The organism is Coriobacteriia bacterium (assembly GCA_018368455.1).
Lineage (GTDB): Bacteria > Actinomycetota > Coriobacteriia > Coriobacteriales > UMGS124 > JAGZEG01.
The window spans coordinates 1-57,671 of record JAGZEG010000002.1; the positions used below are offsets into that span (position 1 = coordinate 1).

40 protein-coding genes and 1 tRNA gene (1 of these 41 running past the window's edge) are annotated in these 57,671 nt (G+C 65.4%); 24 read left to right on the top strand and 17 right to left on the bottom strand.

The features are described from left to right. Positions 1 to 498 precede the first annotated feature (498 nt). The 3 genes from KHZ24_01375 to KHZ24_01385 all read right to left on the bottom strand — a co-directional run bounded on the left by KHZ24_01375 (position 499) and on the right by KHZ24_01385 (position 4,991). A complete protein-coding gene (locus KHZ24_01375; protein MBS5449855.1) occupies positions 499 to 1,275 on the bottom strand; it encodes a molecular chaperone TorD family protein in 777 nt (258 codons plus the stop codon). A gap of 437 nt (positions 1,276 to 1,712) precedes the next feature. After that, on the bottom strand, positions 1,713 to 2,342 hold the full coding sequence (locus KHZ24_01380; GenBank protein ID MBS5449856.1) for a 4Fe-4S dicluster domain-containing protein: 630 nt from the start codon (positions 2,340 to 2,342) through the stop codon (positions 1,713 to 1,715). 27 nt (positions 2,343 to 2,369) lie between these two features. Then, a complete protein-coding gene (locus tag KHZ24_01385) occupies positions 2,370 to 4,991 on the bottom strand; it encodes a molybdopterin-dependent oxidoreductase (protein ID MBS5449857.1) in 2,622 nt (873 codons plus the stop codon). A 233-nt stretch (positions 4,992 to 5,224) separates the two neighbouring features. Between KHZ24_01385 and KHZ24_01390 the strand changes: the two genes are divergently transcribed. Beyond that, on the top strand, positions 5,225 to 6,130 hold the full coding sequence (locus KHZ24_01390; protein MBS5449858.1) for a dimethyl sulfoxide reductase anchor subunit: 906 nt from the start codon (positions 5,225 to 5,227) through the stop codon (positions 6,128 to 6,130). A 1,464-nt stretch (positions 6,131 to 7,594) separates the two neighbouring features. After that, entirely contained in the window at positions 7,595 to 7,990 is a 396-nt protein-coding gene (locus tag KHZ24_01395) for a response regulator transcription factor (protein ID MBS5449859.1), read from the top strand. Positions 7,991 to 8,255: 265 nt separating this feature from the next. On the opposite strand, the gene KHZ24_01400 is transcribed toward KHZ24_01395, so the two are convergent. After that, positions 8,256 to 9,167 carry a LysR family transcriptional regulator gene (locus KHZ24_01400; protein MBS5449860.1) on the bottom strand — a complete coding sequence of 304 codons (912 nt, stop codon included), beginning with the start codon at positions 9,165 to 9,167 and terminating at the stop codon, positions 8,256 to 8,258. 256 nt (positions 9,168 to 9,423) lie between these two features. Between KHZ24_01400 and KHZ24_01405 the strand changes: the two genes are divergently transcribed. The 4 genes from KHZ24_01405 (at position 9,424) to KHZ24_01420 (ending at position 13,896) form a co-directional block, all read left to right on the top strand. Then, complete coding sequence (locus tag KHZ24_01405) at positions 9,424 to 11,031, top strand: FAD-binding protein (GenBank protein MBS5449861.1); 1,608 nt, start codon at positions 9,424 to 9,426, stop codon at positions 11,029 to 11,031. Between the two features lie 128 nt (positions 11,032 to 11,159). Further along, the gene (locus KHZ24_01410; protein ID MBS5449862.1) at positions 11,160 to 11,513 is read left to right on the top strand and encodes a helix-turn-helix transcriptional regulator; all 354 of its coding nucleotides are present in this window, start codon (positions 11,160 to 11,162) and stop codon (positions 11,511 to 11,513) included. Positions 11,514 to 11,771: 258 nt separating this feature from the next. Next, complete coding sequence (locus KHZ24_01415) at positions 11,772 to 13,172, top strand: FAD-dependent oxidoreductase (protein MBS5449863.1); 1,401 nt, start codon at positions 11,772 to 11,774, stop codon at positions 13,170 to 13,172. Positions 13,173 to 13,458: 286 nt separating this feature from the next. Beyond that, entirely contained in the window at positions 13,459 to 13,896 is a 438-nt protein-coding gene (locus KHZ24_01420) for a MerR family transcriptional regulator (protein MBS5449864.1), read from the top strand. Between the two features lie 55 nt (positions 13,897 to 13,951). Here KHZ24_01420 and KHZ24_01425 read toward each other — a convergent pair whose 3' ends face one another. Further along, the gene (locus KHZ24_01425) at positions 13,952 to 15,229 is read right to left on the bottom strand and encodes a hypothetical protein (protein MBS5449865.1); all 1,278 of its coding nucleotides are present in this window, start codon (positions 15,227 to 15,229) and stop codon (positions 13,952 to 13,954) included. A 331-nt stretch (positions 15,230 to 15,560) separates the two neighbouring features. Here KHZ24_01425 and KHZ24_01430 point away from each other — a divergent pair, with 331 nt between their 5' ends. From KHZ24_01430 to KHZ24_01440, 3 genes are all read left to right on the top strand, one after another. After that, positions 15,561 to 17,051: a helix-turn-helix transcriptional regulator gene (locus tag KHZ24_01430; GenBank protein ID MBS5449866.1), complete on the top strand. Its 1,491-nt coding sequence runs from the start codon at positions 15,561 to 15,563 to the stop codon at positions 17,049 to 17,051. A gap of 363 nt (positions 17,052 to 17,414) precedes the next feature. Next, positions 17,415 to 18,743, top strand: coding sequence for a helix-turn-helix transcriptional regulator (locus KHZ24_01435; protein ID MBS5449867.1), 1,329 nt, complete (start codon positions 17,415 to 17,417; stop codon positions 18,741 to 18,743). 318 nt (positions 18,744 to 19,061) lie between these two features. Further along, positions 19,062 to 20,621 carry an FAD-dependent oxidoreductase gene (locus tag KHZ24_01440; GenBank protein MBS5449868.1) on the top strand — a complete coding sequence of 520 codons (1,560 nt, stop codon included), beginning with the start codon at positions 19,062 to 19,064 and terminating at the stop codon, positions 20,619 to 20,621. Between the two features lie 155 nt (positions 20,622 to 20,776). On the opposite strand, the gene KHZ24_01445 is transcribed toward KHZ24_01440, so the two are convergent. Beyond that, positions 20,777 to 20,926 (bottom strand): hypothetical protein, encoded by a 150-nt coding sequence (locus KHZ24_01445; protein MBS5449869.1) that lies wholly within the window; start codon positions 20,924 to 20,926, stop codon positions 20,777 to 20,779. Positions 20,927 to 21,084: 158 nt separating this feature from the next. On the opposite strand from KHZ24_01445, the gene KHZ24_01450 reads away from it, so the two are divergent. Further along, positions 21,085 to 21,345: a hypothetical protein gene (locus tag KHZ24_01450; protein MBS5449870.1), complete on the top strand. Its 261-nt coding sequence runs from the start codon at positions 21,085 to 21,087 to the stop codon at positions 21,343 to 21,345. Between the two features lie 120 nt (positions 21,346 to 21,465). Here KHZ24_01450 and KHZ24_01455 read toward each other — a convergent pair whose 3' ends face one another. Next, a complete protein-coding gene (locus tag KHZ24_01455) occupies positions 21,466 to 22,749 on the bottom strand; it encodes an ATP-binding protein (GenBank protein ID MBS5449871.1) in 1,284 nt (427 codons plus the stop codon). Between the two features lie 380 nt (positions 22,750 to 23,129). Between KHZ24_01455 and KHZ24_01460 the strand changes: the two genes are divergently transcribed. Both KHZ24_01460 and KHZ24_01465 read left to right on the top strand, forming a co-directional pair. Then, positions 23,130 to 24,521 (top strand): FAD-binding protein, encoded by a 1,392-nt coding sequence (locus tag KHZ24_01460; protein ID MBS5449872.1) that lies wholly within the window; start codon positions 23,130 to 23,132, stop codon positions 24,519 to 24,521. Next, positions 24,518 to 25,240: a hypothetical protein gene (locus tag KHZ24_01465; protein ID MBS5449873.1), complete on the top strand. Its 723-nt coding sequence runs from the start codon at positions 24,518 to 24,520 to the stop codon at positions 25,238 to 25,240. Before KHZ24_01460 ends, KHZ24_01465 begins: the two co-directional genes overlap by 4 nt. A gap of 403 nt (positions 25,241 to 25,643) precedes the next feature. Here the strand turns inward: KHZ24_01465 and KHZ24_01470 are convergent, their stop codons facing one another. Then, a complete protein-coding gene (locus KHZ24_01470) occupies positions 25,644 to 27,473 on the bottom strand; it encodes a flavocytochrome c (protein MBS5449874.1) in 1,830 nt (609 codons plus the stop codon). A gap of 304 nt (positions 27,474 to 27,777) precedes the next feature. Between KHZ24_01470 and KHZ24_01475 the strand changes: the two genes are divergently transcribed. Then, positions 27,778 to 29,310 (top strand): helix-turn-helix transcriptional regulator, encoded by a 1,533-nt coding sequence (locus tag KHZ24_01475; GenBank protein MBS5449875.1) that lies wholly within the window; start codon positions 27,778 to 27,780, stop codon positions 29,308 to 29,310. 549 nt (positions 29,311 to 29,859) lie between these two features. On the opposite strand, the gene KHZ24_01480 is transcribed toward KHZ24_01475, so the two are convergent. Next, entirely contained in the window at positions 29,860 to 30,783 is a 924-nt protein-coding gene (locus KHZ24_01480) for a LysR family transcriptional regulator (GenBank protein ID MBS5449876.1), read from the bottom strand. A gap of 279 nt (positions 30,784 to 31,062) precedes the next feature. Between KHZ24_01480 and KHZ24_01485 the strand changes: the two genes are divergently transcribed. Further along, entirely contained in the window at positions 31,063 to 32,736 is a 1,674-nt protein-coding gene (locus tag KHZ24_01485) for an FAD-dependent oxidoreductase (protein MBS5449877.1), read from the top strand. 654 nt (positions 32,737 to 33,390) lie between these two features. Here KHZ24_01485 and KHZ24_01490 read toward each other — a convergent pair. Together KHZ24_01490 and KHZ24_01495 are read right to left on the bottom strand one after the other, a co-directional pair. Further along, positions 33,391 to 35,163: an FAD-dependent oxidoreductase gene (locus tag KHZ24_01490; GenBank protein ID MBS5449878.1), complete on the bottom strand. Its 1,773-nt coding sequence runs from the start codon at positions 35,161 to 35,163 to the stop codon at positions 33,391 to 33,393. Positions 35,164 to 35,519: 356 nt separating this feature from the next. Next, positions 35,520 to 36,452, bottom strand: a complete 933-nt coding sequence (locus KHZ24_01495; protein ID MBS5449879.1) for a LysR family transcriptional regulator — start codon at positions 36,450 to 36,452, stop codon at positions 35,520 to 35,522. Positions 36,453 to 36,887: 435 nt separating this feature from the next. On the opposite strand from KHZ24_01495, the gene KHZ24_01500 reads away from it, so the two are divergent. After that, a complete protein-coding gene (locus KHZ24_01500) occupies positions 36,888 to 37,751 on the top strand; it encodes a CPBP family intramembrane metalloprotease (GenBank protein ID MBS5449880.1) in 864 nt (287 codons plus the stop codon). An 809-nt stretch (positions 37,752 to 38,560) separates the two neighbouring features. Then, positions 38,561 to 40,180: an FAD-dependent oxidoreductase gene (locus KHZ24_01505; GenBank protein MBS5449881.1), complete on the top strand. Its 1,620-nt coding sequence runs from the start codon at positions 38,561 to 38,563 to the stop codon at positions 40,178 to 40,180. Between the two features lie 233 nt (positions 40,181 to 40,413). Here the strand turns inward: KHZ24_01505 and KHZ24_01510 are convergent, their stop codons facing one another. The 3 genes from KHZ24_01510 to KHZ24_01520 form a co-directional block, all read right to left on the bottom strand. Beyond that, positions 40,414 to 41,874, bottom strand: coding sequence for a LuxR family transcriptional regulator (locus tag KHZ24_01510; protein ID MBS5449882.1), 1,461 nt, complete (start codon positions 41,872 to 41,874; stop codon positions 40,414 to 40,416). A gap of 436 nt (positions 41,875 to 42,310) precedes the next feature. Further along, positions 42,311 to 43,204: an RluA family pseudouridine synthase gene (locus KHZ24_01515; GenBank protein MBS5449883.1), complete on the bottom strand. Its 894-nt coding sequence runs from the start codon at positions 43,202 to 43,204 to the stop codon at positions 42,311 to 42,313. Positions 43,205 to 43,973: 769 nt separating this feature from the next. Beyond that, positions 43,974 to 45,671 carry a LuxR family transcriptional regulator gene (locus KHZ24_01520; protein MBS5449884.1) on the bottom strand — a complete coding sequence of 566 codons (1,698 nt, stop codon included), beginning with the start codon at positions 45,669 to 45,671 and terminating at the stop codon, positions 43,974 to 43,976. Positions 45,672 to 46,006: 335 nt separating this feature from the next. On the opposite strand from KHZ24_01520, the gene KHZ24_01525 reads away from it, so the two are divergent. The 5 genes from KHZ24_01525 to KHZ24_01545 all read left to right on the top strand — a co-directional run bounded on the left by KHZ24_01525 (position 46,007) and on the right by KHZ24_01545 (position 52,003). Then, positions 46,007 to 48,478: a molybdopterin-dependent oxidoreductase gene (locus KHZ24_01525; GenBank protein ID MBS5449885.1), complete on the top strand. Its 2,472-nt coding sequence runs from the start codon at positions 46,007 to 46,009 to the stop codon at positions 48,476 to 48,478. An 86-nt stretch (positions 48,479 to 48,564) separates the two neighbouring features. Then, a complete protein-coding gene (gene dmsB, locus KHZ24_01530) occupies positions 48,565 to 49,188 on the top strand; it encodes a dimethylsulfoxide reductase subunit B (protein MBS5449886.1) in 624 nt (207 codons plus the stop codon). A gap of 186 nt (positions 49,189 to 49,374) precedes the next feature. Beyond that, the gene (locus KHZ24_01535) at positions 49,375 to 49,965 is read left to right on the top strand and encodes a 4Fe-4S binding protein (GenBank protein MBS5449887.1); all 591 of its coding nucleotides are present in this window, start codon (positions 49,375 to 49,377) and stop codon (positions 49,963 to 49,965) included. A 123-nt stretch (positions 49,966 to 50,088) separates the two neighbouring features. Continuing rightward, entirely contained in the window at positions 50,089 to 50,784 is a 696-nt protein-coding gene (gene dmsD / locus KHZ24_01540) for a Tat proofreading chaperone DmsD (protein ID MBS5449888.1), read from the top strand. Positions 50,785 to 50,995: 211 nt separating this feature from the next. Next, positions 50,996 to 52,003, top strand: coding sequence for a dimethyl sulfoxide reductase anchor subunit (locus KHZ24_01545; GenBank protein MBS5449889.1), 1,008 nt, complete (start codon positions 50,996 to 50,998; stop codon positions 52,001 to 52,003). A 10-nt stretch (positions 52,004 to 52,013) separates the two neighbouring features. On the opposite strand, the gene KHZ24_01550 is transcribed toward KHZ24_01545, so the two are convergent. Then, a complete protein-coding gene (locus tag KHZ24_01550) occupies positions 52,014 to 52,454 on the bottom strand; it encodes a pyridoxamine 5'-phosphate oxidase family protein (GenBank protein MBS5449890.1) in 441 nt (146 codons plus the stop codon). A 574-nt stretch (positions 52,455 to 53,028) separates the two neighbouring features. On the opposite strand from KHZ24_01550, the gene KHZ24_01555 reads away from it, so the two are divergent. From KHZ24_01555 to KHZ24_01565, 3 genes are all read left to right on the top strand, one after another. Next, positions 53,029 to 54,597, top strand: a complete 1,569-nt coding sequence (locus KHZ24_01555; GenBank protein MBS5449891.1) for an alkaline phosphatase — start codon at positions 53,029 to 53,031, stop codon at positions 54,595 to 54,597. Between the two features lie 287 nt (positions 54,598 to 54,884). After that, positions 54,885 to 56,585, top strand: coding sequence for an FAD-binding protein (locus KHZ24_01560; GenBank protein MBS5449892.1), 1,701 nt, complete (start codon positions 54,885 to 54,887; stop codon positions 56,583 to 56,585). Positions 56,586 to 56,987: 402 nt separating this feature from the next. After that, complete coding sequence (locus tag KHZ24_01565; GenBank protein MBS5449893.1) at positions 56,988 to 57,146, top strand: hypothetical protein; 159 nt, start codon at positions 56,988 to 56,990, stop codon at positions 57,144 to 57,146. A gap of 235 nt (positions 57,147 to 57,381) precedes the next feature. On the opposite strand, the gene KHZ24_01570 is transcribed toward KHZ24_01565, so the two are convergent. Together KHZ24_01570 and KHZ24_01575 are read right to left on the bottom strand one after the other, a co-directional pair. Beyond that, positions 57,382 to 57,456: transfer RNA gene (locus KHZ24_01570), tRNA-Gln, on the bottom strand. A 52-nt stretch (positions 57,457 to 57,508) separates the two neighbouring features. Further along, positions 57,509 to 57,671, bottom strand: partial view of a peptidoglycan-binding protein gene (locus tag KHZ24_01575; protein ID MBS5449894.1) — the 3' portion only. Its footprint extends 791 nt past the window's final position; 163 of the gene's 954 nt are visible here — the last part of the coding sequence; its start codon lies off the right edge, out of view; the stop codon is at positions 57,509 to 57,511.

The window sequence follows — 57,671 nt, forward strand, 5'->3', positions numbered from 1 at the left end:
CTCTGGACGTGGAACGCCCTCTCCCTGTCGCTGTACACGCGGCCTCCGTCCCGACCGGGTAATCCCCCGGTCCAACTTCCTGCCGCACCCCCGATATGTACGATTCCGAGACCGTACGGGCGGTGATACGCCGCAATGCGACCGTATCTCCGCAGGTAGATAATGCGCAGTATTTCCTAGCGAGCAACTCATATCGTACACTTCGCGCCATTTTGTAGCACGCGATTTCACGAAGCACGGTTTTGTAGCACGCGTGCACCGCTACGCCCGAAACCGCAGTGCCCCTGGCGGCCGCGTGCCTCGAAGCCCGCAAGCAAAAGACACCCCACCGGCCAGAACTCAGGCTCGTGTATGGGCACCCCGCGCCGTCCAGCGCCGGCGCGTCACGAAATCCCAGGTCACGCCGGGCCGAGAATCCCTCCCGCGGAGAATCCGCTCGGCAGTGGCATGCACGAGCCCGATTCCTGGCCAGTTTCCCGGCTCAGCGGAACAAGACGCCTAACGCGCCTCGTGCTTGAGCGGAAAATCCGCAGGGTCGAGCGCCACAACAGCCGCAGCGCCGAGCCGGCCAGCCGCCCAGGCAAGGATCTCGCGAGCAAGTATGGCCGTCGCCCGGTACAGCCCGCTGCGGGCCTGCATCTCGACGTGCGGCAGGTAGACGGGAGCAAACACCAGCAGATGCTCGCCCAGGAACCGACGCAGCTCGCACGACGCGCCTGCGGCTGCCTCACCAGCAGCGTCAGCGCCGGCAGCAGCCACCTGCGCAAGATAGGTGCACTCGAGGCCAAAGTGGTCGCACGGCTCGTTACGGCCGGTGCCCAGCGTGAGGCCGTGACGCTCGTAGTCCGCCTTGACCTGTGCCGTCGGCGGCCCGAACAGCGTGCGATCCTCCGTGCGGTACACCGACTCGTAGGGGCTCGTTCGGCTGACGCTCACCTGATAGAACAGGTAGGCGCGATCCTGCCGCATCTCCGCCATCATCGCGGCGCGCCCCTCGTCGCCCGCCTCTCCGTACGCCGTCAGCACATCGCAGAGCGCGCGTGCACCCTCCGACGCCACCGTCGAGAACGGCGGCGCCAGCAGCAGTTCGCGCGCGTCGGCCAGCTGATCGACAACGCCGGCCTCAGGCTCCTCCCAGAACAGTCGACCCAGGACACCGAAGATCACCGCGAGCGCCTCGAACTGTGCGGCATCAAGCACGGTCGCCTCGGCAGTCCCACCGCACGTCTCCGCCGCAGTCTCGCACCCGCACGCGCCCTTCGTCTGCTCGCTCATCGAACGTCCCCCTCGTCCCTGGTCGTCTCTTCTCGAAAGAGTCCCACACGCGCGGCCACTTCGCCAGCACGCCGCATCCACATCTCTGCGCGGCCAGGTGCCCGAGCTCGGCCGCGCATCTTATACGCACGGTAGCCCAGCGCGCTCACGCCACGCGCCCGTCGACACGCCCCTCGGCCCGGCCTTCCCACCTCCGGTCCGCACGTATTGCGCGCCCATGCGCACGCTCGCTCCGCCAGCGCGTTCACGCCCCCTGCGCGCACGCCCCTCGCGCGCCCTGCGCACCCCCTCACGAGCGCAGGACCCCGGCTCGCGCGCCTCGCCGAAGCCCCCGCCAGCGGGCCACGCGCACCCGCCAGCGCACCTCGCCCGCACGCCCCGTGCACGCCCGGGCGCCCGCCTCGTGCTCGCGGGTGCCCGGGCTCAGTCGCGCAATCCTAGCGGTGCGCCAGGTCGGCCAGGCCGAGCTCGGCCGGGTTGACGACCTCGCCGCCCTTCACCGAGTCGCGGTGCGGGTTGATGACGACGTTGGGCTTCGTCGCGTCGCCGAACAGTGCGATCGTGCAATTGTCACCGTACTTAGCACGCAGGTCGTCGATCGGCCCGAACTCGAGCGCGCGCACGGGGCAGGCCGTGGCGCACGCGGGGTGCGGCACACCATCCTCACCGATCTCGTCAGAGCACAGCGTGCACTTGATGGACTTCTTCAGCGTCTCGCTCACGAACGGATGCGAGTACGGGCACGCCATCACGCACGCGCCGCAGCCGATGCACACCTCGTGGTCGGAGCGCACGATGCCGTCGGCATGCTTCTGCATGGCGCCGGTCGGGCACTGGGCCACACACGCAGGCTCATCGCACTGCTGGCACGTCAGCGAGACGTAGTAGGCAAACGCCGTGTTCGTGAACGCGCCGTTCTCGTCAGTCGTGAACTCGCCGCCGCCTAGCTCGAACACCTTGCGGATCTTCTCGGTGCCTTCGAGGTTATTGCGGTCCATGCACGCCGTCATGCACGCCTTGCAGCCCGTGCAGATCTCCGTGTTCACATAGAAGCCGTACTGAGTCATGGTCGTCCTCCTCTCCTGGGTCCGGGCCTAGAGCTTCTTGACGGCGGCGTGGTTCGTGTGCACGCCGTTGCCCTTGCTGATGGGCGTCGGGCGCACGCTCGTGAGCACCGAGACGCATCCGCCCAGGTCAACGTTGTCGTAGCTGCCCACCATGTCCGCGTCGGTGCTCTGCGGCTCGTACCAGGCGCCCTGCGGCAGGCTCAGCACGCCGGGCATGATGCGCGACGTCACCTTAGCCGTGATCTGCACGCGGCCGCGCTCGTTGTAGACCTCGACGAGCTCACCGTTCTCGATGCCGAGCTGCGCCGCATCCTGCGCGTTGATCCACAGCTGCTGAGGGGCGACTTGCTTCATCCAGTCGACGTTGCCGTAGCTCGAGTGGACGCGCGTCTTCTGATGCTGGCCGATGAGCTGGAACGGGTACTCGTCGGCACCGTCCGTGTCGCCGACGCCCTCGGGCGCCACGAAGTACTCCGGCAGTGGATGGATCTCGCCCTTGCCGTCGTCAGGCAGGTAGCCGCCGCCCGTGACGTCCCACTGCTTCGAGATGTTGTACGCCTGCTTCGAGAAGACCTCCCACTTGCCGGAGGGCGTCGCGAGCTTCTCAGGCTTCTCGTAGACGCGCGGCGTGTGGTCGTCCGTCTGCTTGAACAGGCCCTGCTCCTTGAACGCCTCGAACGTGTCGGGCAGGTCGGCGCCGGCCTCGATGGCCTGGTCGTACAGCCAGTGGACCCAATCCTCCTGCGTCTTGCCCTCGCTGAACTCGTCGAGCACGCCGAGCTTGTCTGCGAGCAGACAGCACACCTCGTAGACCGGCTTGGCCTCGAACAGCGGCGCGACGGCCGGCGACTCGCACAGCGCGAAGCCCGTCCACGCCGAGCCACCGGTGCAGACGTCCATCTCCTCGAAGCTCGTCGTACCGGGCAGGATGATGTCGCTGATCATGGCGGTCGGCGTCATGTAGACGTCGTCGGTCACGATCATCGTCAGGCCGGAGTCGTCCTCGTCAGGCAGGTTGTAGAGGCGCAGCATCTCGTTGATGTCGCCGTGCTGGCCCATCATGACGTTGGACGCGTAGTTCCAGATGAACTTGATCGGAGCCTTGAGCGCCACGGTGCCCGGCTCCTCGGCGTAGGTCATCGCGCCGGTGTTGTCGATGTTGCGCACGCCCCACGTGGCGTCGTTCATCGACTTGTAGTCCTCGATGGCGTGGTACCAGTCGAAGAAGCTGACGCATGTCGTGACGGTGTTCTTCTCGACGAGGTTGGGGATGGACGAGGGAATCGGGTAGCCGACGCCGCCCGTGCCCTCGCGCGCGCCGGTGCCGCCGCCCGAGATGCCAACGTTCTTCGTGAGCGCGGCGATCATGCCGATGGCGCGGGCGCTGTAGCCGCCGGCCATGTGACGCTGCGGGCCCCAGCCCTGGATCGTCGCTGTCGGGCCGTCGATGTAGAGCTCGGCAAGCTCCTCGATCTTCGCGGCGGGGACGCCGGTGATGCCCGCGGCCCACGTGCTGTCCTTGACGCCCGTGCCCTCGTAGGCGCCGGTGCCCATGAGGTAAGCCTCGTAGGACATGTCGCCCTCGACCGTGATGGAGCCGGTCTTGTCGTAGCCGAAGAACGTATTGTCCGGCGGCTCGGCCTGCTTGACCTCGTCGGCGAAGTTCGCGCTGTAGAAGCCGATGAAGTTCTGCTCGATGAACTCACGGTCGAGCTTGTCGTTGACCATAAGGTAGTGGACCATACCGGCCACGAGCGCCATGTCGGTGCCCGGGCGAATCGGGATCCACTCGTTGGCGACGCCGACGGCCGTGTCGGACAGGATCGGGTCGATGACGACGATCTTGGCGTCGGGGTTCTGCAGACGCACCTGCGTGATGAGGTACTGCATGGCAGAGCCGCTCATGCGCGTGTTGGCCGGGTTGTTGCCGAACAGCACGATGTTCTTGGAGTTCACCAGATCGGTGACCTCGTTGTTCGAGTAGGCGTCGCCGTTGAACAGCGGCAGCTCCCAGTTGATCTGACCCGTGGAGTAGTCGCAGTAGTGGCGCAGGTAGCCGCCGAAGCAGTTGAGCAGGCGGGCGAACGCCGTGTTGTCGGGCGCCCACGACTTGGAGACGGTGCCGCCGAGCTGGCCGGTGCCGTACTGGATGTAGAACGCGTCGTTGCCGTACTTCTCCTTGATGGAGATCATGGCGTCGGCGATCTCCTGGATGGCCTCGTCCCAGGTGATGGCCTCGTACTTGCCCTCGCCGCGCTTCGTGCCCGGCACGCGGCGCAGCGGCGTCTGGATACGCGAGTCGTTGTAGAGGCGCTGGCGGTTCGTGCGGCCGCGGACGCAGGAACGCATCTGGTAGATCTCGCCGGGGCCGAACGTGTCGCCGCCGTCGTCATCGATGCCGACGCGCACGACAGTGTCGTCCTTGACGAACATCTTGAGCGGGCAACGGCTGCCGCAGTTGACGTGGCAGCCACCCCACGTGACCTTGTCGTAGTCAAACGGCACGCCCTCGGGCGCCGGCGGCAGAGCGTCAGCCGCAGACGAGGCAGCCTTCGCGTCGGCAGCCAGGGCCGCCTGCGAGACGCCACCGGCCAGAGCGCAGCTGCCGCCGAGCACGGCGGCCCACGTCACAAACGAGCGACGGCTCAGCGGCTCCGATGTAGCACACGCCATGGTTCTCTCCTCTCCCCTGTTCCTTCTCCCCATGCAGGCGAAACCCCTCCGAAGGCGTCAACGCAAGCCGCCCGGGCGCCCGCCCGCACATCGTGTCCTTTGTACGTCCTGGGCAGGGCGCGTCTGTCACATGCGCCATGTGACATGCTACGTTTGCGCAGGTAGATAATCCGACTTTATGGGATGGGCCACCGGAAGGAGAGGGGTGCATGGGAGGGGCGACGTTTGCGTTCAACGCCATAGAGCTCGTCGTGTTCACGACGCTGGCTCCGTCGGCAGCCGTCGCGTATGCCATCGTGGCCAGCCGCTTCCTGCTAAGCCACGCTGACGATCGCGCGCGCCGGACACCCGTGCCCTGCACCGCCCTGTTCGTCCCGCTCGCCCTCGTCACGATCGGCTTCGTCGTGTCCGCGACGCACCTGGGCAACCCGGGCAACGCCCTGTATGTCTTCAACCGTGTGGGTCAGGCAGGGTTGTCGACCGAGGTCTTCTGCACGGGCCTTTTTCTGAGCCTGTCCGGTGGCTTCTGGATAGCGGCACAGCTGAAGCGCCCTCCCAAACTGCTTGAGAACATCTGGCTCGTCGCCACCGTGGCCGCCGCCGTGGCGTATCTCGTCAGCACCTCGCGCGTGTACTGCATGCCGACGATCCCCACGTGGAGCACGCCGCAAGCACAGGTCAGCCTTCTGTTGAACGCGCTAGCCGGCGGGCCACTCGTCGCCTGCGCTTGCCTGGGGCTCACGGGAAGCGAGCCCCTGCGACGTCGCGAGTGCCAAGCTCTGCTGGCAGGATCGGTGTTCGCGACACTGGCGAGCTGTGCGGTGCTCGTCTGGCAATGGCAGGTCGCAGCGGGGATGCGCAACGTCTTTGGGAGCGCAGGCAGCTTCGCACCACACTACCTGGCATTCGTGGGCGTCTATGGCGTCGGAATGCTGGCGGCGTGCGCGCTCGTGGGATGGGCGCTCGCGCGGATGGGCGGAGAGGCGCCGGCGGGAGGCGCCCTCCGGTCGCGGCGACGCCAGGCGGCCATTCTGCTCGCCGGCATCGCGCTCATGTACGTCGTCACGTTCCTCGTGCGCTTCCAGTTCTATCGTATGTATTTGACGCTTGCGTAGGCCGCGCGGGTTCCGCCCCGCAGCCGCCCGATCCCAGTAGCTCGGACACCCTTTGGAGAGGAGGCCCACCCCATGAGACTCGCCCAGCTCGCGCAGCCCCGTACGGCGCTGCTTGGTTTCGCGCTATTCCTCGCCGTCAACGCCACGTCAGTATGGGGCGGCGTCTTTCCCTTCCTGCCCCCGGAGTTCCAGATCTCGGCCGTCACGGTGTCGTTCTTCTCCGCGCAGACGATCGCCAGCGCCCTCGCCTACGGCGCGGCGGTGCTGAGTTCCTACTTCTTTGCGCGCTGGACAAACCGCGTCCTACCTCACATGGGCACCGTCCCCATGCTGCTGGGGTCGTGCGCGCTCATCGCAGCCATGTATGTGCGCCCATACGCGCTGTGGCTTGTCATCGGGTCGGGCGTGCTGCTCGGCGTGGGAAGCACCGGCATGATGCTCGTCTGGCAGCGCGTGCTCGCCTCGCAGGACTCCGAGCGCGCCACGATGCTCACGATCGCGGGAACGGGGGCGTCGGCGCTCATCTATTTCCTGCTGTGCCTGTGCCCACTGTCGGTGACGGCCTTTCTCGTGCCGCTCGTCTTTTTGCCGCTGTGCGGGACGGCGCTCGCGCTGAGCTACCGTGACGCCCATGCACGCGGGGGACTACCCGACGAGTCGCCTCGCGAGCACCCCCGCGTGTACGCCCGCGTCGTGCGCGACTACTGGCGCAGCGGGCTCACCGTGGGCAGCCTGGGATTCGTCGCCGGCGTCGTGCGGGCGATCGCCATCGAGAACGTCGACGTGGGGCAGGTTGTCAACGTCACATCGATGATCGGGTCACTCGTGTCGGCCGTAGCACTCATCGTGCTGTGGAGGCGCTTCTCGTTTCGGTTCAGCACGAGCCGAGCCATGCGCGTTGCCTTTCCCGCGCTCATAGCGGCGCTGGCGCTGCTGCCGTTTCTGAGCCGGACGTACCTGGACGTGTTCGCCGGGTTCGTGCACATGCTGTTCGCGTTTGCGCAGATGATCCTCATCGTGCAGTGTTTGCAAGCCGCGCGCGATCGCGGCGTGGATGCGGCCTTCGTCTACGGATTGTGCGGCGGCATCGCGACGGTGCTGCAGTGCCTGGGACTGCTGTGCGGCTGGGCAACGGGTGCGGCAGGTGTTGGGAGCGTGGCGGGCGGATCGGCCAGCGCGGCCGGGGTCGGCGGCATCGCAGCGAGCGTGATGGGCTCCGCAAGCGCCCCCGCGGCAGGCGGCATCAGCATGGGAAGCGCCGCGAGTGCAGCAGGCGCGGCGAGCAGTGTCGGCTCCGCGAGCGCCTTCGCAGCGGGCGGCGCGGGCGCGGCGGGCGTTACGAGCACCGCAGGTGCGCTGGGCGCGGCGGGCGGAGGGCAGGGGCAGATCGCGCTGGCGGCGCTGCTGTGCGCCTGTGCCCTGGGCATGGCGCTCTACCTCATCTGCGCAGGCGGGCGGCGCGCCATGAGCGAGCCAGCGGGCGACGAGGCCGAGTTCCTCTCGCTCGCCCCGCTGCGCGAGACCAGGAGCGCCCGCGGCGGCGGCAAAACCCGCGAGGAAGTTCCGGCTTCCGCGGCCACCGAGGTCGGCACACCCTCCGATGCGCCCCACGCCCCGATGCGCGACCGCATCTCGAAGCAGTGCGAGGCCATCCGCCTGCACTATCGCCTGTCAGCGCGCGAGACCGAGGTCATGGAGCACATCGCCCGCGGCGACACCGTGCCGCGCATCGCCACCGAGCTTGAGGTCTCCGAGAACACGGTGCGCACGCACGCGAAGCGCATCTATGCCAAGCTCGGCATCCACTCCAAGCAGGAGCTCGGCGACCTCATCGCACAGTTCCGGCCTGCGGAGGTGTAGGCCCTTCGCGGCCAGGAACCGTGCTAGTGTATGGGTCGAGCGCCCGCCCCCGACGGCGGCGCGCGTAAAACCGCAGGTCACCCGCATCCGAAGGCCGCCTCGAGGAGGCACGCGCCGAAGGGGGCCGTGCACGAGCTCGCTTCTTGGCCGCGATCCGGGGCCGCACGTGCGGGGCGCGCATCGCAGCGGCGGCGTGTGCCGATCGCGCCATCAAAATCGCAAGGCGCGCGCCGGGCCCTGGGCGCGAACGAAGCGGCTTGCGACTTCACCCCTCGCAGGCAGACAGCACCCGGCCGATTTTCTGGGCGAGCTCGGCGATGCGGGCGTCGGACGCGTCGGCGCGGTAGGCAGCGCACAGGGGATAGCGCAGCTCCCGCCCGTCAACCGTCGTCTTTATGACGATGTCGTCCCGATGCCCATAGAACGTCTCAACCGACTCGAACGCACATATGTGAAGCGTGTCTCCCAGCTCGGCCCGGGCAAGCTCCCCAACGTTGTCGGCATGGCGCAACCGGAACTGCGTGTGCACGTCCTCACCCAACATGGCACCAATTACGTCGCGCCACTCTTCGAAGAACGTCAGGCTCCCGATCGTCACCGTCGCTCCGTCGAGATCGGCCGACGTCAGTTCCTCGCGCGTAGCAAGCGGATGCGACGCCTGCATCGCAATGGCCCCGCGGCCATACCCCGCAGGCACGGTCGCATACTCGTGTTGGGGGTCAAGCGTGCCCAGCCTCTCGACAGCCGCCACGTCGGGCGTCAGCTCGATATCCGCTCGTCCGCTCACCAGCAGGTCGAAAAACGGCGTGTTCATGTCACTGCCCACAAACACAAACGCCGGATCATCGATCGCGGAGACGAGCCGAAACTCCCGCGAGTCCGCCCCTATCCCTGTGACGCGCAGCGGAGAGCCTTCCCTGTCGAGAGCCCTTCCCTCGGATCGCCCCTTCCCGTAGGCGTCGACAATCGCCTGGGCATAGCCCAGAAAAGCCGAGCCAGCCGGCGTGAGCGAGAACGTCGAGCTCGAGCGGTCGACCACCTCGAAACCGAGTTCCTTCTCCATAGCGGCGATGCGGCTGCTCAAGCTGGGCTGCGTCGTGTAGAGCTGCCGGGCCGCCCGTCCGAAGCCGCGACACTTCACAAGGGTGAGAAAGTCCGCCAGCGTTTCGATCTTCATGCCGTCCCCCGTTGCAACCCGTGCGTCCCACAGATGCCGTGCGACCCACCAAACCCGTGAGCTCATTCGATTTTCCCGTATCCCCACGGAAAATCGGTCCGCATTGCAAGCCATCCCATCGTATCCCATCGGCCGTGTTCGCGATAGGCTGGTGATGGCCCTGGGGAGGGCCGAGCAGCGACCACCGCATCGGCTGTCGGCCGCATGCGCCGCATCGCTCTGCATAAGGGGAACCATCGAGAGAAAGAAGACTGCCATGGAACTGAGCCGCCGAGACTTCCTCGCATCGTCAGCCGTCGTCGGAACGGGCGCCGTCACCCTCGCCGCGCTCGCCGGCGCCGCGTCCCCGGCATCCGCCGGCGAGACGCCGTGGGACAAGGAGGCCGATATCGTCGTCGTGGGCTCGGGCACGGCCGCCATGGGCGCCATCTCCGCCATGAGCCTCGGCGCCGAGTCCGTCATCCTGCTCGAGAAGAGCGGCGTCTGGGGCGGCACGTCGGCGACGTCGGGCTGCGGCAGCTGGGTGCCCTGCGCATACTGCCAGGCCGACGCGGGCGTCGAGGACACGCCCGAGATGGCTCGCGAGTACATGCTCAAGACGACGGGCGGCCGCGTTGACGAGAGTGTCGCGCTCGCCTACCTCGACGCCGCGCCCAAGTTCGTCCAGTGGACGCACGACACCTTTGACTGGGAGTGGTACTGCGGGCCCAACGGTGGCGACTACTTCGACGCCTACGAGGGCAGCCTCGGCGGCGGCCGCACCATATTCGTCAAGTTTGACGAGGGCAATCTGTGGAGCCATGCCGAGCAGATCGCGAACGACCTGGGCGTCGAGGTCCTGTTCGAAACGCCCGCGACCTCGCTTGTCACCGACGAGACCGGGGCGGTCGTCGGCGTGCTCGCCACGACGAAGGATGGGGCTGAGCTGCGCGTTCACGCCAAGAAGGGCGTCATCCTCGGCACGGGCGGCTTCGACCACAACCTCGCAATGATCAAGGCGTTCCAGCCGAACCGCCCCTACGTCACGAACGCCTCCATGGGCGACACCGGCGACGGTCATCTCATGGGCATGGCGGTCGGTGCCGACCTTGCTCACATGGACACGAACTGGGGCCTGCCGTGCTTCTACGACGGCGAGCTTGATCCCAGCGCCGACATGGTGACCGACTTCAGGACGAACGACTGGTTCATGTACCGGACGAAGCCCAACGCCATCGTCGTGAACAAGTACGGCAAGCGCTTCGGCAACGAGTCGAGCGCCTACGCCATCTTCAACCGAGCGTGGGAGGAGTGGGACACCGGACTGCAGGAGTACCGTAACCTGCCCGCCTACTTCATCTGCGACTCCGAGTTCACGCAGTACTTCACGCTGCCAGGCCAGGCGGCCGTGGGCGACCCGATGCCCGAGTACGTCGTCAGCGCCGACACCTTGGAGGAGCTCGCAGAGAAGCTGGGCATCGACCCAGAGGGACTGACGGCCGAGGTCGAGGCATTCAATGCGAACGCCGAGAAGGGCGCCGACCCCCAGTGGCACCGCGGCGAGAAGGCATACGACCAGAACACGTCGGCCGACATGACGTCGGGGCGCGACCTGCCGAGCATGAGCCTCGGCCCCGTGGCGACGGCCCCGTTCTACGGCGCGCTCTACGTGCCGGGCACCTGCGGCACGAACGGCGGTTTGCTCGTTGACGCGAACTCGCAGATCGTCAACGTGTGGGGCGAGACCATCCCCGGTCTGTACGCCGTCGGCAACTGCTCGGCCGGCGTATCGGGCGGCGCCTACTGCGGCGGCGGCATGACCATCGGAGCCGGCATCGTCATGAGCTGGGTCGCCGTACACCACATGCTGGGCATCGCGGAGTAGCCAGCCGCCGGCGCCGCGGGCGCACGACCCCGCGGCGCCGCGCATCCCGATAGATCCGGAAAACAGGAGCGCCCGCAGCATCTGGTTAGAGGTGGTGCGGGCGCTTTGCGTGTACGATTTAATGCTATATCGGACATAGCTACGCATATATTGCCGGCGCGCTCGGCATATCGGAGAACACCGTACGCGCCCATGTCCGCAACATGTATCGCAAGGTCGGCGTCACCCTCGCGAGGAGCCACTCACCCGCATCCACGAAGAATAGGCAGGCCTCGCTATCAGGATGTCTACCGTCCTCATTCGGGCCCGCGGCAGCATGCAGAGCTCGCCTCCAAGGGAGTCTTCGCACAAAACCGGGCGCCAGACGGCCAGGAATCGGGCCCGTGTATGGACCGCGCCCGCAGCGAGGGCCGAGCCTGTTTCCGACGGCAACGCCGCGAGCCTCGGCCCTGACGTTGCCGCAGGTAAATGCGCCGCAATAACAGCCACGCGAAATCGCAAGCCCGCCGCAATCAGGAGAGCCCATTCACCAGACCGATTCTTGTCCCAAAAACACCCTCGAACACGCAGGTCCCAGAAATCCCCCGCACGAGAAAACAGATCTTGCGCTTAAGTCTGGCCCCAACCTTTAGCCCGGCCATAATAGCCCGCCCCCACCCGCTTCCGCTCGGCCACTATGGCCGCCCCATACTCGGACCCGGCCGACGTCAAAGGGGCGTCGGCATCGGAAGGGGGCCAACATGGCATCTCGAGTTTCGCGCAGAACATTTGTAGCTGGCGCCGCCACAATCGCAGCCGGTGCTCTGGGCACAACGGCGCTTGCTTCTGAAAAAGAGCCAGATGCCGCGCAAGCATTCGACGATAGCTATGACGTCGTAGTCATAGGCTACGGATTCGCAGGTGCAATGGCCGCCCTGTCTGCTGCCGACGCCGGAGCCCAGAAAGTACTGCTCGTAGACTCAGCTCCGGAAGGCGAAGAGGGCGGCAACTCCCGCTTCTGCGCCCAAATCGTCGTCTACGGCCAGAACGAGGCAGAGCTTCGTTCTTACTACGACGCACTCGGCTGGCACATGGACCAGGATTCCGATGTGCTAGACGCCTACGTCGCGGGCATCATGGGCGTGCCCGACATCTTCAAGCGCATGGGTATCGAAGATCCCTGCATTTGGAGCGAGTTTGCCGCAACGGCAGAGGGCGAAGCCGGACAGGGCGGCAACGACGAAACGGACGCCCAGAAAATCAAGCGCTCCTTTGCTTCCATCTGCCCCGAATACCCCGAACTCGAAGGCGCGACCACCGTTGACGCCGTGACCATGCACCCCGCGTACTTTGACGGCGCGTTCTATCCCGTCGTCCAGGAAAATGTCCAGGCAAATGACGCCATCACCGTCTGGCTCGAATCGCCCGCAACTCACCTCATTCAAGATGGCAGCACGGGGACCGTTACAGGCGTTATCATCGAACACGAAGGCGCGGAGCTGCGCATTGGCGCTTCAGGCGTCGTCCTTGCCTGTGGTGGCTTCGAATGCAACAAGCAGATGATCCAGGATTATCTTGGCTGTCCGCGACTGGCACCGCTGGGAGGCATCCACAACTTCGGCGACGGCATTCGTATGGCCCAGGAAGTCGGAGCCGACCTGTGGCATATGCACAACTATGAAAGCCTTGGCATGCTCGGAGGCAACCAATACAAAGTTGAGGAGGGTGAGCGCGCAATCCTCATGCTCGCCGCGCGCTACAAGCCATCCGTCAAGGGAGCGTACATCTGCGTTGCCGAAGACGGGTCGCGCTTCCTGCGAGAAGACCAGACGGACCGTCACGGCCACCTATACAGCCACGGCATTTGGAAGATCCCAACCAGAGCTATCGCCCCTGGGCCGTGTTCGACGAGCAGCAGAAGACCGTACTCGAAGAAAACGGCCACATGCCCATCAACGTTGACGAGGTCATTGTGTCTGCCGCCGACGCCGCAGATCTCGCAAGCAAGATCGGTGCTGACCCAGGAATCCTCAGTCGCACGATCGAGCGCTTCAACAGCTATGCCGCAAACGGCGAGGACATCGAGTTCGACCGCGATCCCGAGAGCATGCGCGCGTTTGAGGGGACGCTGTACGCCCTGCCTCTGCAGCCCTCAGTTTTGAACACGCAGGGCGGACCACGCCGTAACGCAAAAGCGCAGGTTATCGATACAAATGGCAATCCCATCCCTGGGTTGTTCTCCGCCGGAGAGCTCGGCGGCGTCAACGCGTACTACTATCAGGGCGGTGGCAACGTCGCTGAGTGTCTGGTATTTGGCCAAATAGCCGGCACAAACGCGGCGACGGGCATTAAGTAGTCCCGCAAACGACGCGAGCAAGCTCCACCACGCACTTAGCCGAGAGGGGCACCTCGCCATACCATGGCGGGGTGCCCTATACTTCTGAGGAAATGGCACAGCAGGCGACGGTCAGGATATCCGCAATGCCACAGGAAAGCGCGCAGGGGAAAACGTACACCATCGCAACGCTTCTGAACGTCCTTGACATATCTCGCGGGACGCTGCGCTACTACGAGCAGATCGGGCTCGTACGGCCAGGGCGTGATCCCGAGACCGGCTATCGTTCGTACTCAAACGACGACGTTTTTCGTGTCGCCGCCTGCTATATGCTCAAAAATGCGGGGTTTTCTGTTCAAGATGCACAGACCCTCATAAGCAAGATTCACGATGCACCTGAACTCATCGACATGCTCTGGCAAGAAAACGAACGACAGCGCGTGTGGCACGAGACAATGTGCAAAACGCTCTCAGTATTGAGAAAACTCTGCGATGCAAAGGCGCCGCGGAATAGGCGGCGCACGCAAATAGCCTCGAGGCCGCAGGCATAAGCACCGCAGCCCCGAGGCGTCATCGCGTCGCCATCCCCCTTAGATCAGCCCGCCATTACTCGCCTTCAAGCACATACGTGCCATCGGGATTGGCGCCAATGATTTTGTTGCCGTCGGGATCGATAATGCTCCCATCCAGTGCGCGCCACCAGCCCAGATTGAAGTCGAGATCGTACGCCCAATCGGGAAGCGTGTAGACATCCTTGCCGTACGCGTTCTGGAGAATAACTTCGCCAGCCTGGTCCTCGCCCTCGGGATACCTGTCCAGCAGACCATCGCCATCCATGTCCAGACCATTGACCTTGCCGGCCGGCTGCTCGAAATCAAGGCCGATCTCCTGCGTGACGTTCACGATCTGCATGACATCGAAGTACATGTAGTTGAGCGACCCCTTGAGAGCGGCAAGCAGGTTTGCATCGGCATTCGCACGTTCGATATAGGCGCTACGCTCCTCGTCCGTCGTGAAGTTCAGCGCCGCAGCATCACCCGTCGCACAACCCCAGAACTGCTCAATCGAGCGGTACTGATCCTCGCCAGCATCCTCTCCCCAGCCCGGGACAGACGACCACACGCCGCCAACAAGCCACGTGGTCGTCGTGGGCATGAGTCCATCGTAGTAGTCCTGAGGAGCCACCTCACGACGGATATAGTGGTCAAGCTTAACCTCAACATTGAGGACGTTGCGGCCCTCCCATGCCTCCGACAGACCGTAGTGACTCACGAGCGCACCGTCAATCGCGAGAGAGCCGCGGCCGTTACGAATGAAGTTTTCAACGGTCTGGCCCGGCGCCATATAGCACACGATCTGCCACTTATCGGAAGGCTCATACCCCTCAAGCTCGTGATTCTCAATTGCAAGCTCCGTATTCGGCGGAATGGCTCCCCAGTATGACCCGATGGAGACATTTGCCGACCCGTTGGGGTTCGTCGTGAGCCACAGGACAGATCGGGTGATCGGGTCGGAATACGGACCGCGATACACGCGCCCATTCAGCGGAGAACGCCAATCCGTATCAAAGCCCGTGGCAGGGTACAGAGTGTAGTTGCCGTAGTACGGCGTTGCCCGGTTGATATACAGGTAATGCGAGGAATCGGCGAGGAACTGCAGGGCCGCTTCAAACTGCTCGCCCTCAAGCACGGCCTTCGACATCGAGTCCGTCGCGTGCGTATACGTGTCGACCATATCCGCCATCTCGAACTCAGGGTTATCCTTCTCGCCAGAGACAGCCTTCTCGTTGGCACCCGCCACCCCGGCGATGCCCATACCAGCCACGCATGCAGCGCCCACCGCAGCACCCTTGACAAAACCCCTGCGCGTCGTCGTGTTACTCATTGTGACCCCCTTTTCACAGTTTCCAGTACGTGTCTCTTGCAACCGCAATTAGCGTGCATGCCATACCGAATGGCCCTGAATGGCATGTGCTACGAACAAGACGCTATATCCCTCGTCCTCAAACTCCCTCACCCGTACGGTGGTATTTCCTTATTTCTGCAGGTAGACAGACTAAAAAGCAATGTCAACCACAGAGGGCCAGCTTGAGCTCGTTTCTGCCCCCCGTGTCTTTGCGCTCAAACAAAAACCCGGAGGTGTTCCCGGCGGGTGACGATCAAGAACGCAGCGTCTTACAATGAGACGGTCACGCAGTCGAACGACAGGGGGGCACGTGACATCGCACAACAAAGCCGCCGTGCTATCCCGTCGAGCAGACAGACGCCTCGCCCTGATGTGCGCCATAGCCATCACAGCCCAGACGTATCAGTTCTGGCTCGCCGGACATGGCATCCTCTCATACGCGCGTGCGATCCTCCCGTTCGCGTCTGAGGCACAATCGATCATAGGGGCACTCGCCGAAGTCGGCATCCTTCTCGCGGCCCTACGGGCACCCCGCCTTCTTCAGCCGAGGCCCCTGCTTATTTGCACGATTCTCTGTTGCGCGACGGGAGCCACGCTTCTCGAAATCGAACCGGCTACGCCGCACGCCATCCTATTGGGCCTCGCCGCTCGGCGGGCAGGACTCATTTTCGGGTTCTATCTCATCGGCATATCACTCTCGAAGATCACCAATACCCGTCTCGTGGCAGCGTCCACGTCAGCCGCCGTCATCCTGGCCACATGTATCGCAACGGTTGCGCCGGCACCAGCTTTTCGCATTTCGGTGCTGCTCGATGCGCTGCTCACGATCGTCTGCATCGCCCCTACGTGGGAGACCGCCGAACAGACGATCAAAGACATCGCCTCAAGCCCCGGCGTTGAGGTGCGAGCACTTACGAATCCCCGGTCATTTCTTCTCCCTAACAATCAGGTGTTCCTGCTCATGTTCATCTTCTCGGTAGCGGTCGGATTCGGCTCCGTGTTGCGCATGGACTCCCTTGCGCCGCTCACGAGCAATCTCAGCATCTTCATGCTCATCGGCAGTGTGACACTATTCCTGCTGGCCCCCTCCAGGCGCGAAGACGCCCTGTTCACGACCTCGATTCTCTTGGTTGCAGCCGGATTCCTAGCCGCTCCCATCACGGGGCTAGGAGTGGGCGTCGCGAACGCTTTCCTGTATGCAGGCCGCCTTGCGTTTAGCGTCCTTGCATGGGCGGCGCTTTCCTCCTTATGCGCACGGAACCCAGCAGGTTCGATGATGGTATTAGCATGCGGGGAGTTCGCGAACGACACCGGCGCGCTCATCGGAGGCGGCATCGGAAATCTCTGCAACACATTGCTCGTTGACCAGCCGCAAATCGCTGCAGTTTTGACCAGCTGCGTCGTGTTGTTCATGCTCGCTTATGCGCTTACCGGTCTGCGCACGTTCTCATTCGCCGCCACGATCCACGCGGTGGAACCCGCCGGGCCCATGCCCCTACCCAACTCCGCAGAGGAGCGGCGTAAGCCGCTGGATAGCGCCTGCCAGAGGCTCTCCACCCAGTATGGATTAACCGCTCGCGAGCAAGAGGTACTGGGCTTGCTCGCCCGAGGTCATAACGGATACCACATTCGAGATGAGTTGAGTCTCTCGTACAACACCGTCAAGACGCACGCCAAGCACGTCTATGCAAAACTGGGAGTGCATTCTCAACAGGACGTCATCGACATCGTCGAGAGAGAAGCGGCGCTCGGCAATGCGGCAAACCCCGCCCCGCAGCGCGCCCGTCGCTCATCCGCGTAGCAGGTATCATGGCAACTGGATCAGGACGGCCATGGCGTGGCGAGGGGGACAGGCGACGTGAAACAGGTGCTGCGCGCATCCCTCGGATACGGCATCGTGTGCGGGCTGATGTTCCCACTGATGATTTCGAGCACATATCTGCAGGCCATGAGCCTATCGCACGGAGCCGGCGATTCGTTTGGGCTCATGTTCTTCGCGGCGTACGCGCTCACGATGCTGGCACACGCCATCGTCTGCGGCGCCACCGCGATATCCGACCACCACGACACGCGCCGGCAGCGCCGTACAAAACAGTCGAGGCGCGGCGCGGAAGATCTACGCCTCCCCATCGGCCTGCTTTGCGCCTTTCTGGGAAATGCACTTATGCTACTACGCCAGATCGATGCATTCGATCTTGGCCTGCTCCAGACCATCGCCATGGCCCTGCTCATCGGAGTCGGCCTCGCCACAGCAGAACTCTCCTGGCTCGAACGACTTGCGTACCAGACAGCGGCAGTTCCCCACGCACGTGCCATCGCGCTCTCTTATTTTGTTGGGGCTATTATCGCAAGCGTCATTTTCGTCGCAACAGGACCGATCGAGCTGGGCTTTGCCTTAGCAATCCTCCTCTTGGCAGCCCTGCTTAGCATCCGCATCCCAATGACACCCGACCATGCCAACAACCCCTCAAACGAGGAGCCTCCCGACGGCCCACGGCCCGCAACAGCAGCGAACTTCGTCAAAGCAACGCTGCTCCTCATCGTCTTTTCATTCGTGTTCGGCGCCGTCAGCCAGGCCAGCGCCCTTGCCGAACGCAACATCGCCCTTACCGAGGCCCAGGCCATCGTCGGCATCGCCATCGCTGCCGGGTTCATGCTTTTGACGACGCGCCGCCCATCAGCTCGGCAGGCCATCGATCTCTATTGGGTGCTCTTTCCCATCGTAGCCATTACGCTTGTTGCGCTTCCCTTTCTCTCATCTCCCGCCGTTCTTACCGTCGCCGTGACGCTCGTGTTTATTGCGTTCTACCTGATCGGTATGCACGTTCGTTCCCAAGTAGGAAACCTGGAGCTCCCATCCCCCTCGCTGAGAACGGCGCTGACGAGCCTTGCACTTGGATTAGGAGCCGCGGCCGTCCTTGCCGGCGTCCTCATGGGAGCCAACGCGCTCTCTACAAGCAACCCAAGCGCAGGGCTAACAGCCATCGCGCTCGTCTCGCTCTTCGTGCTCTCCATAAGCCCCGCCATCGTTCGCCTAATCGAGCAGCACGGCACGATAGCTGACAGCGCGAAACAAAGTGAGGGCACTAACCCGATCCCGACCGACACGACGGACCTCAATAACGAGGCGATGTATGCGAGCCGAGGGGACATGCCGAAGACAACCGCCCTCCCTGGCGATCGGCACAGCAGCGCGCCCGACCCCTCCCTCTGGCAAACGACATACCCACCTGTCGTTGACACACAAGCGAAATCACAACCACCAGCCCCCTCTTCTTCGCAGCTGTTTGCTGAAGCCCACGGCCTAACGCAACGCGAGGCCGAGGTGCTCGTGCTGATCTGCCAAGGGCGCACGCGCACCTACATCGCCGAGGAGCTTGGCATCTCGCCCAACACGGTGAAGGGGTACATCCACGGCGTCTATCAAAAGGCCGGCGCCGCTAACAAGCAGGATCTCATTGATCGCGTTGAGACGTGGGGAAAGCAGGGCTAGACCGCCCGAAGCTCGCGGAGCAACCTCGATTCCCGAGCACAGCTCTCCCGCCATCCCCTCTCGCAAACCCCAGTTCGCAGACCCACCATCCTCGTCAACCCTCCACTTTGGCCGGGCTCTCCTCGAGCAACGGCAGGCCAGCCGGGCGCCCATACCACCCACTTTGGCGCTGCCTCGCGCATCACGCCCCTGCCATGCTGCAAGGCGTCCGCACGGGGCAGCAGGCCCGCGCCCAGGCGCGTCCCACCGCACAGGCTGGACGCGCCTGCCAGGCCACGTTCCGCTGCCCACAACACGTACTCGAAAGGAGAACCCACCATGGAACGTCACGTCATCTCGCGCAGGTCCTTCGTCGCCGGCAGCGTTGCGGCCGCCAGCGCCACCGCCCTCGCCTCCGCCTCGCTCGCCCCGGCCATGGCCCAGGCCAGCGAGACCGCCAAATCCACCTCGGCCGCATCCGACACTGCCGCCGCCCAGCCCGACACCATCTACGCCGCCGCCGAGATCCCAGCCGAGGCCTCCGAGACGAGAGAAGCCGACATCGTCGTCATCGGCTCGGGCATCGCGGGCATGAGCGCCGCCGCCGAGGCGGCACTGGCCGGCGCCAAGGTCATCGTCCTGGAGAAGCGAGACATCACGGGCGGCGACTCGTCCATCTGCACGGGCAACTTCTATTGCTGCGGTTCCAAGAAGCAGGATGAGCTCGGCTACACCGATTACGGCACGGCCGACGAGATCGCCCAGTTCTACTTCGACCAGTCCGACGGCGACGCCAACAAGGAGATCTGCCAGCTCGTGGCCGAGCGCGGCGGTGAGGCGATGGACTGGCTCGTCAGCAACGGCTGCGACTTCGACAAGAAGCCCGGCGAGGGCGTCTCCGACCGCTCCATGGTCTCCACCAACGGCGGCTCGGGCCTCGTCGACGCGCTTACGGCCGTTGCCCAGGAGCACGGCGCCGAGCTCATGATGGAGACACGCGCCGTCGAGATCACCATGGAGGACGGCAAGGCGGCCGGCGTCGTGGCTCGCCAGGGGACAACCGAGTACGTCATCTCAGCCAAGGCCGTCGTGCTCGCCTCGGGTGGCTTCGACGGGCAGGACTGGTCCAAGCAGATGTACGCCCCGGGCACCGTGGGCTGGCACACGTTCTCGAGCCCGGCTAACACCGGCGACGGTATCGAGCTCGCGCGTCAGGCTGGCGCGCTCATTCTGCTCAAGGGCGGCCTGTCGCAGATCCACCTTGTGGGCAAGGAGCCGCTCATGCTCAACGACCCGCACTCGGTGCTGCGCATGGTGAACACGGGCGTCTTCGTGACCGACCTGGCCTATCGCTGCGCCAACGAGTCGATGACCAGCCAGTTCGACTACTTCACGCCGTTCGTCCAGAGCGGCCGCAAGCAGTTCTTCATCATTTGTGACTCCCAGCAGCCCGAGAATCGTATGACGCTGATGGAGGAAGGCGTCGAGCTGGGCGTCGTCAACAAGGCCGATACCCTTGAGGACCTGGCCGAGCAGACCGGGCTGCCCACCTACCCGCTTATGAAGACGATCGAGCACTACAACGAGCTGTGCGACGCCGGCGAGGATACCGACTTCCACAAGAAGCCCGAGGACCTGCAGCGCATCGAGCAGGCGCCGTTCTACGCCATCCAGATCACGCCGAACACGAACGACTCGTTTGGCGCGCTGGCCATCAGCACGAATGCCGAGGTGCTCGATGCCGAGCGCACGCCCATTCCCGGCCTGTACGCCGCCGGCACCATCGCCAACGCCGAGCTGTTCTACATGCGCTACGCCGTGAGCGGCGCGTCGCTGTGCATGGGCACCGTCACCGGCCGCATCGCCGCCCAGCAGGCCATGGCCTACTACGGCGCATAAGAGCCACCGAACAGACCAGCGCGCCCATGAGACCACGCCGCCTCACGGGCGCGCCCCCAACCGAGCAGCCGAATATGACGCCGCCCGCCCCCGAAAGCCTCGCGGACGGGCGGCGCACCCAGGTACTCGCGCGCGCAGATCGCAATTGCGTTCCGCTACTCCCCGGCAGCGTCAACAAGATCGAGGAGCTCGTCGCGGCTGTGGACACCGAGTTTGGCGTAGACGTTGCGGCGGTGCGAGATGGCCGTGCCCTCCGAGATGGAGAGCTCCTCGCAGACGCGCGCGAGGCTGTATCCGCGCGCCAACACCGCGATACGGCATCTCGTGCTCGCCGAAGGGCAACGCTTACATCAACGTCGACCGCACGGGCAAGCGCTTCGCCAACGAGAACGGCCGCTTCGACCCGCATAACGGCTGGCACCCCTACACGCTGTTCAACGACGAGATCTGCGGCTTTGAGCGCGTGCCAATGTGGACGATCTTCGACGCCAACGGCATGACGGGTCGCCTGGGTCCGGAGGCAAACTCCAAGGGCGAGGTCACCCCGCGTCTCTACGCTGCCGGCTCCATCAGCAACTTCCAGGAGCACACCTACGGCATCTCCGGTGGCGGCAACGCCGAGAACATGGTCTGGGGCCGCATCGCCGCCCGCCACGGCTGCGCCCTGGAGCCCTGGGACCCGAGTAGGCGTGAGGCGCGGCTGAGTGCCCCATGCGCCCGCTAGCTCCTCGCTAGAGGCGCCGCCCGCCCTTGGTTATTCCTGAGGGCGGGCGGCGCGCTCTATTTCTCCCGCAGTTGCCCAAGGTGCCGTCTTGATATAGCCAGCGTATGCCGATGTCAGGCCCTACGCACGCAGCGCGGTAATTGGCACCACCATCACGCCATCGGGCCTCGTATAGGCAAACGAACTCATGCCGCACACCACGGCCAGAAAGGTCGGCGTCGTGGCCCGCGGCTCCGCTTCGAAAACATCGCGCATCCTGAGCAGAGAGGCAGCGGCAGCATCGATCTGGTTGGCACCCAGCTTCACCTCAATTGCGCCCCAACGGCCATCGGGAAGCTCGACGACGGCATCGATCTCGCGATCATTCCCGTCACGGTAATGATAAAGGCGACCACCTGACGCCCGTATGTACACAAGCAGATCACGCTCACAGAGGGCTTCGAATAGAAAGCCGAGCGTCTCGAGATCTCCCATCAAGCGCGACGGCGTGGCACGCAACGCCGCAGCAGCAAGGGAGGGATCTGCAAGATGGCGCTTGGGCTTCTTTCCGACACGCACGGACGAGCGCATGTTTGGATTGAATGCCGGCTGGTCATAAATGACGAATAGCCGATATAGAGCCTCGAGATACTCGGCAACCGTATCCTCGGCCAGCGTCTCGTCATCAAATTCCCGCATGTCACGGCGCAGCGTTGCGTTGCTCGCCAACGTACTCTCGTTGCGTGCTAAGGAACGAACGAGCAGGCCCATCTTACGCGGATCATGCTCCCTATCGCCAATCCTCCCCACATCCTGCTCAATAACCTGGCGTAGATAGCCAGCAGGGACGACCCCCTCTCCTTCAGAAGGAGCCTGGAGGTTGCCCGGCCACCCGCCACGCACGATAAGATGGCAAAGACGTTCCAGTGGGACATCTCCCGTCCGAAGAGCCTGTATGGGACCTTCAAACATGCCCGCCAGGGAGACATCGCCCGTTGAATCGCCCGACTCGTACAGGGACATGGGATGCATCCGGATGGTGTCGATTCTTCCCGTCCCGCTATGCATCACACCTTTGTACTGAGGGGTCGACGAGCCGCTGAGCAGGAACCTTCCCGTGCGCTGGGTGCGATCAACCTCAAAGCGCACGGCATCCCAAAGCGGAGGAACCTCTTGCCACTCGTCGATAAGATGAGGTTCGTCACCCGACAAAGCCAGCCGAGGATCAAGCTCTGCCATATCCCTGTTCTGGAATCCACCTGACGGATCCCCAACATAGAACACGCTCTGGGCATGGTTGAGCGATGCCCAGGTCTTTCCGCACCACTTGGGGCCTTCAACGCAAACGGCGCCAAAGACACGGAGGGACCTTTCGATCTCTCTGTCGACGTAACGCAATCGGTATCCTTGAGGCGTCAAAGCCATGAGGTTCCTTTCATGAGTTTCTACCTGCAAGTATACCGTCAATTAGGGCGTTTTCGGCACATTCGTTAGGGATTTTTCGGCAGTTCCATTAGGTCGTTTTCGGCAGTTTCGTTAGGGATTTTTCGGCACCTCCGCCCCACTTGCATTCGTTGTGAGTATTACGCAACTTATGCGATACGCCCACGCAGCCTGCGTAGCCAGCGCCCCCGCATGACGTGTTTGGGTCACGGAGACCCACGGAGGTATCGTGCGACTCGAGGCGCGCGCCGGAAAAGGGGCCGGCAGCAAGAGGAGGCCGCGTGACACTGCCATCGCGACGGTTCCACGCAATCCTCTCATCGCAATCCACGCGCCCCAGTCGCAAGGAAGGGAATCCGCACATGGCATCGAACATCGCCAGCTCATCGCTCGACCGTCGCTCGTTCGTCGCCGGGGCCGTCGCCACCGGCATCGCAGGCGCTGCCGCCCTCGCGCCGGCCGCCGCCCACGCCAGCGAGAAGACCGGTTCCTCCGCCTCCGAAGCCTCCGCAGACGCCGATGCCTTCGAGCTCACGCGTTCCTGGGACGCCGAGTATGACGTTATCGTCGTCGGCTTCGGCGGCGCTGGCGCGGCCACGGCAATCACGGCCGCCGACGAGGGTGCCAAGGTCCTGCTGCTTGAAAAGGCTCCCGAAGGCTATGCCGGTGGCAACTCCAACATCTGCATGCAGTGGGTCTGCACGACCGAGGACAAGGAGGGCGTCCGCACCTACTTCGAGGCCCTGCGTGGCGATTGGGATTCCCCCTCTGACGCAATCCTCGACGTCTACCTCGACGGCATGCTCGAAAACAAGGCGTGGCTCGAGTCACTCGGCGCCCCGGCAGTCACTCCGTTCGAGTACGCCGAGTATCCCGACTTCCCCGGCGTCAGCTCGTTCGTTCCCGTCACGATCGACGGCTCCAACGGCATGAACCCGCCCCACTCGTTCGGCGGCAACGGCGCCTGCTACAACCTCCTCAAGGACAACGTCACTCAGCGCGCCGACAGCATCGACGTATGGTACGAGGCTCCGGCCAAGCACCTCATCCAGGACCCGGCCACCAAGATCGTCCACGGCGTCATCGCTCAGGTTGCCGGTCAGGACGTCGCAATCCGTGCAAAGAACGGCGTTGTGCTGACGTGCGGAGGCTACGAGGAGAATCCCCGCATCCAGCAGGATTACACGCAGCGCAAGCTCTGGCCGTCCACCGGCAGCGTCCACTACAACGAGGGCGACGGCATCGTGATGGCCCTCGAGATCAACGCCGCGCTGTGGCATATGAGCAACGTCGTCACGAACAACGGCGAGTTCTACAACGAGGAGACCCGCACGGCAACGTTCGGCTTTGGAGCGTTTGGCGGCGGCAAGGGCCTCTACATCGGCCCCGACGGCACCCGCGCCTTTGACGGAGGCGCCCATCACGGAAAGGTCAACGTCAACGGCGAGTATCGAAACGCCAGTCTGCCCGCCACGTTCTGGGATGTGTGGGATCAGAGCATCCAGGATCTCGGCCCCATCAATCAGACTTGGTCGGCGGACAGCTCCGAGGAGATTGCAAAGGGCTGGATCATCACAGCCGACACGATCGAGGATCTGGCTGCCCAGATGGGCTACGACGCCGACACCGCAACCGTTGTCGCTCAGACAATTGACGGCAACTCGTCAATCGCACGACACCGCTTACGCTCACGCCGGCGGGCAAGGTGTTTCTACGCGGCTCGAACGACATCATCTCAGCCTATGAGCGCATGATGCGCGAGCTTGACAGCTTGAGCTCTCGACCTTCTGCCCAGGTGCGCATCCGCGACTATGGCACCGGCTCATTCACCAGCATCTTCGCTGGCCTACTTGACGAAATGGCCGCAAGCCACCCCGAGATCGACGTGCGCTTTGTCCGCGTAAACGAAGACGATGCCCACCTCATCGCCACAGGCGAGATCGACGTAGGCTTTGTGCGCACCGTTACCGTCGATGGGCAGGAATTCCTCGAACGCCAACCAGACCTCACCTATCTGCGGCTTTCCTCCGACGTCTCGCCCCTGGTCTTTGGAGCGCGGTCTGGCCACCCCCTGCTCGACGTCGAGCATCCCACGCTGCGCGACGTCGCCCTTTGGCGGCTAGCCATGCCAACCGATACCGATCAGGGCGCATTCCCGCTGGCAGTGAAGCGTCTTTTTGCGGATATGGGCATCGATCTGCAGACCGAAAGCGTTTACTGCGACTCGTCAAGCGAACACTTTTTCGAGTACTTCTCGGGCATGAACCCCGACAGCGTGGCATTCTTCACCGAGCGCAGCTACGCAGACTACATGTCGAGCATCCGGCTGGGATGGCGCCATCAACAGATGGTCCGCCTTACCGAGGCAGACTACCAGGTCATCGCCTACGCCATCTACCCAAGTTCCAGCGATAACCCGGCGCTACCCATCATTGTCGACGCGATCCACCGCATCGATGCCGCCATGGCATAGCCTCGCATCCCCGAGCGCCCCACCCGCAGGCGCCGCCGGGCGCTCCGCCAGCCACTGCGCGGCGGCGCGCGCCACCTCCCGCCCTGCCCGCAAGCCCGTTTTTGTCAGTCGACGGCTGTTCCGCGGCCAGGAATGGCACTCGTGTACGGGCCCGCTTCCCGCGAGCAGAAGCCCGGGGCGCCGACAGGCCACGCTCACTCGCAAGTCACTCGCATCACCGCAGGTAGGGCGGTCGGTGCTCCGGCTCCCCCGAAAGCGCACGCCTCCAGCCGCCGGGAGCCCCCATACACGAGCGCGATTCCTGGCCGCCGCACGGCCCTCGCCATGCAAAAAGGCGCCCACAGGTCGTTTCAGACCTGCGGGCGCCCTTCGTTAGCGCTCTATATCGCGCCAGCTTCTGGCTTTACGCCAGCTCGGCAGCGCTGGCACCGGCGATGCGGCCGAACGTGATGACATCGGCGATAGCGTCGGAGCCGAGGCGGTTCGTGCCGTGGATGCCGCCCGTGACCTCACCGGCCGCGAACAGGTTCGGAATCGTCTCGCCAGACTCGCGCACGACCTGGGCGTCGGTCGTGATGTGCACGCCGCCCATCGTGTGGTGCACCGACGGGACGCAGCGGCCCAGATAGTACGGCGCCGTCTCGAACGTGTTCATCGTCGAGCGGTAGTTGAAGTCGTCGTCCTTGCCAGCGGCAGCCATCTCGTTCCAGTGCGCGACCGTCTTGGCGAGCTCGGCGGGGTCGACGCCCGCAGCCTCGGCGACCTCCTCGATCGTGTCGCCCTTGAACAGGGTGCCGGTGTCGTAGCCCATCTTGACCTCGCCGGGGTGATTGTCGAACAGCTTCGTCTCTTCGACGCCCTTCTCGTCCCAGAACAGGTAGGCATACGCGTTGGTCTGAGCCTTGATAGCGTTGGAGATGACGTCACGGCGCTCGAGCTCCTCGACGAAGCGGTCGCCCTCCTCGTTCACCAGAATGCCGCGGTCGTCAAGGCGCATGTCATAGATGTAGAGCAGCGCGCCAGTCACCGGGTCGCACGTCGGGTAGGTCTGGATCCAGTCCATACCGACAAAGCCGGCACCGATGCCCTCGGCCATCGTGATGCCGTCACCGGTCGTGGCCACGGTGTCCGTGGAGTGCACGCCTTCGTCCAGGTCGGGGTTGTACTTCATGCGCATCTCGACGTTGGAGCCGAAGCCGCCCGTCGCCAGCACGAACGCCTTGCCGGTGAACTCGTAGCTCTGGCCGTCGGGCGTCTCGGCCTTCACGGCCTTGATGGAGCCGTCGTCAGCCTGCACGAACTCCGTGGCGCGCATGCTCGTGTAGATGGAGATGCCCTTGCTCTCGGCGTCGCTCTTGAGCGGCCAGGTAATCTTGGCGCCGGACTCGCCCTCGGGGACGAGCGAACGCTTCACGCTGTGGCCGCCGAAGAAGCTGAGGTGGTCGAAGTTGACCTTGTGCTCGTCACGCAGCCACTCAGCCGAGGCGAGGGCGGTCGTAGCGAGGATGTTGATGAGGTCGTGATCCTGGTCGGTGTCGTCGCCGCCGGCGATGATGTCGCTCTCAAACAGCTCGGGCGAGTCCTCGATGCCCTCCTCCTGCTGCAGCCAGTTCTGAGGCGCCGCCATGCCGCCGCCGGAAATCTGCGTGTTGCCGCCGATGCTCGGAAGCTTCTCGAGCACGATGACCGACTTGCCGGCCTCGGCAGCCGTCAGGGCAGCAGACAGGCCAGCGCCGCCAGCACCGAGCACGATGACGTCGGCATCCGTCGTAGCCGGAGCCTCATAGACAGGCGTGGCGTGGTCGGCCTTGGACAGGGCGTCGGTGTCGAAGCCGGCCTGCTTAAGCGCGTCGGTCACGGCAAGCAGCACGGCGTTGCTCGTAATCGTGGAGCCCGTGACGTTGTCCACATTGAGCGTCTGCTTGTCGATGATGAGCGGCAGCATGACCTTCTCGACGGACTCGACCATGCCGGGCATCTCTTCGTTCTCGGTGATCTTGATGTCGGCGATCTTGCCGTCCTTGACCGTCACCTCAACGTTGACGGGGGCGTGCTTGCCGCGGGAAGCGGCGGTGTAGGTGCCGTCCTTCACGGAACCGGCAGCGGAGGCGTCGCCGCTCGCGGAGCCCTCAGTGGCCAGAGCCATACCCGGGATGGCGGCGGCAGCCGCGACGGCGGCGATACCCGCACCGGTGCCCTTGAGGAACGTACGGCGAGTGCTCTCGAAAGCCATGTGAATCCCCTTTCTTTGAGGCGGTCGTGACAACCGGACACTCCCCAGCGTCCGGTGCGACGCCACGCCCGTCATTACCGCGCGGCCCGTCCTGTGCGGGCCAGACGCGTCCTGTGGGTGAAGTCGCCACTGCCTGTGGCCGACTGATTCGTAGCCTACCCATATCGGCCCTCGCCGTAACCCCAACGTTGGGTTATTGTTGTAACCCTGCAGGTAAATGCCGGTGTCAACCGAGCCTCGCAAAGGTGCGAGACAATGCGATTCCAGGCATGACTCATCAGGCATGAGAGGGGGCGAGCGAGACATGAGCGAGTTTCTGACACGCTGGCGCACGATGTTCGCACGCCTCAGCATGGTGCCGCTCGCCTTTTTGGGCGTTGGGCTCTATCGTGCGTGGATCGCGACGTTCTTTCGCTACGGGGCGTTCCCCGGCCTAGACTATCCCGACTACGCCCTGTTCGAAGCGAGCATCGGCGTCGTCTCGTTCACCTGCGCCGCGCTCGCCCGCAAAGCCGCGCCGCTGTGGTCGAACAGGCACGCGCTACTGGCGTGCGGGGCGTCCATGACGCTAGGCTCGCTCGGCCTCGTCATCACGGCGCAGGCCCTCCCGCTCGCGCTCGGCATCCCGAGCCCGGTCGCGTTTGCGGCGGAGGCGTCTCCCGTCATGACGGCGCTCGCGCTCGGCAAGACCGTCAGTCTCGCGGCGGCCGGCGGCGGGCTGGGCATCCTCATCCTCATCTGGTGCGAGTTCTTCGGCGCGCTCAACCCAATGCGCGTCGCCATCTACCACGGCGCCGCCATCCTGTTCGGCGAGGCGTTCTTCTGGCTGTTCATGGGGCTCGAGCCCGCCTACATCTCCGTGTTCTCCATCGTGTTGCCCCTCGCGTCGCTCGGCTCGGCGCACCGCTCCATCTCGAGCCTCCCTCACACGGAGCGCCCTCACGAGGGAGAGCTCATCCGCGGCTCCGTCATCCCTTGGAAGCCCATCGTGCTGATGGCCATCTGCACGTTTGCCATGCAGTTCGCCACGATGCCCGGCGCCCCGATGGTTGCCGGCAACGTCATCGGTGTCGTGCTCGCCTGTGTGTTCGTCATACTCGGCTCGCTGTCCACGTCGCGCTGGTTCAACTTCGACACGATCTACCGCGTCGCGTTCCCCCTGGTGTGCGCCGCATCGCTACTCGTGACCCCGTTGCTTGGTGTCGGCGACCACCCACAGGCCACGGCTCTGTTCTTCGACGGCGGCTACACGATGATGTCCATGTTCATCATGATCGTCCTCTCGAACATCACGTACCGCTTCGGCATCAACGCCACGTGGCTCAACGGCATCGAGCGCGGCATTCGCTACATCGTGGAGACACTGGGCTGGGGCACGTACGTTCTTGCCGCCACCGTGCTGCCGACCGGGGCGAACCAGATCGTCCACATCGGCGTGGCCGTCATCGTGTTCGTGGCGTTTCTCGCCATCGTGCTCTCCGAGAAGAGCCTCGCCGCTCGCTGGGGCATCGACTTGCACGAGGGAGCAAGCGGCGCAGTGCCCGACGTCGAGCTCGACACGCCCGTGCGGCCCGACCCGTTCGCAGCCGGCCAGCTCTCGCTGCGCGTGTCCGACCTGTCGAAAGCCCGCGGCCTGTCCGACCGCGAGGAGGAGATCCTCCAGCTCATGGCGAGGCGCGTGCCTATGGCTCAGATGGAGGAAAATCTGTTCGTAGCGCGCGGCACGATCAAAGCGCACACGAGCCGCATCTACAAAAAGCTCGGCGTCCATAGCCGCGAGGAGCTCTACGAGATGATCGGCGTGGAACCCGAAACGGAAACGACCGGTCCCGCGTAGCCCAAGGCACCTCGTAAATAGCCATAACCCTCGCATCACCCCAAAAAGAGGACGCGACACCCTTACTGGGTATCTCTCATCTATTTTTATGAGAGACACCTGAGGCGGTAGGACGATGTAGGTGACCCTCTCAACCTGCAGGCCTGAGGCCTCTCTCCCGCTCTCACCCCTTTCGCATGACACCGGGGGTATTCAGTGAGTTGTGAAGGGAAATTCACAGCAATAACCGCAGGTAAACAGCCATTTTTAAATCTAACCCTATTCGGGTATCGCACAGCGGGCCGCAGCACGGCATCATAGGGTTCAGCAACGCAGGACGGGCACGCAGGCCTCGTGCTGAGCGGGATCCGCGCTTCTGGCGCATCCACGTCCACCTGCGGCGCTCTTGACAACGACTACCCCAAGCCGACTCAGGCGTTCCCCCTTACCGCCTCGACGTCTGGCATTCCCCTTGAGGCAGCGGGCCGGCGACCTCCCCCACGTCGCGTAACGGCCCGCTGCCATTTTTGTTACCTGCGCGCCAAGAGACCCCGGCCCTGCGATGACCACCTACGCCCGCGGCGAGAACAGCCCGCGCAGACGGCTCGACAGCGTGGGACGAGCCCGGGCGACGCATGCGCCCACGAACGCCTGCTCAGCATCGTCGAGCTCGTGGTCGGCTCGCCACGAGATCCCGATCTCGTAGGGCATCCCCTCGACGGGCAGCGCCACGACCGACGCATCGTCCGCATAGAGCGGGAGCACGGAGCGCGCCGTGAACGCAACGCCTCGCCCGTCGTGGGCGTACTGGTGCAGCCACATCATCTCGGACGACGTCACGATCTCGGCAGGACGCACCCCCTGCTCCTCCAGCAGGGCGAGAAGCTGCCCGTAGTTCTTGAACAGCGGGCCCACCAGCGCCACGGCGCGCCCGTCCAGATCGGCGACCGTCACGCGGTGCCGGCTTGCCAGCGAATCGTCGGCGCGCACCCAGACGCAGCGGTCACACGAGCACAGCGGCGTCGTCTGCAGGCCCTCGGCTACGGGCGCCACCGTCAGGCCGAGCTCGTCGGATCCATCGAACAGTGCCTCGTCTACCCGGATGTCGGGCAGGTCATCGCACAGCACCTCGATACCCGGGTGTTCACGGCAGAACTCCGAGACGAACTCCATGCCCAGCAGACCGAAGGCGCCGATGGCGGCCGCGAGGTGAATCGTCCGTCGTTCCTCGCCACGCAGGCGGGCAAAGCGCTCGTCAAGCCGACCCCGCACGGCGGCGCACTCCTCGCAGAAGGCGGCAAACTCCCTGGCGTACTCCGTCGGGCGCAGCAAGCCGCCCTCCCCCGCGACGAAGAGACTCACGCCGAGCTCGCCCTCGAGCGCGCGCACTGCCTTCGCCATGCCCTGCGAGGACATCGGCACCTGGCGAGCGGCCGCCGCGAAGTTGCCCGCGCGATAGACGAGCATGAAGTAGTCCATCTGGTTCCAGTTCATCGGCACCCCTTTGCGCCTCGCACGCGCTCCGCATACCCGGACGGTCTTTCGTGCTCGCGCACATATTCTCACCTGCGACGCCGGACGCAATCAACTTTTACTTTCAGGGCACCCAACGAGGAGTTGCTGGCGTCCGCGAGTCCCTGCGGCCTACTGTGGGCAGCGTTCACGAGGGCGTCGCCACCCGCGGCGCCTCACGAAGGCGGGTGCACGTCGTCGCGGCCATCTCGCAACGCAAGCGCACCCCAACCGCACGCCTCCCACGAAAGGGGACCGACCATGGAGATCACCCGCAGGAGCTTCGTCCAGGCAGCCGGCGCCGCCGGTGCCGCCGTCGCGATGGGCGCCGCCGCCTCGAGCGCCCTGGCCTCCGAGGCCGCCGACAAGGCAGCCGCAACCGACTCCTACTCCGGCACCGACTACGTCGACGCGGCCGCTGACGGCAAGGAGCCGACGATCATCGATTACACGAACGTCGTCGAGGAGGTCGGCGCGCCAACGAAGACCGAGCAGCACGACCTCATCGTCATCGGCGCCGGCGGCACGGGCCTCGCGGCCGGCATCCAGGCGTTCGAGGACGGCCTCGACGTCGTCGTGCTCGAGAAGAAGGGCCTCGCCGGCGGCACGTTCCCCGGCTCGGAGGGCATGTTCGCCGTGGGCTCGCACTGGCAGAAGGAGGCAGGCATCGAGATCGACGTCGAGGAGATCGTCGAGCGCCTCATGACGTACCACCACTACGTGCCGGACGCCGAGCTGTACCACACGTTCTTCAACAAGACGGCCGAGACCATCGACTGGCTCGAGAGCAAGGGTGTCGGCTTCCAGGAGGTCGTGGCGCTCGGCGAGTCCGACCCGACGTGGCACCTCTACGCCGGCGTGCGCTCCGAGGGCCTCGGCGCCCAGTTCATGGTGAGCTTCACGGCGTACGCGGAGAAGATCGGCCTCGACATCCGCTATGAGACGCCGGCCAAGCAGCTCATCACCGACGAGTCCGGCGCTGTGACCGGCGTGCTGGCCGTCGACAAGGAGGGCGAGGTCATCCAGTTCGACGCCAAGGCCGTCATCATCGGCACGGGCGGCTACGCTAACAACATGAACATGATGAAGCAGCTCGCCGAGGTCGACCCCAAGACGGTCTGCCCCGCCGGCTCTAACGGGCGCGACGGCGATGGCATCCGCATGGCGCGCCACGCCGGCGCCATCATGGCCCCCGCGCCCGGCACCGCTGCCTGGTACGGCCCCATCCTGTACGGCACGACGTACGGCACGCCCGTGCAGGCCGCCACGTCGCTGCAGCCGGTCCTGTGGCTCAACGAGCACTGCGAGCGCTTCGTCGCCGAGGACATGTTCCACCGCAACTTCCCGTTCGCCGGCATGGCGCACAAGAGCCAGAAGACGGTGTACACGCTGCTCAGCCAGAAGTTCCTCGACATGTATGAGGCTGACGGCGTGCAGCTGCAGGTCGGCGTCTACTGCGAGACGGGCATCCCGCTGACGACGCTCAAGAGCGACCTGCAGGAGCTCATCGACGAGGGCAACGAGCACATCTGGGTGGCCGACACCGTGGCCGAGCTCGCCGAGAAAGCCGGCCTCGACCCCGAAAAGCTCACAGCGAGCGTCGATGCGTACAACGAGATGTGCGCCGGCGGCAAGGACACGCAGTTCGACAAGGCTGACGAGTTCATGATCGCCATCGACGAGGGCCCGTTCTACCTGTTCGAGGTCCAGAACGGCTACTTCTGCACCGTGGGCGGCATCCGCATCTCCACGAAGTGCGAGGCGCTCGACGAGAACCGCAATCCGGTGCCCGGCCTGTACATGGGCGGCATGGACGCGGGCGGATTCTACGGCGACGCCTACGACGCCGGCATCGCGGCCGGCTCCTGCGCCTCGTGGGCCATCAACTCCGGCCGCCTCGCCGAGGAAGCGGCGAAGGCGTACATCGGGAAGTAAAGCCCCGCAAGCATCTCGGAAGCTAGCTCCAGCGCCCCGGCCAGCAAGCCTCACGAAGGCCCGCTGGTCGGGGCGACTTGTTTTGCCGCCTGTAGTAAGCGCCCCAGACCGCAGGTCAATCTTTTCGGTTGTGCTGGGTTTTGTAAAATCGACGCCCAAAAATGGCCCCAAACGGCGGTTATGCTAGGTTTGCAAGCCCGGTCTTGCCGCGTGTGCGCGGACGTCCCGAGAAACCAGCAGGTGAGAGGGCCGTGCGAGCCGTATCTTCCCCATTTCGTACGCGAAAAAGCCGCGCAAACCTCGCACAGCCGCAATCCGCGCCCATTTCCAGCCTCGGGTTTTACAAGACCTAGCACAACCGCGAAAACTGCCCGGTCTCAGCCTCACATCAGCGCTCATCCCAGTGTCCCGCAGCACCGGCACCCACCACGGCACCGGGCCTGCTCCGGCGTCCAACCCCGCACTCGACCTCGGCCGCCCGTCTCCCCCGGTCTAGCACCAGCCTCAGCGTCAGCCTCGGCCCACGCGCCCGCACTCCGTAACCCGAGCGCCCGCGTCCCAAATATGCCCGGCCCCGCACGCGCCGATAACGGGCGTGCGGGGCCGGTCACTTAGCTTGGAAACGCCCCCCCTCAGCAGAGGCGAGCCGCGCGCCTACTCCAGCGCATCCTTGCCGTCGGCGCGAGCGATGCCGTCAGCCGCCATGAAGCCGCCAACGAACGAGGTACCCACGTCACCGTAGAGCCCCGCGTACGGCCGTCCCGAGATATTGCACTCGCCGTTTGAGCCGCCCGCCGTGTGGAAGCCCGCGTACAGACCAGGAATGACAGCGCCCTCCGTGTCGATAACCTGCATCTGCGGGTTCACGCGCAGGCCGCACTTCGTCGTGAAGATGTTGCCGCCAAGCTTGGCTCCGTAGAACGGTGGCTCGGTGATGGGGATGAGCCACGAGGGATCGTACGGGTACGTCGCCACGTAGTCCTCGCCGGCCTCGCACGCCGCGTTCCACTTCTCGACCTGCTCCACGAGCACGCCCTTGCGCAGGCCCAGCGCCTCCTCGAGCTCCTCGAGCGTGTCGCACTTCTTCACGGCGCCCGCGTCGAGCATCATCTGGAAGCCCGTGCGCCAGTCGCGCTGGTACTCGGGCACGCGGTCAATGAGCGGGTCATCGTCCGGCACGACCTTGATGGCACGGCACACCGCTTCCTTGAACGTGCCACTCGTCAGCACGTCCTCGTACTTGGAGTCGAAGCACACGAACACGCGGCCACCCGGCTGGGTGATCTCGACAGTCGCCCCATCGGTCAGAGCGGTGACGCTGCCCGAATCGGACAGGGTGGCGTACGGGTAGTTCTGGCCGAACGTCGTAAGCCACGGCACGCGCTCGCCCATGCGGTTAAAACGCAGCCACGGCTGGCGCAGCACCTGGTTGCCATCCTTGTTGACGTGGAACGTCATGCGCGTGTCGTACTCGCCGTACTCCTGCCACTCGACGCCGCCGTCGTAGCTGCCCGAGCAGTCCAGGCCGGCGATGTCGGCCCCGACGCCCAGGCCCATGCGGATGCACTCGCCCGTGTTGCACGGCGGGCACGGCACGTTGGCAAGGCCGTCCACGATGGAGGGGAGGTACTTCTTGAGCATGGCGCGGTTCATCTCGAAGCCACCTGCAGTGAGCAGTACGCCCTTGGCGCCGTGCAGGTAGATCTCCGACCCGTCCTCGTCCGTTGCCTTGATGCCCGTAACGGTGCCGTCCTCGACCACAAGCGCCGTCGCAACGGTGTTGAGACGGATATCGACGCCCGCTTCCTCGGCCTTCTCCGTGAGGTACGTGAAGAAGTAGTCGTTGATCATGATGGAATTGTTCTCGGTAATCTGCCCTGCAAAGTGCAGGTTCCCCATATTGACGTACGGCTCCCAGGGAACGCCGAGGTAGTCGGCCATCCAATCGATGCACTTCGGGCCCTCGGTCGCCATGGCGTAGAGCAGGTTGGTGTTGGCGCTCATGCCCCACATGTCGTTGAGGTATTCGACGACCTTGCGCGGCTCGTACGGATAGGACGGCAGGGCCCACTCCTCTTCGTTGGCAAGCTTATGGCCGCCGAAGTTCACAAAGTGGCCCGCGTAACGGGAGGCGCCGCCGATCAGCGTGTCCTTCTCGAGCAGCGTGACCGAGTAGCCGTACTCGGCCAGACGCAACGCGCCCACCATGCCACCAGCGCCCGAGCCCACGACGACGACATCCGCCTCGACATCCCAGGAAGCGGGAGCCTCGACCGGCGCGATGGGCTGGGTCTCGGCCTCAAACGCAGCCTTCGCCTCAGCGTCGGCATCATCGGAAGGCTTCGCCTCGGAAGCACCGGCAACGCTCGGGTCACCGGCCATCAGGCCACCTCCGGCAAGCGCGGCTCCCGCGGCAGCCGTCGCCATGAAAGCACGGCGCGTCAAAGCAGAAGCCTCGCCGGCGCTTCCCCGATTCATCTCAGCACTCACAGCAGTCCCCTTTCTTCAGCCGGCCGCAGCAAAACCCATCCCCCGATAGGCGTCAGCCGGCATATACCGAAATAGGCGCGTCCTTCCATGCAGGCGGAAAGCGCGAGATCCGCTCGGAAGGACAGTCCCAGCTTATCGCAGCCGGCGACAGCGGAATTTATCGATAATTTCCGTAAAGAAGGCAAAGTGAGCGCAGTAAATTTTCTTTCTTGCGCAACTTACTTTTTCGAAGCGCGGCATCCCGGGGGCATGTCACCGGGACGCCGCGCCTGGCGTCGTGGCCGCGTCACGCGTCACGCAAGAGCGCTGCGAAGATCTTCCGCCAGCGTCTCGAAAAAGGTGTCGCCATCTTCCCTCAGGCAACCGGTATCAAACAGGAGATACAATTCGCAAGCTATGGGCAGGTCCGCCAGCTCGAAGAAAAACGCCCCGCCAGGCGGCCTCGTTGCCTCGCCGATGCTCAGGCCAAACGAGTCGGGGGAGCCGGAGAACAGGTATTCCGAGTACCCGTCGAACGGCTCGTAGGCCAAGGAGATGTCGACGCCGTGTCGGGCGAGCTCCTGCTGGACGACCTCGCCCGCACGCCCCATGTTGTCGGTAGTGCCCATCAGCAGGGTTCGGCCCGACAGGTCGGCAGCCCGAATGGTCGAAAGGCGGCGCAAGGAAGAGGAGCCGCCCGCCCAGAACAGCAGCCGCGTCGACTTGATGAGCTCCCAGCGAAAGCCCTCGGGAAGCTGCGCATCAAGGCGACCGGTCGCTACGTTATCAACAGGCACGCGGGGCAGCAGTATGAGGTCGACGTCACCGCCGCACACCGCCTCGAGGTTCGAGCTCATCCGCGACGAGATGCGGATGTCGATGCTTTTCTCCGGGTGGAGCGAGCAATACGCCAGGCGAGTCCGCTCCACGCAGTCCAGCAGTTCAGGGACGCTGATATCGCCCACCATGATGGACGCATGGTTGCGCGCAAACGAGCGGCACGACTCGAAGGCATCATCTGTGTAGCGCACGACCTCGCGTGCCCGCTCAAGCACGAAGTTGCCTGTCGACGTCAAGTGCAGCCTGCCGCCGTGGCGCGCCGTAAAAGGAGCGCCGATCTCGGACTCGAGCGCCTTGATGTGGGCCCGGAGCGTGGGCTGCGATATGTAGAGCGCCCGCGCCGCCTCCGCGTAGCTCAGCGTCTGCGCGAACTCGATGTACTCGCTCAGATACGAGGCAGGGGTCATGCTCTCTCCTCCGCAAAAGCGCGCATGCGGGCAACGGACGAATTGTGGTCTCGCTACACTCTAGCGCAAAGCCGGGATCCCCTCGGCCCTGGGCGGGCAAGCAAGCGCCGACAGGACAGAATCCGAGCTAGCTAGCGTTGGCGATGCAGCCAAGCGTCGGGCGCTGTTGCACGTTTGTTGTACTGAGTTAGGCACTATCGCTCAGCAGGGGGCATCACATCCCTGCACGGAGGTCCGAAACCCTGTCGTCGTCCGAAAGGAAACACCATGGACAACGTCACGACCCAGCCGGAACCGCGGCCAAAAACAGCGCACGCAGCAACGGGCACGGGACCGAATTCGCCAAAGACGGAAGCCCACCAAAGCGCGCGAGGCTTCTGGGCCTCCCCCACCCCAGGGGCAATCAGAGGACGGGGGCGCGCCCTTCCGTGGTGGGTGACGCTGCTGGTGGCCCTGGCATTCTTCCTGCTTTGGAAGTTCCTTGCCCCGTTTGTCATCTATGGAGCGGTCGGCGCAACCCAGGTAGTCTTTCCGGGCCAGGACAGATCGTTCTACGAGTTCGCCCTCGAGATAGCCTCGCAGCTCTCGTTTGTCATACTGATTCTGCTCCCCATGCTTTACGTCAAGCTCGTCGAGCGTCGCTCGCTGGGTGATCTGGGATTCTCGCGGCCTCGCGCGCTTCGCCACTACGGTGCAGGCTTGCTCGTAGGCCTCGTGTCCTTCGGAGCAGTCTTCGCCCTGGCCCTTGCGACAGGCGCTGTCTCGTCGGCCTCGCTTAATCCCACCGTCTTTGTCGGCGGTCTCGTGATACTTTTCGTGGGCTACATGGTGCAGTCCATGGGCGAGGAGACGCTGGCTCGTGGCCTGCTGTGCGGCTCGGTCGCAGCGCGCTACCCTCGCATCTTCGCTATTGCGTTGAGCTCCGTTTTCTTCTCCGTCACACACGGCATGAATAGCGGCATCAGCCTCGTTGCGATGGTCAACATCACGATCGTTGGCGTCGCGTTGGCCCTCATGTACCTCGTGACGCGCAACCTATGGGTATGCGGGGGCTTTCATTGCGCGTGGAACTTCGTGCAGGGGCCGCTGTTCGGCATCTCGGTAAGCGGAAACCCCACCGACCCCACAACGCTACTGATTAGCGAGGTCGGCTCGGGCAGCAGCCTACTGACCGGCGGCACCTTTGGCCTGGAAGGCAGCCTTCTTACAACTGGCGTCCTGCTCATAGTTGTCGTGGGCTTCGCCTGGTACGCCGTGCGAACCAGCAAGCAACAGACCGAGGCGAGCGCACAGGAATAACCTCCCGACGAGGAATCGCCACACGGGCCGGAGGTATCCGACCCGCGCGGGTCCTTGGCGGCGCGCAATTCGCAAGAAGCCCATCGCCCCGCCCGCTTCCGTAGTCATCGGAGGCAGGCGGGGCGATGGCGTCACGGCGCAGGTCACCGGGTACGGAGCGCCCTCGACAAGCCCGGCCGGAAACGGACTCGCACGACCAGCAGCAAAGATCGCAGCGGGCGGTGCAGGGCAACGGTTCGCCGCAACTTGCACGCGAAGGGCCCCTCTCGGGACAGAAAAGCCGCTCGTGAACTACCCGTGCCGCACAGCCGGCCGCCCCCGCGATGGACGGCCCGCTCTCACCTGCGGTTTCCTTCTGCCCGCAACACGCGAGCCCCGGAGTGCCCATTCACAAGTCGGCTTCTTGGCCAAAAAGGCGCCGAGCACGCGCAGAGCTCGATGCACGACAAGATGCCGGCACCCAGCAAGCATCAGCGCCGATGCGCCTCGCTCTGGCCGGCCTCGCTTCGGCGCAGAGTGCGCAGGCAGGCCCAATGCCCCCGGAAGCCCCCACCCCGCCGACCCTCCCCATCATCCCAGCTCAGGCGTTCACGTGTTTCGCGTGACAGGACCGCACAGCGCAAGAGCCTGCGTTTGAGGTGACGCGGGACAGGCGGGCAATCCGTATCGTGGGGAGTCGTCCAGCGACGCCCGGACGCGTCGGGCCCGAACAGCTCGCCGCTCCCGGACCGTCGCCCCACACGCAAAGGAGATCGCCCATGTCCCAGCACGCCCCGATCGCTCGTCCCATCCCCTCCGCGACGCCCGCCATGAGCCGCCTCGCCTTCGTGAAGGGCGCCGCCCTCGCCAGCGGCACCGCAGCCCTCGCCGGCACGGCCGCCGTTGCCGGAGCCTCCGAGGCCGCCGGCACCTCCGCCGACGACCGCCACGGCACCTCCGCCCGCCCCGCTCAGGCCGACGCCGCTCAGACGTTCGAGGCAGACGTCGTTGTCGTGGGTGCCGGCATCGCGGGCCTCATGGCAGCCGACCACCTCGCCGAGCAGGGGCTGAACGTCTACCTGCTCGAGAAGGGCGTCAGCGCGGCCGTCTCCAACTGGGCCCAGTGCGGCGGCCCCAACGCCTGCGAGACGAAGCTCCAGAAGCAGGAGGACGCCTGGGTCTCGCTCGACGAGATGTTCCAGTACATGTACGGCTTCTCCAACACGGCCGTAAACGCCAAGCTGCTCAAGAACGTCCTGGCCGGCACCGGCCCCGCCATCGACCGTATGATGGACCTCGGTATCGCCATGAGCCTGTGGGGCGACCCCTACGGCGTCGGCTTCCGCGGCCGTCACTTCATCGAGGCCAGCCCCACCGATCGCACCGACCCCATCATCGCCCACATAGAGGAGAACGGCGGCACCGTCCTGTTCGGCGCGGACGTCTACGCCATCCTCATGGAGGACGGTACGGCCACGGGCGTCCAGGCCGACATCGACGGCGTCGTGACCGACGTACGCGCCAAAGCCGTCGTCATCTGCACCGGAGGCTTCCTCGGCAACGAGACCATGCAGCGCGAACACTTCAACACGCCGATCTTCCCGCTGGGCAACACCGTCTCCGACGGCACGGGCATCCAGATGGTGCTCGACGCCGGCGGCGTGCTCGACCGCCCGTTCTCCGTGCTCGGCAACGAGTGCGGCGCCGTCTCCCCCACCACCGAGGGCTGGCCGTTCACGCCCGAATGGGCCAACGTCAACGAGCACTATGGCTACTGGCTGTTCGGCGGCCTGTACGTCGACGGCACCGGCAGCCGTTTCATCGACGAGGGCAAGGTGGCCGCCCTGCCGCTAGCCGTCGGCGGTGAGGCCATCGTGCGCGCCGGCAAGGCGTGGGTCATCATGGACTCGGCCTACTACGAGGCCTGCCAGAACGAGGGCATCTACGCCTACCTGGGCGAACCCACGCAGTGGACGGCAGGCGCAGAGGCCGGCTACTACAACCCCACGAAGGAGAACGCCGAGGCGCACCTGCAGCAGGCCATCGACGAGGGCTGGGGCTGCAAGGCAGACACGCTCGAGGAGATCGCAGAAAAGTTTGGACTCACGAACCTGGTAGAGACCGTCGCGGCCTACAACGCGGCGTGTAAGGCCGGCGAGGATCCCGAGTTCTACAAGGACGCCTGCTTCCTCAAGGCCGTGAGCGAGCCGCCGTTCTACGCCTTCGAGTACGTGCCGAGCGCCTGGGGCACGAATGGCGGCGTCAAGGTCGACAGCGGTCTGCACGCACTCGATGCCGAGAACAACGCCATTGCCGGCCTGTACGTGGCAGGCGTGGACACCGGCTCCATGTACACCGTGCCGTACTACACGAACCCCGGCTCGTCGGTGGGCAATGCCATGGGCTCCGGCTGGTTCGTCGCCGAGCAGATCGCGAAGGATCTGGCGTAAGCAGGGGTAAGGCCACCTGACGGCGCATAAAGGGTGGGCCCGGGCGATCGCGCGATTCGCCTGGGCCCACCCTTTTGAGGAAGACGTCGCAGGAACGGATAGCTCACAGATGTCAACCGGCTTCCGGGGAAGCGCCCCAGGCAGAAAGCCCACACCCAGGCGGTCGGGTGGAGCCGGTTTCGGATCGCAGGCAAGGATCGTGTCGCCAGACGCCGCAGGCTGGGCGCCAACGACTACCGGTGGCGCTCGACCAGGTCGATGAGCTCCTGCTTCGAGTGGACGCCGAGCTTGGCGTAGAGGCGGCGAACGTGCGTCGAAACCGTGTTCTTCGAGAGAAGCAGCGTATCGCGGATGTACGTCTGCGAGCGGCCTCGTGCCAGGTAAGCGCAAACCTCAGCCTCGCGTGCCGAGAGCCCAAACTCCTGCGCGACGCGCTCACACGCAAGCGCCGTGGCGTCGGAGCCTTCCTGGAAGACATCCGTCACGGGCACAGACAGCTCCCTGGGTTCCCGCTCTCCATCGGACGGATCAAGCGCCGTCCTCTGTGGGATGAGCATCATCGCGAACGCGTACACGCAGACGACCACGAGGCAGAACAGCGCGGGATTCGCCTCGAGCACGCCAGCGCGAGCGCAGAGGACATCCCCGAGCTGGCCGAGCAGGACGCCCAGGTAGCTGGCGGACGACCCCAAGGCCAGCCAGAAAGCGCGGCGCTCGGGACGTCCTTGAGCGATGCGCACGAAATATAGGATGAGGATGATCTCGCAGCACGAGTTCAGCCCCACGTTGAGCACGCCTGCCCAAAACGACGCGATCGTGCCGCCGATGGCGAACAGCGTCATGGACAGCACGAGTGGCGGCAGCGTCATGAGCGCAAGAGCTTGAAAGTCCACGCGCACGGCATAGCGGATGATGCCCAAGGCGTAGACGATGGCGAAGATCATGCCGAGCAAGCCCTGGGTATCGATGCCCGCTGCCGACGCCAGCGCCGTTGGCGCCGCCGTCGGCGCGATGTTCATGACGCCCCAGGCGACGATACCAAACGCGAGCATGCGCGCAATTCCGGGCACGCTCGCCTCGGGAGCGTCCGACACGCGGGCGACCGACCGCTCGCCCTCCTCCAACCAGTGCAGCCCAACAGCGCCGCCCGCAAGCAGGACACGGGCACGCCAGAGGCTCGCGCCGCAAAGCCCCACGAGCAAAAGCGCCGTCACGAGTGCCGGTACCTGGGCCATCGATGGGACGATCAGCGTGCACAGAACGGTGACGACAAATGAGACGGGCAGCAAGACCTCGAGCGTCGCCATGTTCAGGCGGGAGAGGGCCAGGCTCCACAGCATGCCGAACAGGGCGCTCCCCATGCCAGTGCCCACGCCGCTCGCAACGGCCAGCAGCACCGCAAGTCCCCCGTTCCCTACGTGCTGGTACGCAACGGAGAGCACGCTCCCGATGGCCGCGAAGATCGGTGCCGTCGCGTAAGGCCAGCGCATCCGCTCGAAGTCGCAGCGGCAGCTCGCAATCGCCAGCACCGCAAGCGCAACCGGCACGATAGTCGCCGACACGGCCCACGAGAGATCGAGCGCGGTACCGCTCACAGCCTGTGTCGCCAGGGCATCAGTGCTCCACGAGACATAGCCCCACGCGTATAGGGAGCCATACCCCAGAAACGCCAGGGGAAATCCCCGCCATGCCATCCGATCCCCCATCGCGAGCCCTCCGTCTCGGCGCCTCGGCACGCAGATCCGCACACCCTCCGCGCGAGCAATAATAGCCGCAGGGAGCCGCGCGGCGCGAGCGTGGAGGACCACTGAGGAGCGCCTTGGGGGGGCTTTGGCGGAGGCGAAGAGAGCGGCCCCGCAAGAAATGCGGCCCATCGTGGACGGAAATCGGGCTCGTGAATGCCGCGCTGGCCCATCGAGCACGATGGCGGATCGATCCAGAGCAAACGGCCTGCGGTTTCTTTCGCAGCCTGCCACGAAAGAGCCGAGGCGCCCATGCACGAGGGGGATTTCTGGCCAGCGAAGCGCTCTTCTCTTGCAGCCCAGAGGCCGCCCCAGCTCCCAGCCGGCAAAATCGGCCTCCGCGCAGCCGCCGCCCGCAAGCACACGGAAGCCAGGCGCGTCCTGCAAGCTAGCGCAGGGCCGGCGCCCCCGGGAACAGCGCGGCAAAGCGCGCAGGGTAGGGCGCTTCGATGCAGATGGGAGCGCCCGTGAGGGGGTGAGCAAACTCCTCGCGAGCAGCATGGAGCATCAGTCCTCGCGGCGCCACCGGGGATCGCTCGGGCGCAGCAGCCCCGCCCCTCCCGTAGAGCGCATCGCCGACAATCGGGAAACCCAGGCTCGCCAGATGGACGCGAATCTGATGGCGCCGACCCGTACCGAGCTCGACCTGCAGCAGCGTACGGCGGCCGTCAGGGCTCACGGCCAAACGCCGCGCCCACGTGAGCGAGGGCTGGCCCGTCGGGCTCACGCGCATACGACGCGCATCGTGGCGGTCGCGGCCGATGGGAGCGTCACATATGCGCGACTCCCACGGCACGGCGCCTTCGACAATGGCGAGATACGTCTTGCGCAGCGGCTTTTCCAAGAGGGAGGCAAACGGCGTGTGCCCTGCAGCGGGGCAATCCCCATAAGAGACGCCACTCTCACGCCGCGAGCCACAGCCGCCCTTGCGCGCACCCGAAACATCTGCGACCCCACCGCCCCGCAAAAGAGGGCCAGCTAAGGTGTCCCCCGCAGCGAGCGAACCGGTCGGAGTGCCCCCTACTTCGCCGGCAATCAGAGCGTCAAAAAGCGGCTGAAACTCCTCGGTCTTCGAAAACAGCACGACACCCGACGTCTCGACGTCGAGGCGCTGCAGGGCCTGCGGTACCGCAGGGCTTCCCAACCTCCGCAGATAGCCCTGAACGCGCGCCGTCAGCGTCTCGGCGTCCGAGCCGTCCCTATGCACCAGAACGCCGGTTGGCTTGTCGACGGCCAGCACGAACTCGTCCTCGTAGAGCACGCTCACCGGAACGCCGCTCACGGGGCCAGCCTCCCGCATGACCAGCGGCGCAATCACCACGGTATCGCCCGCCGTCAGCCGGGAGCCTGCAGCCAAAGTCGCGTCGGCAGCGCACCCCTCCGGCCGAATACCGCAGGCAGACACCGGAGCCTCAGCGGGACCAGCCTCGACTCCTGCCAAGCGCGGAGCTCCCCGGCGCACAACCTGCCCGCGCGCAAACATCCGACCGCGAGAGGCTTTCGAGCACCCGATAGCCGCAAGCAGCTCTGCAGCAGAGCAGGGCCTCTCAACGCGGAACGCAAAACCCACCGAATCGAGCCCCTCGTATGTCCAGATTCGTTCTGCGCCGCCCGCCATCACATCTCGCTTTCAGATTGCATGATCACACACCGGGGCAGCCCCGTGTCGAGAGCCCCCCCCTTCGCAACCTGGTCACTATGCACGGTTATGCGAGATCTTGCAAAAAGGCGCTCCGAAAATGTCCTCGATTTACGGCTGTGCAAGGTTTTGCAGCCCGGAAAGCGCCTCCCGCGCGCGACTCCAAACTCGTGAGCTGGGGATTCTTAACCAGACATCCCCCGTGCCCGAGAAAAGATCCCCGCAAACCTCGCACGTCCGCAATTCGCGCCCATTTTAGAGGCTTCCATTTTGCAAACCTAGCACAACCGCAAAATGCGCCCCGCATCCGAATGCACGCATCTCTACCGCGCAGGCAGCGCCCCACGCAGCACCTCGCGCCCCCGAGCCGACCTCACGTCCCTCGCGCGCCCCATGCCCCGCACTCGCCCCCTCAGCGTGCCCTCCCCTCCAGCTCGCGAGGATCGAACTCATTGATCAGGTCGATGAGGTCCTGCTTCTTGTGGATGGCGAGCTTGGCGTAGATGCGCTTGCTGTGCGTGCGGATCGTGTTCTCCGACAGCACAAGCCGCTCGGCGATGCGCGGAACGCTGGCGCCACGCGCGATGAGCTCCATGACCTCCGCTTCGCGTGCCGACAACCCATAGTGACGGCGTAGCACTTCAACCTGCTTCGACACGCGGTCGCGATACTGCGGGGACGAAGGCACATCGTCCCCGCGCACGTCATCACGCAGCTCGTAAGCCGTCAGGGGCTCCGCCTCGTCCTCCGCGAGCGCATTCACAGCCGGGCCCTCTCCCTTCGCCCCAGGGGCTCGCGACCCCTCCGTAGCAAGGCCAAGCCCGCTCGCAACGTTTCCTTCCTCCACCCCGGGCGCACCAGAGCCGCCCCTCCAGCCAGCACGGCGCACCCCGCCTCTCCCCACGGGGGCCACAAACTCGATTCCCTCCGCCTGAGCCCCGCGCCCCAGCCCGAGCGCTCCCCGGAATCCACCCTGGCCCACGAAGTAGATGAGCCCCAGCAGGTAGACAGCCACCAGCGCCACCAGCACGTTCGCCGGGATGCCTGCAAGCACAGCCGCGCCCGCCAAAGCCCCTCCGAGCCCCTCGGCCAGCGACCCCGCGATGAACCCCACATCGTGCAGCGCGTACACGATGCCCGCAAACACGCCGTAGATGAACACCGGGTTGATGCCGCTGTCACGTGATGTCTGCGCGCACTGCGCCATCATGAGCACGATGCCCACGCTGTACAGCGCGTAGAGCCCGGCCGCCAGCCAACGCAGATAGTCCGTGCCGAGAAACGGCAACGCGAGCAACCCCGTGATCGCAAACGGAAAGAAGACGCGGTACATCGTCACGATGTTGAGTCGCAAGCCCCGAACCCGCCAGCGCCCCAGCAGAGCAAGCGCCGCTACGAGCAGCGCACCCATCGACAACGCGTTGACGAGCGACCCCACCTTCGGCTCGGCAATGGCGAGTGAGCGCATAACGCCCGCGCACAAGCCCAACCCGCCGACGCAAAACGCGCTGCGCCACACCGAGCCCACCGCTCGGCGATACACCGCGGGATGCTCGCGCGGCACGTCTTCGAACATCGGCTGGTCCAGGTCGATATCACGGCTGCGCAGCACGATGGCCAGCCCGAACAGCGGCAGAAACACAAGCGGGATCAAAAACGCCGTCACGGCGACGGGGATGAGGTACAGCGCGAAGTACAGCAGCGCGGCATAGGCAGTCCCCAGCACGAGGTCGCGGCCACCCTCCTCGGGCTGCTGGCTCGCGAACAGCCGCTGCCACAGCGTGTAGAACTCGGCCGAGCCAACGCCGAGCAGCGCGCCGCCCGCCGTCACAAGCGGCAATGCAGCGGCATCGACGTACGTCGCCGCGATGAGCGCCACCCAACCAGCCATGTACGGCGCCACCGTGAGCTTCACGATGAAGCTGCGCGCCGTCGAAGGCCAGCGATAGGCCACCAGGGCGTTGAGGAAGAACCCCGCGGCAAACGTGAGCGACTGTGCGAGAAAGAACCAGAACACGATCGTCGGTGTCTGGAAGCCCATCGGCAAAAACGGGAAGACGCCGCCCCACACGCCCGCGGCGTTCACGGCGAGAAACAGCGCGTACCCCATCGAGGCGACAGAGGGCCGCAACGCTGCGCCCAGTGCCGCCCCGCGCAGCCCCGGGACGCGCCGGCCGCTCGAATCGCTCGTGGCCGCGGCCGTCCGCACTGGCTGGCCCATCGCCCTCCCCTCCCCCGATCCATCCGGGCCCTCATGTGTCGACCACTAGCATACAACACGTCCTACCTGCGGCTTCTCGCAGATTCGCACGAATCATGTGACAGGGCGGGACGCCCCGTGGGCTTTCATGTGACAGCGAAACGCACGTACACAGAGCGCCGCCTGGGCGCCTCGAGCGTTTACGATACGGGAGTACGAGGGAGAGGAAGAACATGACGGATTCGATGGGCACCAGCTCGACCGAACACACCTGCCCGACAGACGCACGGCCCTCGACGCTGAGCCGCCGCAGCTTCGTCAAGGCGTCGGCACTCGCCGGTCTGACCGCCGCCGCGGCAACGTCCTGCGCCAGCACGCTGTTCAGCAACCGCAGCGCCCTTGCGTCCAGCGGCGAGGCCAGCGGCTCTGCGAGCGCGGACGCACCCGCCGGCGACGAGCAGGTCATCTGGGGTCACTGCTCCGTCAACTGCGAGGGCCGCTGCGCCCTGCGCCTCCACGTCAAGGACGACGAAGTCACATGGGTCGAGAGCGACAACACCGGTGACGACGAGTACGGCAACCATCAGATCCGCGCCTGCCAGCGCGGCCGCTCCATCCGCCGCTGGATCAACAACCCCGACCGCCTCAACTACCCGATGAAGCGCGTCGGCAAGCGCGGCGAGGGCGCCTTCGAACGCATCAGCTGGGACGAAGCCTGCCAGATGCTCGCCGACAACTACCAGCGAATTCTTGACGAGTACGGCCCCGCCGCCGTGTACAACAACTACGCGACGGGCGTCCAGGCGTCGAACATCCGCGACTTCCTCACCCGCTTTATCAATATCAACGGCGGCTGCCTCGGTCGCTACGGCTCGTACAGCTCGGCCCAGATCTCCGTGTCGCTGCCCTACCTCTATGGCAAGCGCACGGCCAACTCGAACTCCGACATCGTGAACTCCAAGCTCGTCGTCATGTTCGGCGAGAACTCCACCGAGACGAAGATGTCCGGAGCCGGCGCGGGCTACCACCTGGAGCAGGCCCTCGAGCGCGGCGGCGCCAAGCTCATCTGCATCGATCCGCGCTTCAGCGACACGGCCGCCACGCGCGCCGACCAGTGGATCCCCATCCGCCCCGGCACGGACGCCGCCCTCGTCGACGCCTGCGCTCACGTGCTCATCTCCGAAGACCTCGTCGACCACGACTTCCTGAACACGTACTGCATCGGCTACGACGAGGACACGATGCCCGAGAGCGCCAAGGGCCAGCACAAGTCGTACAAGGATTACATCCTGGGCCAGGGCGCCGACGGCGTCGAGAAGACCCCGGCGTGGGCCGAGGCCATCACCGGCGTGCCCGCCACCACCATCGAGCAGCTCGCTCGCGAGATCGGCACGACGAAACCCTGCTCCATCTGGCAGGGCAAGGGCCCGCAGCGCCAGGCCAACGGTGAGCAGACGGCCCGCGCCATCTGCATGCTGGCCATCTTGACGGGCAACGTCGGCATCAACGGCGGCAACACGGGCTCCGACCTCGACGGCTACTACTTCAGCCCGTTCTCGGTGCCCACGGGCGACAACGGCGTGGCCGCGTCCATCCCCGTGTTCAAGTGGACGGACGCCATCGAGCGCGGCGAGCAGTTCACCGCGACGGCGGACGGCGTGCGCGGCGCCGACAAGCTCGACGTACCGATCAAGATGATCTTCAACTTCGCCGGCAACTGCCTCACGAACCAGCACTCCGACATCAACCGCACGCACGACATCCTCGCCGACGACACGAAGTGCGAGTTCATCGTCGTGTGGGACACGCTCATGACGGACTCGGCCAAATATGCCGACCTGTTGCTGCCCGACCTCATGGCCGTCGAGCAGCCCAACTTCGTCAGCAACGACTACGCGGGCAACATGGGCTACCTCATCATGGGCGAGCCGGTCACGACTCCCAAGTTCGAGCGCCGCACGCTCTACTCCGTGCTCGCGCAGGTCGCCGGGCTCATGGGCAAGGGCGAGGAGTTCACCGAGGGTCGCGACGAGCAGGGCTGGCTCGAGTACTGCTACGAGCAGGCGCGCGAGGAGGATCCGACGCTGCCGACGTTCGACGAGATGCGCGAGATGGGTGTCTACCGTCGCCAGGATCCCGACGGCCACTTCGTCGCGCTCAGGGACTTCCGCGACGACCCCGAGGCCAACCCCCTGAACACCCCCTCCGGCAAGATCGAGATCTACTCGGAGCAGCTCGAGGAGATCTGCGCCACGTGGCAGCTCGACGAGGGCGATCGCATCAACCCGCTGCCCGTCTACGAGCCGTGCGTCGAAGGCTGGGATGACCCGCTGCGCGAGAAGTATCCGCTGCAGATGCCGGGCTACCACTACAAGGCCCGCGCGCACTCGAGCTACGGCAGCATCGACGTGCTCAAGCAGGCCAACCCCCAGGAGCTGTGGATCAACCCCGTCGACGCCGAGGCCCGCGGCATCGCCGACGGCGACACGGTGCACGTCTTCAACGACCGCGGCACCGTCGAGATCGTGGCAAAGGTGACGCCGCGCATCCTGCCGGGCGTCGTGAGCATGGGCCAGGGCGCCTGGCACGACGCCGACATGGCGGGCGACAAGGTGGACAAGGGCGGTTGCATCAACACGCTGACGTCGCTGCGCCCCTCGCCGCTGGCAAAGGCCAACCCCCAGCACACGAACCTCGTCGAGGTCCAGAAGGCGTAAGACGCCTCGTGCCCGGGCCCTCCCATCGGAGAGGCCCGGGCCCCACAACCCACACTCACTGACCCACTGTCAAGAGGAGTACCCTCATGCCTCAGTATGGCTTTCACTTTGACGGACAGCGCTGCACTGGCTGCAAGACCTGCCAGATGGCCTGCAAGGACTATAACGATCTGGCACCCGACGTCACGCTGCGGCGCGTCTTCGAGTACGGCGGCGGCTCGTGGGAGCAGGACGGCAGCGGCCTGTGGAGCGCCAACCTGTTCACGTACTTCGTCTCAATGGCGTGCAACCACTGCGACGACCCCGCCTGCCTGACGGCCTGCCCGCAGAACGCCATCTCCAAGAGCGCGGAAACGGGTCTCGTCACCCGCGACATCGACCTGTGCATCGGCTGCGGCGCCTGCGCAACGGCCTGCCCTTACGGCGCGCCGAAGGTCGACCCCGCCATCTCCAAGAGCGTGAAGTGCGACGGATGCGCAAACCGCGTCGAGCAGGGGCTGTCGCCGATCTGCGTCCAGTCATGCCCGGCGCGCGCCCTCGACTTCGGGCCCATCGACGAGCTCCGCGAGAAGTACGGCGACGTCGCCGAGATCGCCCCGCTACCCTCCGCCGAGCAGACCGGTCCCAACCTCGTGATCACCGCCCCGCGTGACGCCCGCGAGGTCGGCAGCGAGGACGGCACCGTCGCAAACGTCCGCGAAATCGCATAGCGAACGATATGCCGTCCACAGGGGTGCCCGGATCGCAGAGCACCCCTGTGGACGTCTCGCATCTCCCAAAAGCACGCTATCATCGACACAGACAGATAGCCGGCATGAAAAAACGGGAGGGCGAGACGCGTGCAGCTTGGCTTTCACTTTGACGCGCGGCGCTGCACCGGATGCAAGACGTGCGTCATGGCCTGCAAGGACTATCGCGACAACGGTACGGACATCGCCTTTCGGCAGGTCTACGAGTACGTCGGCGGCACGTGGGAACAGGGGGCCGGCGGGCTGTGGCAGCAAGGAGGCCCGGCCGGGACGCCCTGCTTTGCCTGGTTCGTGTCCGTCGCGTGCAACCACTGCGCCCGGCCCGTCTGCGTCGAGGTGTGCCCCACCGGCGCCATGCACAAGGACGCCGGCACCGGGCTCGTCTCCGTCAACGCCCGGCGTTGCGTCGGTTGCGGGTACTGCGCCCTGTCCTGCCCCTACCACGCCCCGAAGGTCAATCGCGAGCTCGGGCGCAGCGCCAAGTGCGACGGGTGTGCCGACCGGGGAGCCAAGGGGCTACCGCCTGTCTGCGTCGAGGCATGCCCCGTGCGAGCGCTTGACTTCGGCGAGATAGAGACGCTGCGGCAGCGCTATGGAACGCAGGCCGACCTCGCTCCCCTGCCAAACTCCGCCGACACCTGTCCCAGCCTCGTCATCACGCCGCCAAAGGCCGCCGAGGTCGTGCCAGCCGAGCAGCTGGCCTGCGGAGGAGTCGCCAACCTCCGAGAGGTCGTTTGAAGGGCCGGGGAGGATATCCCAAGTCGGAGGCGTCCCGCCTCCCCGCCCGCCAGGGGCGACGCCCGCCATGCTACCCAGACAATAGGTCCGTCTGCCATTCGTTTTTATGCGCAAGGAGGAGACATGGACACACGAGAGACGCCCGAGAAGCGCGCCGCCGTCATGGAGGGGGTCGCGTTCGTCGGGGAGACGCTTGCCCCGTTCTTCCTGCAGGATCCCGCCACCGGTGAGGCGGGCGCCTCGTTTGCCGCCGTGGCAGCACTCGACGCAGATGCCGCGGCCCGTGAGTGGCCGTTTGCCGAAGAAGCCGACGCCCACGCAGGCCTCTCGCTCATGGTCGCGGGCCTGGAGCCCGAGGCGGCAGGCGCAAGCGAAGAGGGCATGGGAGCCTACCGCCACGACGGCCCCCTCGCGCGCGAGTACCGTCGCCTCTTCATCGGCCCCGCTCCCAAGCCCGCGCCGCCGTGGGGCTCCGTCTATACCGACCGCGAGTGCGTCGTGTTCGGAGAGACGACGCTTGAGCTGCGCACATGGATGCGGCTCAACGGCATCGCGCGCGCAACGGACGACCACACGCCCGAGGACCACATCGGCCTGATGCTCGCCCTGCTCGCTTACCTCGCGCGCGAGAAGCCCGAGATTGTCGCCGAGTTCCTCAAGCTGCACCTGCTGACGTGGTCGTCGCACTTCCTCGGCGAGCTCGAGGATGCCGCCGAGCAGCCGTTCTACCGGGGCCTCGCCCACCTGACGCGCGCGAGCCTCGAGGGGATGCAGGCAGCGCTCGGCATCGAGGTGACGTACCCGCGCTTCTACCGCTAGCCGGGCCCGGGGCGCTCGCACGCCCGCGGCGCCCCGCCCGCACGCGTCATCCATCGAGTGCGGGCTGACTCGCGTCTCTTTTCGCCGTTCGCGGAAGTTAAGCCTCATGCGGGGATTATTGACCTGCAGGAATGGCGTTCAGCTTGCTGAAAGGTCCGTATCAGCCCGCATTCGATGAGGAGCTTGCCGTCCCCGCCCCCGGGAGGTGACCATGACCGGCCTGCCACTCGCACTCGAAGAGATCACGCTCGTCGCGTTCACGACGCTCGCGCCTTCCGGGGCCGTGGCGCTTGCCCTGCAGTGCGCCTTCATCGCCGCTGGCCGGCGCGCAGGTGCAGACGCCCTCCGTTCTCGGCTCATCAAACTGCTGTGGGTGCCAATCGTCGTGACGATGGTCGGCCTCGTGGCATCGGCGACGCATCTCGGCAATCCGTCTAACGCGCTCTACGTGCTGACGGGCATCGGCCGCAGCCCCTTGTCAACCGAGGTTGGCGCGGCAGTCGCTCTGCTGGCGGCAGCGGGCCTGTTTTGGCTCTATGGCTTCTCCGAGCATCCGCGAGGCGGCCTGCAGCAGGTATGGGCCGGCGTCATCGCCGTGCTGGCGGCAGCCTTCGTGACGACGGTCGCCCTCGCATATGGGGCACGGACGATTCCCTCGTGGAACACGCCGCTCGTCCCCGCCGCGCTGTGGCTCCAGGCGCTCACGGGCGGACCCGTCCTCGCAGCCGCCGTCATGCGTGCTGCGCAACCCACGCAACCCGATGACCCCAAAGCAGACTGGGCCTCTACCCCCTCGCAGACGCCCGCGAAAGCCCGCGAGACGCAGAGCGCGGCGAAGACGCAGACTGTTCCCGCAGCTACGCCGGTGATTCCTCGCCTCGAGGCCGGCATGCTCGCACTGGTGAGCGCTGCAATGCTGGCGGGCTTCGCCGTCGGCATAGCCCGCGGCCTCGAGCTCCCGGAAATCCGCAGCTCGCTCGCAACGGCGGCCGAGCTCGTCCCCCACTACTGGCTGATGCTCGGGATTTCGACAGCCCTCCAGGCAGCTGGCATCGCCCTGGCCTGGCGCGCATGGCGCATCCCCGAGAGGCGCCCTGAGCCGGTCCCCTCGCCCCTGCGCCGTGCCCGACCTCTCGTCACGGCGAGTTGCCTCATACTGCTCGGCATCTTCGTCGCACGGTTCACTTTCTACATGACGCATCTCACCAGCGGGCTATAGCGGCGGCGCCCTACAGCTCGACGGGCACCCACTCGTCGTGGTTGCAAATCCAGGCCTGGGGGTGCTCGACGGAGAAGAACACGAGCGTGGGATCGTCGGGGCCGTCGTAGCTCTCGCCGAGCTTCGTGAGGTGGTCATAGCCGGCAGCGCGCATGTCCGGGCGCGCCTCGTCTTTGAGCCCGGCCTCGCCGCGCAGGATGAGCCAGCCGTGTCCCGGCCACCACGACGTGGCCTCGAACCGCTGATTGACGAGCAGCTCCTGCCAGACGTCCTTCGTCGTGGCCGTCACGAACCACACCTTGCCATCCTGCTCGGCAGCGAAGCTGAACGGGCGCACGTGCGGCTGGCCGTCGACGCTCGTGGCGAGATACCATGCGGGCACGGCGCCCAGGTACTGCAGGATCGTCTCGATGCCGGACGGAGTTGCGGGCGTAGAGGGCTCGATGGACATGGTAGCGGTTCCTCTCTTCATCGGGCGGCCCAAAAACATGGCAGACGATGGCGCCCGCCGCGGGCAGAGCGCAGCTGGCAGCGCCCGCCATACGCAAGATACCACGCGCACGCGACAGAGCACCGCGCCAACGCCAGCAAGCCTTTTGCGGACGCGTCGTCTCCCCCGACCGCAAGCCGGCAGTGGCGCCCGCGCCACGGCGACTGCAAACGCCCCCCACACGCATCTCGCGCCTGCCCACGGCCGCATCGCCCCGCCCCAACTCGCAAGTACCCCATCGCCCTGGCCATGCGCCGGCAGCAGCGCCCCACGCCACGGCAGCTATCCGGCACCTGACCGTCCCCTTACGCAGCGGGTGCGCGGTAGCCCCTCCTTGCTCCCGCGCTTACAAACCCGTCCCTCGCAAGCCCTCGACCCTTGCCCGGCGCTTACGCGCCCCTGCCAGGCGCCCCTGCCCCGGATGACACAATGGGAGCCGTCGCACCGCCCAGCGCCAGCGCCCAACCCGGCCCGGGCACACCAGCAGAGGACCGCCCCACGATCGGACGGTCCAGGAGAGGGAGGCATCCGCCCCATGCAGAGCTCGCACATCGCCCATAACGCCCTGTCCCGCCGCTCGTTCATCGCCGCCGGCGCCGGTGCCGCGGCCGCCAGCCTCGCCGCAGCCGGCTCCGCCATGGCTGCCGAGGGCAGCGCCTCCGCCGACGCCAAGGGCGCCGCAGACGCATCCGCGCCCAAGTACATCTTCCTGTTCATCGGCGACGGCATGGGCAACGAGCAGGTGCAGATCGCCAGCTTCTTCAAGGGCACGACCGAGAACGCCGGCGCCGTTGTCTCCTCGCCGCTCAGCTTCATGCAGTTCCCGACCGTCGGCAGCGTGACCACGTACGACAGCTCGTCGTTCTGCCCCGACTCTGCCTCGACGGCCACATCGATCGCCACGGGCCACAAGACGCTCTCCGGCACGATCAACATGGACCCCGAGACGCTGACGACGCCGTACGAGACCATCGCCGAGAAGCTCCACAGCCAGAAGGGCTTCAAGGTGGGCGTGCTCACGACCGTCAACATGAACCACGCGACGCCCGCGGCGTTCTACGGCCACCAGGCTAAGCGCAGCAACTACTACGAGCTGGGCGAAGAGCTCGCAGCCAGCGGTTTCGAGTACTTCGCCGGCGGCGCATTCCTCGCTCCCACTGGCAAGGAGGAAGACAAGACCGACCTGCGCGACGTGGCCACCGAGGCCGGCTACACCGTCGTCGAGACGCAGGCCGATGCCAAGGCGCTCAAGGCCGGCGACGGCAACGTGCTCATTCTCTCCGAGCAGATCGCCGACGGCGGCGCCATGAACTACGACCTCGACGCCGCCGAGGGCGAGTGGCGCCTCGTTGACTATGTCGAGAAGGGCATCGAGCTGCTCTCCGATGCCGAGAACGGCTTCTTCATGATGACGGAGGGTGGCAAGGTCGACTGGGCCTGCCACGCCAACGACGCTGCCTCGAGCATCCACGACGTGCTGGCGCTCGACACCGCCGTGCAGGCCGCCGTCAAGTTCTACGAGGAACACGCCGACGAGACGCTCATCCTCGTGACGGCCGACCACGAAACCGGCGGTCTGGGCATCGGTTACAAGACGACGAACTACGACACGTTCCTGGGCAACCTCACGCACCAGACGATGTCCTACGCCAAGTTCGACACCGACTACGTGGCGAAGTATGTCGAGGACAAGCCTGCGTTTGCCGACGTACTCGCCGACGTCAAGGCCTGCTTCGGCCTCATGGCCGCCGACGACGAGGACGCTGCCCAGGCCGGCGAGGCGGGCGTCGACGGATCGCTCGTCATGACCGACTATGAGCTCGACCTGCTGCACGACGCCTACCAGCGCACCATCGAGGTCGGCGAAGGCTCCCAGGACGAGATGGCGCAGCCCGACTACGAGCTGTACGGCACGTACCAGCCGTTCTCCATGTGCATCTGCCACATCCTCGACCAGAAGGCCGGCATCGGCCACACGACGTACGCCCACACGGGCGCGCCGGTGAACATCTACGCCTTGGGCTGCGGCGCCGAGCAGTTCGCGGGCGCGTTCGACAACACGCAGATCTACGAGAAGCTCGCCGCCCTCACGAACGTGCAGTAGGCGTCGGCACCAAGACGGGCGCTCGAGCAGGCGGGGCCGGAATCGCGTTGGCGGTTCCGGCCCCGCCTTTTGCTATCGGCATCGGAAGCGTGCCCTTCAAGCATCGTCCCAGGTAAAGGGCCGGGGTTATAGGTGGGGTTACCTGCCGGGGCCTCGTGGTTATGACTTTAGGCCGTGCCGAAATCCCCGGGGCACGCCATAGTCGAAGCCGTGAGAGCCACGGGGCGGAGGCGCAAGCCAAGGCCCCGCGGAGCACGTCATCAACCGACCCGAAAGGATGATGCGCGATGTCCAACGTCACCCGCAGGAACTTCGTCAAGGGCGCCGGCCTGGCCGGTGCGGCCGTGGCAGCCGGAACCGCCCTCGCCGCACCGGCGCTCGCCGCCGAGGGCGCGCAGGGCGCAGTCGAGTACCCGGCCGGCCTACAGGCATCCGACTTCGAGGAGTCGCCCGTCGAGCTCGCCCCCATCACGGAGTTCGCGGAGGAGTACACCTACGACGTCGTCGTGATCGGCGCCGGCACGGGCGGAGTGCCCGCGGCGCTGTCCGCCGTCGAAGAAGGCGCGACGGCCTGCTGCCTGCAGAAAGAGAGCGCCCCGCTCTCTCAGGGCGGCACGTCGACGGGCATCATGCTCGACGAAAGCGACGAGCAGGGCGTCATGAACCACATGCAGGGCTTCATGGCCGACTGCCACTGGCGTGCCGACCGGGGCCTCGCCCGCTTCTACTACGACCACTCCGGCGAGACGATGCGCTGGATGGAGGTCCGCTCCATGGAGGCCGGTTTCCCTCCCTACAGCATCGGCGAGGTCACGTACGACTACGATGACGGCACAAAGTGCACGAAGAGGTCGAACCGCTTCGGGCCGAAGCCGTACACGAACAACGAGCTCATCTGCGCGCTGGCCGACCTGGCTGCCGAGCGCGGCGTCGACTTCTACTTCAGCTGCCCGGGCGTCCAGCTCATCCAGGACGAGAGCGGCGCCGTGACCGGCGTCGTCGGCAAGAAGGAGGACGGCTCCTACGTCAAGTTCAACGCCACGAAGGGCGTGATCATCTCCACGGGCGACTACCAGAACAACCAGAGCCTCGTCGAGCGCTACTGCCCCGACATCAAGGACTTCGATCGCAAGCAGGTCGGCAAGACGGGCGACGGCATCCTCATGTCCATGGCCATCGGCGCCGGCTTCGTGCCGGTGGGCCACTCGCACATGATGCACGACTTCGACTCCGGCCCCATGTTCAACGAGCCCTTCCTCACCGTCAACGAGGACGGCGTCCGCTTCATGAACGAGGACGCCGAGTTTGAGCAGCTCAACAACGAGCTTCGCTCCCAGCCCAAGCCCGGCTGGTACTCGCAGATCTTCGACGCCAACTACGTCGACCAGGTCACGGAGTGGGGCGGCTCTGCCACGGATCCCGAGAAGCTCGAGGTCTACATGCCTGCCGTCGAGATGGACCGCTCCGTCGAGTCCGGCAAGGGCGTCATCGAGTACCTGCTCGACACGCACCGTGCCGACACGCTCGAGGAGCTGGCCGACATGCTGGGCATCCCGGCCGACGCCCTCGTTGCGAGCGTCGAGCGCTACAACGAGCTCGTCGACGCCGGGTTTGACGGCGACTTCGGCAAGAAGGCCCAGTACCTCAAGCGCATCGACACGCCGCCGTTCTACGGCATCCACAAGCACATCCGCGTGTCCGCCCTGTGCGCCGGCGTGACGGTCAACGAGAACTACCAGGTCACGAAAGCCGACGGCACCGTCATCCCCAACCTATGGGCGACGGGCTTCGGCGCGGGCCAGCTCTGCGGCCTGCCCGACTGGTCCATGTACACGGGCGGCATGAGCGCCGGCCACTGCATGACGTCGGGCCGCTACTGCGGCATCGCCGCCGCGACCGGCAAGTACGAACCCACGACGCCCATCACCGATGAGGACGTCGCGGCCGCCGGCTACGACATGGACGCCATCCACGGCGTGAAGAAGTAGCGCGAGCGATCAGCCAGGCGTACCAGCGGCGCCGCCCGCAGGCCTCGTGCCCGGGCGGCGCCGCTTTTTGTGCGGCCGGGGGCGCCGGCAACTCGCAAAACAAAAACAGCCCGGCGGCGCAAGGCCTCCGAGCTGCGAGAACGCGTGGCTGGGATAGAGGGATTCGAACCCCCATAGCGGGCACCAGAGAACGAGCGTGGAGACATCCACGGCAAGCGGATACCGGAAAGCCCCCGCACAACCAAGGGGGCGTCATGCAAGACCGATAGGCCGCCCCATTCGGGGATTTTCGTGCGTACCATTCCAATGGTGTGGGCGTGCGGCACGCCCTGTAGAATCGAACGCGGCACCAGCGATGTCCCGACTGCGGGCGGCGCTTCCAAGCGATTGGGGGTGTTCGCCATGCTTTCAGAAATCCTCAACGCCATCGCGGCAGTCGCAACCATCGGAGGCTTCCTCTTGGAGGTCTTTGAGAGGGTCTGCCGGCTCCGCAAGGGGAAGAATACGCACGTACGGGAGACTCGGGAGGAAGCAATCAAGAAAGCTTCCGAAAACAAGTAGGGCCGAGGACGGCAATCCTCAGCCCTAGAATAACCACCGCGCCGCCCGCTCCCAGTTAAGCTCTACGGGCTCGCTGGTACCGCTATTATACCCCTCGGGCCCCGCTGCATCGCGCCCAATGCGGCGCCACGCAGAAATATGGCACGGAGACCCGGCATCGACTTTACATATGGCACAACAGCTCGCAAAACAAAAACAGCCCGGCGGCGCAAGGCCTCCGAGCCGTGAGAGCGCGTGGCTGGGATAGAGGGATTCGAACCCCCATAGCGGGCACCAAAAACCCGAGTCCTAACCGTTGGACGATATCCCAGTGCGAGAGTGAAGTCTACCAGCTGCGGCGCCGACGTCAAGCGTGCCCCGCCCTACGCCTCCATGGCGTCAAGGGCAGCGCACAGGGCGTCAAGCAGCGTGATAGCCACGCTCTGCACCGTGCGGTCGGTCACGGAACCGTCGTAGTTGTTAAGCCCCGGCAGTTCGACACGCAGGCGCAGGGGGCGAGGGGCACCAGCCGGCAGCGACTGCAGC

What these genes read in the sequence shown, in the direction of transcription:
- KHZ24_01535 (MBS5449887.1), top strand. Translation starts at nt 49,375, where the DNA reads ATGGCCTGCAAGGACTATCGCGACAACGGTACGGACATCGCCTTTCGG.
- KHZ24_01470 (MBS5449874.1), bottom strand. Translation starts at nt 27,473, where the DNA reads ATGGCTTTCGAGAGCACTCGCCGTACGTTCCTCAAGGGCACCGGTGCG.
- KHZ24_01395 (MBS5449859.1), top strand. Translation starts at nt 7,595, where the DNA reads ATGAGCGAGCCAGCGGGCGACGAGGCCGAGTTCCTCTCGCTCGCCCCG.
- KHZ24_01480 (MBS5449876.1), bottom strand. Translation starts at nt 30,783, where the DNA reads ATGAACTGGAACCAGATGGACTACTTCATGCTCGTCTATCGCGCGGGC.
- KHZ24_01420 (MBS5449864.1), top strand. Translation starts at nt 13,459, where the DNA reads ATGGCACAGCAGGCGACGGTCAGGATATCCGCAATGCCACAGGAAAGC.
- KHZ24_01405 (MBS5449861.1), top strand. Translation starts at nt 9,424, where the DNA reads ATGGAACTGAGCCGCCGAGACTTCCTCGCATCGTCAGCCGTCGTCGGA.
- KHZ24_01455 (MBS5449871.1), bottom strand. Translation starts at nt 22,749, where the DNA reads ATGGCTTTGACGCCTCAAGGATACCGATTGCGTTACGTCGACAGAGAG.
- KHZ24_01440 (MBS5449868.1), top strand. Translation starts at nt 19,062, where the DNA reads ATGGAACGTCACGTCATCTCGCGCAGGTCCTTCGTCGCCGGCAGCGTT.
- dmsD (MBS5449888.1), top strand. Translation starts at nt 50,089, where the DNA reads ATGGACACACGAGAGACGCCCGAGAAGCGCGCCGCCGTCATGGAGGGG.
- KHZ24_01475 (MBS5449875.1), top strand. Translation starts at nt 27,778, where the DNA reads ATGAGCGAGTTTCTGACACGCTGGCGCACGATGTTCGCACGCCTCAGC.
- KHZ24_01510 (MBS5449882.1), bottom strand. Translation starts at nt 41,874, where the DNA reads ATGGCATGGCGGGGATTTCCCCTGGCGTTTCTGGGGTATGGCTCCCTA.
- KHZ24_01520 (MBS5449884.1), bottom strand. Translation starts at nt 45,671, where the DNA reads ATGGGGTACGCGCTGTTTCTCGCCGTGAACGCCGCGGGCGTGTGGGGC.
- KHZ24_01425 (MBS5449865.1), bottom strand. Translation starts at nt 15,229, where the DNA reads ATGAGTAACACGACGACGCGCAGGGGTTTTGTCAAGGGTGCTGCGGTG.
- KHZ24_01495 (MBS5449879.1), bottom strand. Translation starts at nt 36,452, where the DNA reads ATGACCCCTGCCTCGTATCTGAGCGAGTACATCGAGTTCGCGCAGACG.
- KHZ24_01400 (MBS5449860.1), bottom strand. Translation starts at nt 9,167, where the DNA reads ATGAAGATCGAAACGCTGGCGGACTTTCTCACCCTTGTGAAGTGTCGC.
- KHZ24_01460 (MBS5449872.1), top strand. Translation starts at nt 23,130, where the DNA reads ATGGCATCGAACATCGCCAGCTCATCGCTCGACCGTCGCTCGTTCGTC.
- KHZ24_01525 (MBS5449885.1), top strand. Translation starts at nt 46,007, where the DNA reads ATGGGCACCAGCTCGACCGAACACACCTGCCCGACAGACGCACGGCCC.
- KHZ24_01375 (MBS5449855.1), bottom strand. Translation starts at nt 1,275, where the DNA reads ATGAGCGAGCAGACGAAGGGCGCGTGCGGGTGCGAGACTGCGGCGGAG.
- KHZ24_01490 (MBS5449878.1), bottom strand. Translation starts at nt 35,163, where the DNA reads ATGGCGACGGCTGCCGCGGGAGCCGCGCTTGCCGGAGGTGGCCTGATG.
- KHZ24_01465 (MBS5449873.1), top strand. Translation starts at nt 24,518, where the DNA reads ATGATGCGCGAGCTTGACAGCTTGAGCTCTCGACCTTCTGCCCAGGTG.
- KHZ24_01560 (MBS5449892.1), top strand. Translation starts at nt 54,885, where the DNA reads ATGTCCAACGTCACCCGCAGGAACTTCGTCAAGGGCGCCGGCCTGGCC.
- dmsB (MBS5449886.1), top strand. Translation starts at nt 48,565, where the DNA reads ATGCCTCAGTATGGCTTTCACTTTGACGGACAGCGCTGCACTGGCTGC.
- KHZ24_01545 (MBS5449889.1), top strand. Translation starts at nt 50,996, where the DNA reads ATGACCGGCCTGCCACTCGCACTCGAAGAGATCACGCTCGTCGCGTTC.
- KHZ24_01435 (MBS5449867.1), top strand. Translation starts at nt 17,415, where the DNA reads ATGCTACTACGCCAGATCGATGCATTCGATCTTGGCCTGCTCCAGACC.
- KHZ24_01555 (MBS5449891.1), top strand. Translation starts at nt 53,029, where the DNA reads ATGCAGAGCTCGCACATCGCCCATAACGCCCTGTCCCGCCGCTCGTTC.
- KHZ24_01380 (MBS5449856.1), bottom strand. Translation starts at nt 2,342, where the DNA reads ATGACTCAGTACGGCTTCTATGTGAACACGGAGATCTGCACGGGCTGC.
- KHZ24_01565 (MBS5449893.1), top strand. Translation starts at nt 56,988, where the DNA reads ATGCTTTCAGAAATCCTCAACGCCATCGCGGCAGTCGCAACCATCGGA.
- KHZ24_01390 (MBS5449858.1), top strand. Translation starts at nt 5,225, where the DNA reads ATGGGAGGGGCGACGTTTGCGTTCAACGCCATAGAGCTCGTCGTGTTC.
- KHZ24_01485 (MBS5449877.1), top strand. Translation starts at nt 31,063, where the DNA reads ATGGAGATCACCCGCAGGAGCTTCGTCCAGGCAGCCGGCGCCGCCGGT.
- KHZ24_01415 (MBS5449863.1), top strand. Translation starts at nt 11,772, where the DNA reads ATGGCATCTCGAGTTTCGCGCAGAACATTTGTAGCTGGCGCCGCCACA.
- KHZ24_01550 (MBS5449890.1), bottom strand. Translation starts at nt 52,454, where the DNA reads ATGTCCATCGAGCCCTCTACGCCCGCAACTCCGTCCGGCATCGAGACG.
- KHZ24_01505 (MBS5449881.1), top strand. Translation starts at nt 38,561, where the DNA reads ATGAGCCGCCTCGCCTTCGTGAAGGGCGCCGCCCTCGCCAGCGGCACC.